This window comes from Streptomyces sp. NPDC002463, from assembly GCF_042889835.1.
Taxonomy (GTDB): domain Bacteria; phylum Actinomycetota; class Actinomycetes; order Streptomycetales; family Streptomycetaceae; genus Streptomyces; species Streptomyces nymphaeiformis.
Window position 1 is genome coordinate 1 of the sequence record NZ_JBIARL010000007.1, and the last position, 56,903, is coordinate 56,903.

A 56,903-nucleotide genomic window follows, 5' to 3' on the forward strand; every position below is an offset into this window, starting at 1 on the left:
CACCACCCACGCCAAGATCCGCTGCGTCGGCGAGCAGGCCATGGCCACGCTGAAGGGCTGGCGCCTGCTCCGGAAACTCCGCTGCAGCACCAACCGCATCACCGACATCGTGAAGGCTGTTCTCGTTCTTCACCACGCATCAGCGTGAAGTTGGAAACGGCTCACCGATGGGGCCCGGAACCGCATCCACGGTTCCGGGCCCCATCGGTGTCGAAAGCTGATTAGCGGCCCGCCTCCGGGTGGACCGATTCCGTCACCGGGCGGTCTTCCGTGACCTTCTTCTCGACCGGCTTGCGGAGCTGGATGTTGAGCTCGCGCAGGCGGGACTCGTCGAGTTCCGTCGGGGCGCCCATCAGGAGGTCCTGGGCGTTGCCGTTCAGCGGGAAGGCGATCGTCTCGCGGATGTTGGGCTCGTCGGCGAGGAGCATGACGATGCGGTCGACGCCCGGGGCGATGCCGCCGTGCGGCGGGGCGCCGTACTCGAAGGCGCGGAGCATGCCGGCGAACTCCGACTCGACGGTCTCGCGGCTGTAGCCGGCGATCTCGAAGGCCTTGAACATGATCTCGGGCTCGTGGTTCCGGATGGCGCCGGAGGAGAGCTCGATGCCGTTGCAGACGATGTCGTACTGCCAGCCGAGGACGTCCAGCGGGTCCTGGGTCTCCAGGGCCTCGAGGCCACCCTGCGGCATGGAGAACGGGTTGTGCGAGAAGTCGATCTTGCCGGTCTCCTCGTCCCGCTCGTACATCGGGAAGTCGACGATCCACGCGAAGCGGAAGACGTTCTCCTCGAACTGGCCGGCGCGCTTGGCGGCCTCGACCCGGACCGGGCCCATGATCTTGGAGACCTCGTCGAACTCGCCCGCACCGAAGAAGATCGCGTGGCCGGGAGCCAGGCCGAGGCGCTCGGTGAGGACCTTGACGTTCTCTTCGGTGAGGAACTTGGCGATGGGGCCGGTGAGGGCGTTCTCCTCGCCCACGCGGACCCAGGCCAGGCCCTTCGCGCCCAGGGAGACCGCGAAGTCGCCGAGGGAGTCGAAGAACTTGCGCGGCTGGTCGCCGGTGTTCGGGACGGCGAGCGCGCGGACGTGCTTGCCGGCGAAGGCCTTGAACTCGGAGTTCTCGAAGACGTCCGAGATGTCGACGAGTTCGAGGTCGGTGCGCAGGTCCGGCTTGTCGTTGCCGTACTTCAGCATCGACTCGCGGAACGGGATGCGCGGGAACGGCGAGGTGACGTGGCGGCCGCCGCCGAACTCCTCGAAGAGCTCCGTCATGAGCTTCTCGATCGGCTGGAAGACGTCCTCCTGCTCGACGAAGCTCATCTCGACGTCGAGCTGGTAGAACTCGCCCGGCGAGCGGTCGGCGCGGGCGTCCTCGTCGCGGAAGCAGGGCGCGATCTGGAAGTACCGGTCGAAGCCGGAGATCATCAGCAGCTGCTTGAACTGCTGCGGCGCCTGCGGCAGCGCGTAGAACTTGCCCGGGTTCAGGCGGGACGGGACGACGAAGTCGCGGGCGCCCTCGGGGGAGGTCGCGGCGAGGATCGGGGTCGCCATCTCGTTGAAGCCGAGGGCCACCATCTTGGAGCGGATGGAGGCGATGACGGCGGAGCGCAGCATGATGTTGCGGTGCATGCGCTCGCGGCGCAGGTCGAGGAAGCGGTACTCCAGGCGCCGCTCCTCGTTGACACCGTCGTCGGTGTTGATGGTGAAGGGGATCTGCTTGGCGGCGCCGAGGACCTCGACCTCGGCGGCCTCGATCTCGATCTCGCCGGTCGGCAGCTCGGGGTTGACGTTCTCCGTGCCGCGGGAGACGACCTTGCCGTCCACGCGGACGACGGTCTCCTTCGTCAGCTTGTCGAGGACCTCGGCGGCGGGGGTGCCGGGCCGGGCGACGAGCTGCGTGATGCCGTAGTGGTCGCGCAGATCGATGAAGAGGATGCCGCCCAGGTCGCGCCGATTGTGCAGCCAGCCGCTCAGCCGGACGTCGGTGCCGACGTCAGAGGCGCGGAGCTCGCCGCAGGTGTGGGACCTGTACCGATGCATCGTCGTTCATCCAGTCTTCGGGATCTTTGGGGTCGGCGGCTGCCTTGTGGCCCCTGTCACAGATGTCACAGGACACGAGGGCAGACCCACCCAGAGTACCGGCCGGTCCAAGATCGCATTTCGAATAGTGTCGGTGGCGACCTGCTGTCCGATATTCATAAAGTGGGGCAATGCGCACCGAGGACGTCCTGGCCGCGATCGCGACCGGCCTGTGGCGCTGGGACAACGCGTCCGGGATCGTCTCGCTCGACGCCGAGGCCGCCCGGCTGCTCGGGCTGCCCGCCGAGCCCGTGCGGCTCACCGAGGCGGCGGTGCGGTCGCGTTTTCACCCGGTCGACTGGAACGAGATCGACGGGGTGGTCAACCTCGCCGTCGCCGAGGGCACCCTCGCGGAGGCCCGGCTGCGGATCATGGACGAGCACGGACGGGTGATCCGTACCGTACGGAGCAGGTCGAAGCCGCTGATCGAGGGCAACGACTACCAGCTGGTGGGCACGCTCCAGGAGGTCGCCGAGCAGCAGCCGGGCACCGCCGCCCGTACCCCCATCACCGGCGACTGGCGCCGCTCCCGCGAGGCCTTCCTCCTCGACGCGGGGCGGGCGCTCGCCGAGGCGCGGTCGACGGCCGAGGTGCTGCGGGTGGCGGCCTCGCTGTCCATGCCCGGTTTCTCGCCGGACGGGCTCGCGGTCTTCGGCGTGGCGGGCGAGCGGCTGACCGTGATCGGTCACCACGGGCACAGCGAGGGCGACGAGGGGCCGTTCTCGTCGATGTCGCTGGACACCGACTATCCGGCGGCGGAGGTCGCGCGGACCGGGCGGGCCATCTATCTGCCGACGCCGGAGGAGTATCTGCGGCGGTTTCCCATGACCTGGCCGCTCGCGCAGCGGTTCGGGCGGCGCTCCTGGGCCTTCGTGCCGCTCGTCGTCGCCGGGCGGACGATGGGCGCCTGGATGGCGGCCTTCAAGCACCCGGTGGCGTTCACGCCCGACGAGCGCTCCGTGCTGACGACGGTCGCGCGGATGCTCGCGCAGGCGCTCGCACGCGCGGGCGTGGCCGAGTCCGAGCGCGAGCTGTCGCTCGGACTCCAGCGGACGATGATGCCGGTCCTCGGGCCCGGCATCCCCGGCATCCAGGTCGCCGCGCGGTACGTGCCGACCGGCGGCGGGCTCCAGGTCGGCGGCGACTGGTACGACATGATCCGGCTGCCCGGCGGCTCCTCCCGCACCGGCCAGCCCGGCACGGGCCGGATCGCGCTCGTCATCGGGGACGTGCAGGGGCACGACGTGCGGGCGGCCGGCCTCATGGGGCAGCTGCGGATCGCCCTGCGCGCGTACGCCTCCGAGGGCCACCGTCCCGACGCGGTCCTCGCGCGCGCGTCCCGCTTCCTGTACGGGATCACGGACGGGGACGACGGGGACGGGAACGGCGGCGGTCCGCGTTTCGCGACCTGTCTCTACCTGGAGGTCGACCTGGAGACGGGGATCGTCGACATCGCGCGCGCGGGGCATCCGGATCCGGCGGTACGGATGAACGACGGAACGGTTCTGCTCCGGCCCACCGCCGGGGGGCTGCCGCTCGGCATCGTCCCCGACACCGACTACCCCACCACCCGGCTCACCCTGGAGCCCGGCGAGACCCTCATGATCTGCACCGACGGGCTCCTGGAGACCGGCGGGCACGACCTGGACAGCGGCTGGGAGCGCGTACGGGAGCTCCTGGAGTCCCATGACGGCGACGACCTGGAGCGGCTCGCCGACGCGCTCGTGGAGGCCGTCCACGGGCCGGGCTCGCACCACACGACGGGGCCGCTCGCCGACCGCCGGGAGGACGACATCGCGGTGCTCCTGCTGTCCCGCCGGCCCGCCGGCACCGCCCGGGAGGCCCCGCGCCGCACCCTGATGACCATCGCCCAGGCCGAACCGGAACGGATCGCCGAGGCCCGCGAGCAGGTCCGGCAGCTGCTGCACGACTGGTCGGACGAGGACCAGCTCGACGCGGCGGTCCTGATGGTCTCCGAGATGGTCACGAACGTCCTCGTCCACACGGACGGCGACGCGCTCCTGGTCGCGGAGGTCGCGTGCGGCGAGAAGACGCGGCGGCTGCGGGTCGAGGTCTCCGACGGCAGCGACGAACTGCCGCACAAGCGGCACCCGGGGGAGATGGCGTCCAGCGGGCGGGGCCTGGTCCTGATGGGGATGCTGGCGGACGCGTGGGGGGTGGATCCGCGGGGCGAGGGCAAGGCGATCTGGTTCGAGCTGAACGAGCCGGGGTCGGAGGAGGGCCTCGGGTAGCCTCCGGCGGCCGGCGCGGTCATGGGCTCGGTCCCCACCGTTGTGGCACCGTCCTGGCGGGCGCGTCCCCCTCCCCCGGCGCAGACTGGTTCCAGGCGGTCGCGTGCGGGGGAGCACGGAGTGCGTCATGGACACCCACAAGGTCGGCAGTGACACCACGGTGATCGCCGACAGCCTCGACGTGCCGGGGATCGGGCATCTCCCCGTCAACGCCTACGTCCTCACCGCCGCCGAGCCCGTGGTCGTCGATACCGGGCTCTCGGTCGAGGACCGTGACTTCGTCGCCGCGCTCGGCGGGGTCGTGGAGCCGGCCGACGTGCGCTGGATCTGGCTGACGCACCCCGACCGGGACCACACGGGCGGGATCTTCGACCTGCTCGACGCGGCGCCACGCGCGCGCGTGGTCACGACGTTCATCGGTTTCGGCATCATGTCGACCGAGCGGGCGCTGCCCATGGACCGGGTGTACTTCCTCAACCCGGGCCAGTCCCTCGACGTCGGCGACCGGACGCTGCACGGCTTCCGGCCGCCGCTCTACGACAACCCGGCCACCGTCGGCTTCTACGACGACCGGACCCGGATCTGCTTCAGCTCGGACTGCTTCGGCGGTCCGATGCCGAGCGCCGAACTCGCCGAGAGCGGGCACGCGAGCGATCTGAAGCCGGAGGAGCTGCGGCGGGCGCAGCTGCTGTGGGCGACGATCGACAGCCCGTGGGTGCAGCTGGTGGACCCGGGGAGGTACCGGGCTTCGATCGAGCCGCTGCGGGCGATGAATCCGGAGATCGTGCTGTGCACGCATCTGCCGCCGGCCGTGCGGATGACGGACCGGATGCTGGACACGATCGCCGCCGCGCCGGACGCGGACCCGTTCGTGGGCCCCGACCAGGCGGCGCTCGAACAGCTTCTGGCCTCGTTCGAGCGCGGTGGTCTGGCGCCGGCCTAGCCGTCCGCGGCAGGGCTTCCGTACCGCGTCCTCAGCTCCCCCAGGACCCCCGTGGCCGCGGCCGTCAGCGGGACGGCGAGGAGCATGCCCAGGATGCCCGCGACGGACGCGCCGGCGGTGATCGCGAGCATGACGACGGCCGGGTGCATCTGGACGGTCCGGCTCTGGACGAGGGGCTGGAGGACGTTCCCCTCGATGACCTGGACGGCGAGGACGACGCCGAGCGTCCACAGCGCGATGACGAAGCCGCGGTCGGCGAGGGCGACGAGGACGGCGATCGCTCCGGAGAGGAAGGCGCCGAGGTACGGGATGTAGGCGGTGACGAAGACGAGCGCGGCGAGGCCCACCGCGCCGGGCACGTCGAGGATGACGAGGCCGATGCCGATGAGGACGGCGTCGACGAGGGCGACGACGGTGGTGCCGCGCATGAAGCCCTCGACGGCCTCGAAGGCGCGGCGGGCCATGGCCTCGACGAGGTCGCCGGTGGCGCGGGGGGCGAGGGCGCGCAGGGTGCCGGCGACCCGGTCGGAGTCCTTGAGGAAGAAGAAGATCAGGAGGAGCGCGAGGACGGCGGTGGCGAGCATCTGGCCGACGACGCTGAGCCCGCTGATGACGCCGGACGCGGCGGTGCCGCCGAACTCCTTGAGGAGTTTCTCGGCGTTCCTGGCGAGGTCGTCGAGGGAGGTGCCTGCCGCGCCGAGGTGGTCGGCGATGTCGGAGGCGGCCTGCCGGAGCGAGGCGAGGATCTGGCCGCCGGTGTCGATGAGGGCGACGACGACGATGTACGTGGCGCCGCCGACGACCACGAGGACGGCGGCGACGGTGAGCGCGGCGGCGAGGCCCTTGCGGACCTTCATCAGCACCAGGCGCCGGTAGAGCGGCCCGAGGAGGGCGGTGCCGAGGATCGCGAGGAGGACGGGGGTGACGGCCGTCTTGAATTCGACGCAGAGCCAGATGAAGACGGCGGCGACCCCGGCGGCGAGCAGCAGGACGACGCACCAGGCGGCGAACCGGCGGACGGGTTCGGGGAGGAGCGGTGTCTGCGTCTGCACCCGTCCACCGGATCATGCCCGTCGGCGTGTCGTCGCACGCTGACGGGCCGTCCGGGTGACGGCCCGTCAATCGGCGGTACGGACTACTCGCCCATCCCGTGGACCGCCGGGATCGTGCCGAGGCGGCCCGCCTGGAAGTCCTCGAAGGCCTGGCGGAGTTCGGCCTGGGTGTTCATGACGAACGGGCCGTAGTGGGCCATGGGCTCGCGGATCGGCTGTCCGCCGAGGAGCACGACCTCCAGGTCGGGGGTGTTCCCGTCCTGCTTCTCGTCCGCGCGGACGGTGAGCGCGCCGCCCTTGCCGAAGACGGCGGTCTGCCCGGTGTGGATGGGCCGGCGGTCGGTGCCGACGGTGCCGCGGCCGGCGAGCACGTACGCGAGGCCGTTGAAGTCCTCGCGCCAGGGCAGGTCGATCTCGGCGCCGGGGCGCAGGGTGGCGTGGATCATCGTGATCGGGGTGTGGGTGATGCCGGGGCCCTCGTGGCCGTCGAGCTCGCCGGCGATGACGCGGAGCAGCGCGCCGCCGTCGGGGGAGGTGAGGAGCTGGACCTGGCGACCGCGGATGTCCTGGTAGCGGGGGGCCATCATCTTGTCGGCGGCGGGCAGGTTCACCCACAGCTGGAGGCCGTGGAAGAGGCCGCCGCTGACGACGAGGGACTCCGGCGGGGCCTCGATGTGGAGGAGGCCGGAGCCGGCCGTCATCCACTGGGTGTCGCCGTTGGTGATGGTGCCGCCGCCGCCCTGGGAGTCCTGGTGGTCGAAGATCCCGTCGATGATGTAGGTGACGGTCTCGAAGCCCCGGTGGGGGTGCCAGGGGGTGCCCTTGGGCTCGCCGGGGGCGTACTCCACCTCGCCCATCTGGTCCATCATGATGAACGGGTCGAGGTACTGGTAGTTGATCCCCGCGAAGGCCCGGCGGACCGGGAAGCCCTCGCCCTCGAACCCCTGCGGGGCCGTGGTGACGGCGAGCACGGGGCGGGTGACGGCATCGGCCGGGGCGGCGACGCGCGGCAGGGTGAGCGGGTTCTCGACAGTCACAGCGGGCATGACCGGACCTCCTAGGTGCGACCTTGTACGTCCACTTTAGTTGAACGCTGAACTTTCTGCCACCAGGAACGCGAAACGCCCGGGAGGAATTCCTCCCGGGCGTCCCCACGTACCTCCAGCGTCCGTCAGCCGTACATCCGCCGCATCGCGAAGTCGACCATCTGCTCCACGGCCTTCGCGTCGAAGACCATGCGGTGGTCGCCCTCCATGTCGAGCACGAAGCCGTAGCCCGTCGGCAGCAGGTCGATCACCTCGGCGCCGGTGATCACGAAGTACTTCGACTCCTTGCCCGCGTACCGCCGCAGCTCCTTCAGCGAGGTGAACATCGGGATCACCGGATGCTGGGTGTTGTGCAGGGCCAGGAAGCCCGGGTTGTCGCCGCGCGGGCAGTAGACCTTCGAGGTCGCGAAGATCTGCTGGAAGTCCTCGGGGGCCAGCGTGCCGGTCGTGAAGGCGCGCACGGCGTCCGCGAGGGAGGGCGGCGAGGGCTCCGGGTACAGCGGGGGCTGCTGCTGGGCGTAACCACCCTGCATACCGCCCGGCATACCGGCCTGCATCCCGGCCTGCGGCGGCGCGTACTGCCCCTGCTGGGGCGGGGGCGCGTACTGCTGCTGGGCACCCGGATTCTGGTCGTAGCCGTACATGCGGCCCAGACTATCGACCGGCGGGCCGCCGGGGCAGGCGCATCGGTGCCTCTCGCACGTTTCTTCGCACCGCACCCCCTCTCTTGCTAGGTTCGCGGAAGCAATCCGGCCACCACGGGGGTGACAGATGGCGCTCAACGCCAAATGGCAGGAAATCATCGGAGAACAACCCGCGGCGATGAGCCTCGCGGGGCTCTCCGCCCCGGACGGGGGAGGCGGCGACCTCAAGGCCGACGTCGGCCCCTGGCACAGCGCCGGAAACACCGCGGGCGAGCTGCGGACCTCCACCTCGAACTCGGTCACCGACCTGGACACGGCCAACGAGGGCGTCACCGGCTCCACCGCCGGCTTCGACTCCTCCGCCGCGCTCACCGAGATCCTCGGCACCTGGAAGACCCGCGTCTCCGCCGTCCGCGACGAGTGCGGCCGGCTCGAAGGCGCCCTCAAGGCCGCCGGACGGGACTTCGGCGAGCGCGAGGAGGACACCCGGCAGAAGGTGGCCGCCGAGGGCGCCCGGCAGTCGGGCTCCTCCGATCGGCCCGGCCAGAAGAAGGAGGGCTGATCCCGCATGCCCACCTGGCAGCAACTGCGCGACGTGAAGCTGAGCGAGTACACCGACGCCGCCGACGGCTGGGGCAAGGTCAGCTCCCGCGCCAACGCGGACAAGGACCGCGTGGACAACGGCATGTTCGCCAAGATCCACGACACCCAGAAGGGCGAGGCGGCGAGCAAGGCGGGCGGCGACGTCCAGCAGCTCTCCCGCAACTACCAGTACCTGCACACCGAGTGCGGCCTGATCCGTACGGCGCTCAACGGGCTCGCGGCCGAACTCGCCGCCCCGCAGAAGAAGCTGAAGCAGGCCCTCGAGGACGCGGAGAACCTGAAGTTCACCGTGAACGCCGACGGGACGGTGACCTACCCGACCCAGTCGTCCGTCCTCGCCCCGGGCTCGAACACCGCGCACGACGGCGCCCCCATCCCCTACCTCCCCGGCAAGGCCGAGGGCATCGGCAGCGCCGACGCCAACAAGGGCAAGGCCGAGGACATCGCCCAGCGCATCGGCGACGCCGTCCGGGAGGCCGCCGAGATCGACGGCCGCTACGCCGGCGTCCTGCGCAAGCTCAAGGCCGAACCCGGCCTCACCGTCAGCGACGAGACCCTCGTGGACGCCGCCAAGGACACCAAGGCGATGCAGGACGCCGCCGGCAAGTACGCCGACGACGACAAGATCCCCCACGGCAAGTCCCCCAAGGAGAACGCCGACTGGTGGAACGGCCTCACCCAGGAGCAGCGCGACGAGTACGCGACGCTCTACCCGGCCTCCGTCGGCGCCCTGGACGGCCTGCCGTCCTCGGTCCGCGACGACGCCAACCGCATGGTGTTCGCGGAGACCCGGGCGCAGATCCAGACGGAGCTGAACAAGCCCGCACCGAACCAGTACATCCCGAACCCCAGCGGCTCCTACCCGGCGGTCGTCACCAGTCCCGAGTACCGGGAGTGGCAGAAGAACCAGGAGACGCTGAAGAACCAGCTCAAGGGCATCGACTCGATCCAGGCCCGCTTCGACGCCACGGGCAAGGAGGGCCTCCCCGAGGCCTACCTCCTCGGCTACGACAAGAACGGCATCGGCCGGGCGATCATCGCCAACGGCAACCCCGACACCGCCGACCACACCGCCGTCTACGTGCCGGGCACGACGACGAACCTGAACGACTTCGACGACAACATCTCGCGGATGACGAACACCTGGCTGGAGACCCAGAAGTGGGCGCCCGGCCAGAACGTCTCCACCATCACCTGGTTCGGCTACGAGGCCCCGCACTCCATCGCCCCCGACGCCATGCAGAAGGGCTGGGCGCACGACGGCTCCCCCAAGCTGCTCCAGTTCATGGACGGCCTGGAGACCGTGCAGGGCGGCCCCGACAAGAGCCACACCACCATCATCGGACACAGCTACGGCTCCACGGTCGTCGGCGATGCCTCCAACCGCGGCCATCTCGCTGCCGACGACATCGTCGCCGTCGGCAGCCCCGGCATGCTGACCGGCAAGGCCGAGAACCTGGACGTCGACAAGGGCCACGTCTGGTCCGAGGCGGCGTGGAACGACGTCGTCCCCGCGGGCGGCAAGGTGGCCGGGCTCGGCGGCTACACATGGGGCGTCGAGACCTGGAACGGCATCCCGTTCAACGCCGGGTACGTGCAGACCGTGCCCTCCGACGAGCTGTTCGGCGCCCATCGGATGGACGTGGACACCAGCGGACACAGCGACTACTGGACCCGGGACTCGGAGAGTCTCAAGAACCAGGCGAAGGTCGTGGCAGGCGCGTACGACAAGGTGAACGAGGACTGATGAACCCCAGCGACCACCCCACAAGCACCCCTGCGGCGACGGCCTCGCGCCGGCGCCGCCCCCGGCGCCCGGCCGCGCTCGGCGCCCTCCTCTGCCTCACCACCCTCGCGACGGGATGCAGCACCATGAGCGACGCGGACGACCTCGGCTACACCCCCACGACGCTCGGCGTCGAGGACGCCAGGACCCGGACGAAGGAGATCTCCAGCGAGATCTTCGACATGATCGGCCTGCCCCGGGCCAAGTCGACACCGGGCGGCGCGGGCGCCTCCCGGTGCCAGGAGGACCCCGAGCACCTCTTCTCGATCCGCCACCCGTGGTCCCTCTACGACGTCTCCGAGGACGAGCTGAAGCAGGGCTTCGAACGGCTCCACCAGGCGCTGCCCGCCAAGGGGTGGAAGGTCGTCTCGTACGGCCCCAACAGCAGCAAGGCCAGGTCCCTGGAGATCACGGCGGACAAGGAGAACGAGCACTTCGCCCTCAACGCCGAGCTGTGGGTCGGCAGCAAGGACCCGAAGCAGAAGAACCTGATCGGCGTCACCGTCGTCTCCGGCTGCTTCCGCGCTCCGGAGGGCACCGACCTGACACATCTGTACTGACCGGATACGTCCCGTGTCCGGCCGGACCGGGCCCCGGACCGGCCGGACACGGCCGAAAGGCGACTGAGGGGCGCGTCACAGACTTCTGTCCCGGATTGGGGTTGCCGTTATTACCGGTGGGTAGCATCATCGTAGAGAGCGTGAGCTACTCACCGGTAGTACGTCTACGAGGACATCCGCCTCCCCGAGCCTTTACGGAGCCGTCGCCATGGGGCACTACAAGTCGAATCTCCGCGACATCGAGTTCAACCTCTTCGAGGTCCTCGGCCGCGACAAGGTGTACGGCACCGGGCCGTTCGAGGAGATGGACGTCGAGACCGCCAAGAGCATCCTCGACGAGATCCGCCGCCTCGCCGAGAACGAGCTCGCGGAGTCCTTCGCCGACGCCGACCGCAACCCGCCGGTCTTCGACCCGGAGACCAACACGGCCCCGGTCCCGGCCACCTTCAAGAAGTCGTACAACGCCTTCATGGAGTCCGAGTACTGGCGCCTGGGCATCCCGGAGGAGATCGGCGGCACCGTCTCCCCCCGCTCCCTGATCTGGGCCTACGCGGAGCTGCTGCTCGGCTCGAACCCGGCCATCTGGATGTACTCCTCCGGCCCGGCCTTCGCCGGCATCCTCTACAACGAGGGCAACGAGGCGCAGAAGAAGGTCGCGCAGATCGCCGTCGAGAAGCGCTGGGGCTCCACCATGGTCCTCACCGAGCCCGACGCGGGCTCGGACGTCGGCGCCGGCCGCACCAAGGCCATCCAGCAGGAGGACGGCTCCTGGCACATCGAGGGCGTCAAGCGCTTCATCACCTCCGGTGAGCACGACATGGAGGAGAACATCCTCCACTACGTCCTCGCCCGCCCCGAGGGCGCCGGCCCCGGCACCAAGGGCCTGAGCCTCTTCCTCGTCCCGAAGTACGAGTTCGACTGGGAGACCGGCGAGCTGGGCGCCCGCAACGGCGTCTACGCCACGAACGTCGAGCACAAGATGGGCCTCAAGGCCTCCAACACGTGCGAGATGACCTTCGGCGACCAGCACCCCGCCAAGGGCTGGCTGATCGGCGACAAGCACGACGGCATCCGCCAGATGTTCCTCATCATCGAGTTCGCCCGCATGATGGTCGGCACGAAGGCGATCTCCACCCTCTCCACGGGCTACCTCAACGCCCTGGAGTACGCCAAGGAGCGCGTCCAGGGCACCGACCTGGCCAACTTCATGGACAAGGCCGCGCCCAAGGTCACCATCACGCACCACCCCGACGTCCGCCGCTCGCTCATGACGCAGAAGGCGTACGCCGAGGGCATGCGCTCCCTCGTCCTCTACACGGCCTCCGTGCAGGACTCGATCGCGGTCAAGGAAGCGGCCGGCGAGGACGCGAAGGCCCTGCACGGCCTGAACGACCTGCTGCTCCCGATCGTGAAGGGCTACGGCTCCGAGAAGGGCTACGAGCAGCTCGCGCAGTCGCTCCAGACCTTCGGCGGCTCCGGCTTCCTGCAGGAGTACCCGATCGAGCAGTACATCCGGGACGCCAAGATCGACACCCTCTACGAGGGCACCACGGCCATCCAGGGCCAGGACTTCTTCTTCCGCAAGATCGTCCGCGACCAGGGCGCCTCCCTGAACGCACTGTCCGAGGAGATCAAGAAGTTCCTCGCGGTCGGCACCGGCGGCGAGGAGCTGGCCGGCGCCCGCGACGCGCTCGCCAAGGCGGCCGTCGACCTGGAGGGCATCGTCGGCAAGATGATCACCGACCTCACCGCCACCGGCGAGGACGTCAAGAACATCTACAAGGTCGGCCTCAACACCACCCGCCTGCTGCTCGCCTCCGGCGACGTCGTCGTCGGCTACCTGCTCCTCAAGGGTGCGGCCGTCGCCGCCGAGAAGCTGGCCGAGGGCGCCACGGGCAAGGACGTCGCCTTCTACCAGGGCAAGATCGCGGCCGCGAAGTTCTTCGCCGCCAACGTCCTGCCCGGCGTCTCCGCCGAGCGCGCGCTGGCCGAGGCCGTCGACGGCTCGCTCATGGACCTGGACGAGGCCGCGTTCTAAGACGCGCCACGTCCTGAGGGAACGGCCCGTCCCCGGGGAGGGGGGCGGGCCGTTCCTGCTGTCAGGGCGGGGCGGGGTTGTCCGTACGGCCCGTCCGGGGGGCGGGCCGTACGCACGGCCCGGAACGGAGCGGGTGGTGTCCGGACGAGGGACGGACGGTGTCCCGGACGGGATCGGACGGTGTCCCGGGGGCGTCCCGGACGCGGGCTGCTGGTGTCCCTGCGGTGTCCCCATTTCCGGGGTCTCGTATTCGAATTCCGGTCTCTGCGTAAGGTGACCCCATGAGCAGCGCAGCTTCCCGTCCCACCGCCGGCCCCTTCGACCGCGGCCACACCGACGACCTGATGGCCTTCCTGACGGCCTCCCCCTCGCCGTACCACGCGGTGGCGAGCACGGCCGAGCGGCTCGATAAGGTCGGTTTCCGCCGCGTCGAGGAGACCGCGGCCTGGGACGGCACAAGCGGCGGGAAGTACGTGATCCGCGGCGGCGCGATCATCGCCTGGTACGTGCCGGAGGGCGCCGCCGCCCACACCCCGTACCGGATCGTCGGCGCCCACACCGACTCCCCCAACCTGCGCGTCAAGCCGCAGCCCGACATGGGCGCGCAGGGCTGGCGCCAGGTCGCCGTCGAGATCTACGGCGGGACCCTGCTCAACACCTGGCTCGACCGCGACCTCGGCCTCGCCGGCCGCCTCACCCTCCGCGACGGCAGCCACCACCTCGTCAACGTCGACCGGCCGCTGCTGCGCGTCCCGCAGCTCGCGATCCACCTCGACCGCCAGGTCAACGACGGCCTCAAGCTCGACCGCCAGCGCCACATGCAGCCCATCTGGGGCATCGGCCAGGTCCACGAGGGCGACCTGATCGAGTTCGTCGCCGCCGAGGCCGGCGTCGACGCCGAGGACGTCACCGGCTGGGACCTCATGGTCCACGCCGTCGACGCGCCCGCCTACCTCGGCCGCGACCAGGAACTCCTCGCCGGCCCGCGCATGGACAACCTGCTCTCCGTGCACGCCGCCACCGCCGCGCTCGCCTCCCTCGCGGGCCGCGACGACCTCCCGTACATCCCGGTCCTCGCCGCCTTCGACCACGAGGAGAACGGCTCCGAGGCCGACACCGGCGCCCAGGGCCCCCTCCTCGGCAACGTCCTGGAGCGCTCGGTCTACGCCCGCGGCGGCTCCTACGAGGACCGGGCCCGTGCCTTCGCCGGCACCGTCTGCCTCTCCTCCGACACCGGCCACGCCGTCCACCCCAACTACGCCGAGCGCCACGACCCGACGCACCACCCGCGCGTCAACGGCGGCCCGATCCTCAAGGTGAACGTCAACCAGCGGTACGCCACCGACGGCAGCGGCCGCGCGGTCTTCGCCGCCGCCTGCGAGAAGGCGGGGGTGCCCTGGCAGTCCTTCGTCTCCAGCAACGACATGCCCTGCGGCACCACGATCGGCCCGATCACGGCGGCCCGGCACGGCATCTCGACGGTCGACATCGGCGTCGCGATCCTCTCGATGCACAGCGCCCGCGAACTCTGCGGCGCGGACGACCCGTACCTCCTCGCGAACGCACTGGTGGCGTTCCTGGAGGGCTGAGCCTCCGCCGCCGCGAAACATCCGCGAAAGGCCGCACCGGGCAGGGTCGTCCTCATGCATCGTCATGAGGGGCCGCCCCGGGGCAAGTTCATCACCGTCCTGACCGCCGCCGTGGTGCTCGCCACGGCGGCGGGCGGAGCCGTGATCGCGCGCTACGACGAACAGCCCCCGTGGGGCAGGGACATCGCCTACGAGGGCGGATACCTCCAGGCCGTCCGGATCGTGAAGTGGCGCCCCCTGCGCGAGGGCGAGTGCGCCGACATGGAGCGGCAGGGGATGGGCGGCGAACGGGCCGTGCACGATCCGGCGGCCTGGGTGGAGGGGTGCCTGGACGGGGCCGCGGGGCGCCCGTCCAGGAACCAGGGGATCGTCCGCTGACTAGCCGTCCATACCGGCGAGGATCAGCGGAAGGCGGGCGACGCCGTCGGCCGTGACCTTCACCGGAACGCCCCAGTCCTGCTGGTGGACGTGGCAGGCCGGGTACTCGTTGGCGGGGTCGTCGTCGCAGGACGCGGCCATCGCGGAGACGTGCAGCACGCCCTCGGTGATCTCCGGGTCGAGGTCCAGCTCCCGGAAGAGATCGGTCCCGGTCCCCTCGCCGCCGCGCAGCAGCTCCGGCGGGGTGGAGGAGACCAGGAGGCGGGTCGAGGGGCCGTAGCGCTCGTCCAGCTTCTGCCCGGTCGGGGCCTGGAAGACGACGTCGAGCCGGAGCCGGCCGGGGGCGATCTCGGTGGCCTCGCGCTGCGTCCGGTAGGCGGCGGACTCGACCTGGACGGCCTCCTCGGGCAGCCGCAGCCGGGTCAGCCGGTGCCGGGCGGACTCGACGACCACGATGTCGCCGCCGACGAGGACCGCGTCGCTGGGCTCGCGCAGATCGGTGGCGAGGGTGGTGACCTCGCCGGTGGCGGGGTCGAAGCGGCGCAGGGCGTGGTTGTACGTGTCGGAGACGGCGACCGAACCGTCGGGCAGGGCGGTCACGCCGAGCGGGTGCTGGAAGAGCGCCTGGTCGGCGGCGCCGTCCCGGTGCCCGAAGTCGAAGAGCCCGGTCCCGACGGCCGTATGAACGACGCCTTCGGTGTCGACGTACCGCAGGGCGCTGGTCTCGGAGTCGGCGATCCAGAGCCGGTCCTCGGTGGCCGCGAGCCCGGACGGCTGAGCGAACCAGGCCTCGGCGGCGGGCCCGTCGACGAGCCCCTCGTTGGTGGTCCCGGCCGCGACCTGGACGGTCCCGGTCTCCGGGTCGTACGTCCACAGCTGGTGCACACCGGCCATGGCGATCCACACCTTGCCCTGCCACCAGGCGACGTCCCACGGCGAGGACAGGTCGACGTCGAGCGCGGGGCCGGAGGTCGGGGAACCCTGCCACCACTGCTTCCCGGTGCCGGCGACGAGCTCGATGGCCCCGGTCCCGGGGTCGTACGTGCGCAGGGCGTGGTTCACGGTGTCGGCGACGACGACCTTGCCGTCCGGGAGCAGGGCGAGCCCCTGCGGCTCCCGGAACACCCCCTCGCCGATGCGCCGCACGACGGTCTCGCCGTCCTCGGCGAGCTCGACGAGCTGGTGCCGGGTGGTGTCGGAGACGAGGAAGTTCCCGTCGGCCAGGACGACGGCCTTCCCGGGGAACCTCAGGTCGGTCGCGACGGGCTCGGGCGCCACGTACGGTCCGTCGCCGCGCCGCAGCGTCCCCTTGGCCTCGTGCTCGGCCTCCAGCTCCTCGACGAGCGTCCGGATCGCGTTGGCGTGCCCCTCACCGGCGTGCTGGGCGACGACGTACCCCTCGGGGTCGATCACGACGAGCGTCGGCCAGGCCCGCACGGCGTACTGCTTCCAGGTCGCCAGCTCCGGGTCGTCGAGCACGGGGTGATGCACCTCGTACCGCTCGACGGCATCGACGACGGCCTGGTGCTCGGCCTCGTGCACGAACTTCGGCGAATGCACCCCGACGATCACGAGCGTGTCGCGGTGCTTCTCCTCCAGGTCCCGCAGCTCGTCGAGGACGTGCAGGCAGTTCACACAGCAAAATGTCCAAAAATCAACTACAACGACTTTCCCCCGGAGGTCGGCGAGGGTGAGTTCCTTGCCTCCGGTGTTGAGCCAGCCGCCCCTGCCGATCAGCTCGGGGGCACGGACACGGGCACGGCGGCGGGGCGCGGGCGCAGGGGTGGGCGCGGAGTCGTTCATGGTTCAAGGGTGCCGTACGGGTGGAAAGTGGGGGCCGGGTGGGGGGCCGGGGCGTGTCCTGGGTGGGGGTGGGGTGGGGGCGGGCGGTGGCATGGGGCGCATGACGCGTGCGGGCAGATCATCGGACTATCGCCTCCGCCAGGTGAGTGGTGGACTGCTGATGGCGTTGCTGCTCGTCCTGCCCGGAGCCGCCGCCTGGGCCGGGGGCGTCGGAGACGGTGCGCTGCGGATGACCGTGACCGTGGACGGGCGCGCCGGCAGTGCGGAGCGGCCGTCGGCGGTACGGGTCGGGGCCCAGGTCGTGAAGCGGTACCGGCTGGTCAACCGGGGTGAGGCCCATCTGTACGGGGTACGGGTCGTCGACCCCGGTGTGCCCGCCGGGGCCGTGTCCTGCCCTCGGCGGCCGCTCGCCGCGCTCGGGGAGGTCGAGTGCGTGGCCCGTTTCCGCGCGCTGCCCGGCGTGCACCTCGCCGCCGCGCGGGCCCAGGGGGACATCCCGTCCCTCGGGCGGACGATCGGTGCCGTCGCCCGCTCCGGGTACTCCGGGGTCGCCGGGGGGCTCGCGCTCACCGAGCGGATCTCCGTCACGGGCGGGCGGGCCGTCATCACGTACGTCGTGAGCAATACGGGCAACCTCGCCCTCCATGGCGTACGCGTCGCCGACACCGCCCTGCGGCTCGGGGCCGTGTACTGCGGCCGGGCCGGCGTCGCCGGGCTCGTCCCCGGCGCCTCCGCCCGCTGCACTGCCACCGTCCGGCTTCCTCCGGGCACCCACCGCAGTACCGGGCTCGCCACCGGCAGCGACCGGATTCCGACCTATGACGCCTTCGGCGACCTCGTACCCGCGCCCACGCTCACCGCGCGTTCCTCCGCCGCCTTCGCCGTCGCCGCGCCCCGGGTGACGGGGGCCGGTGGGGGGAGGGGCGGGAGTGCGGGGAGTGGTGCGGGTGGGGCTTCCGCTGGGGCTGGGGCTTCCTCGGGTGCTGGGGCTTCTGCGGGGGCTCGTGGGGCGGCGGGGAGTAGTGGTGTCAGGGGTGCGGTGGGGGGCGCTGGGGGTTCTAGGGTGCCCGGGGCTCCCGGGGCCACCGGGGCCACCAGGGCCGCTGGTGCTCCCGGAACCACCGGAACCACTGGCACCACCGGCACCACCGCTGGGGTCGGGGCCGGGGCTTCCTCGCTCTCTGGGGTCGCCCCGCAGGCCGCCCCGTCCTCCGTGCCCCGGTCCGCACCCCCCTCCCCACCGGGTGCCGCCCCTCCCGCCGGTCGCGAGACCGTCCCCGCGCCCCCCACCCCGCCCCGGACCGACCTCAGTGCCGGGCAGCGGCCCCGCGTCCGGGCCGTGCCGGACAACGAGGGGCTCTTCGGTCGGTTGCGGCGGCGGGCCCGGGAGGCTCATGAGTTCGGGGTCGTGGCGATGTTGCTGCTGCTTCTGATCCCGGCGGCGGTCGCGGCCGCTCTCCTCGGCAGCCGGGGGAACTGACCGTGGCCCTGTCCGAGACGCTCTTCGTCGTCCTCGGCGTCGCGTTCGTCGCCGCCCTCGCCGTCTTCGCCAAGACCAGGCTCTTCCCGGCCGACGAGGACGAGGAGCCGCGCGAGGACGTCGCCGAGTACATCGCCATGATGGTGTCGGTCCTCTACGCGGTGGTGCTCGGGCTCTGCCTGGTGTCCGTCTGGGACACCCGCTCCGACGCCGCCGACAACGTCCAGGCCGAGGCGAGCGCCCTGCATCAGATGTACCTCCTCGCGGACGCGCTCCCCGCCGCCCGGAGGCAGCCGCTGCGGGACGCAGCCCGTACGTACGCCGATCACGTCGTCGGCGTCGAATGGCCGGCGATGGAGGAGCGCGAGCCGCTCGGCCCGTCCGGCTGGCAGCTGCTCGAACGGCTCCGGAAGGCGGGCGAGGTGGGGGACTCGGCCAAGGTGCCGGAACAGATCGCGGCCCAGGAGGTGCTGGCCCAGCTCGGCTACGTCGACGACGCGCGGCGCGGTCGGGAAGCGGCGGCGCAGGAGCGGCTCTCCCCGGTGCTGTGGACGGGTCTGATCATCGGCGGTGCGCTGACGCTGGCGTTCATGTTCCTCTTCGGGATCAAGAGGAGTACGACGCACGTGGTGATGGTGATGGGCCTGTCCGGGTTCATCGCCTTCACCGTGCTGCTGATCCATCAGCTCGACGCGCCGTTCGGATCGATGCTCGGCGCCTCACCGGACGCGTTCACCCGCTACTTCGGGTGAGAAACCCACGGGGCCGGGAAGGCATACGGCGTGAAATATCTCGTACGGGACAAGATGTTCGCGATCGGCGACGACTACTGGATCGAGGACGAGCAGGGCCGCCACGCCTTCCTCGTCGACGGCAAGGCCCTGCGGCTGCGCGACACCCTGGAGCTGAAGGACCCCGACGGGCAGGTCCTCGTGACCCTGCGGCAGAAGATGTTCAGCCTCCGGGACGCGATGACGATCGAGCGGGACGAGCGGCCGCTCGCGACGGTGCGCCGCAAGCGGCTCTCGCTGCTGCGCAACCACTACCGGGTGACGCTCGTCGACGGCACCGAACTGGACGTCAGCGGCCGGATCCTGGACCGGGAGTTCACCGTCGAGTACGAGGGCGAACTCCTGGCCCACATCTCCCGGCAGTGGTTCCACGTCCGCGAGACGTACGCGGTGAACGTGGTCCGGGAGGACGCGGACGCGGCGCTGCAGATCGCGGTCGCCGTGTGCGTCATCCGGATGGCGGAGCGGGAGCGGGAGGACTAGGCGGCCTTCGTCAGTGCCTGCTCCAGGTCCGCCCACAGGTCCTCCACGTGCTCGATGCCGACCGAAAGACGGACCGTGCCGGGGCCGATGCCGGCCGCCGCGAGGGCCGTCGCGTCGAGCTGGTGGTGGGAGGTGGACGCCGGGTGCATCACCAGCGTCTTCACGTCGCCGAGGGAGACGCTCAGGGAGGCGAGCCGGACCGCCTCGACGAAGGTGCGGCCCGCCTCGCGGCCGCCCGCGAGGTCGACCGAGACGACCCCGCCGCCGCCGGCGGGCAGCAGGCGCGCGGCGATCTCCCGGTCCGGGTGGCTCGCGAGGGCCGGGTGGCGGACGGCCATGACCGCCGGGTGCGCTTCGAGCCGGGCCGCGAGCTCGGCGGCGCTCGCGCTCTGGCGCTCGATGCGCAGGGACAGGGTCTGCATGCCGCGCAGGGTGAGCCAGGCGGCGAACGGGTCGGTGGACGCGCCCTGTTCGACGGACTGGCGGCGGACCCTGCCGTACAGCTCGGGGTCCTTGAAGACGGCGACGCCGCCGAGGACGTCGGCGTGGCCGGCCAGGTACTTGGTGGCCGAGTGCACGACGATGTCGGCGCCGTGGTCGAGGGGGCGGCAGAGCAGCGGGGAGGCGAAGGTGTTGTCGACGACGACGGGCACCCCGGCCCCGGCGGCGACGGCGGCGAGCGCGGGCAGGTCGGCGACGCGGGTGGTGGGGTTGGCGATGGTCTCCAGGTAGAGGAGCCGGGTCTCGGGGCGCAGGGCGGCCCGTACCTCCTCGGGGTCGGCGCCGGAGACGTACGTGACGTCGACGCCCCAGCGTGCGGCAAGGTCGGTGAGGACCGCGTAGGTGCCGCCGTACAGGCAGGTCTGGGCGATGACGTGGGCGCCGCCGGCGAGCAGGCCGAGGAGGACGGCGTTGATGGCTCCCATGCCGGAGGCGAAGGACCGGGCGGCGGTCCCGCCCTCCAGGCGGGCGACGGCGTCCTCCAGGGTGCGGACGGTGGGGTTGCCGAGGCGGGAGTAGAGGAAGGCGTCCGGTGAGGTGAAGCCCTCGGCGAGGGCGTCGGCCGAGTCGAAGGCGAAGACATGCCCTTGGTGGAGGGGCACACCGAGGGGCCTGCTGCCCGTGACCTCGACGTGCGGCGGGTGGACGGCGAGGGTCTCGGGGCGCGGGGTGGCTGAGTCTGCGGTGGTCATGAACTCAGTCTGGAAGAAGGCGCGTTCGCCGCCCCAGATCCAATCCAAGAGGATTGGACCCACCCTTGCGTCCCACGCGTCACCACGAAAACATACGATGCACCTGCAAAGGCACAAGCATTCGTTTCATGGGGGCGTGGGGCTATGGGCTTTGACGAGGAATGGGCCGGTATACGGACCTCCACACCTGAACAGGGCGCCGTCGGCATGCGGTTGAACCAGCTCGACGGCGGAGGCGGCGGAGGCTCCGCCGGCGGTTCGCCCGATCTCGCCACCGCACCAGCAAAGAAGAAGGCCGCGGCGAACACGATCGAGAACGAGCTGGAGCCGAACACCGACAAGGCCGCCAAGTGGGCGGATTCCGCCACCACGGCGGCCGTCGCCGGTTTCGCCGGCTGGGCGACCGCGGCCGGTCTGAAGACCGTCGAGACCACCTGGGACAAGCAGGTCAGGACGCTCCTCGCCCGGCTCGCCTCCGAGAAGACCGCCCTGCGCGGCACGGCGCTCTCCTTCAGCGGCCAGGAGCTCGACACCCGCGCGCGGATCGCGGGCGTCCGGCCGACCTCGAGCATCACACAGTACTGAGGGGGGCGGACCGACCGTGCTGACGTACGCCGAGATCATGACGACCGACCTGGACAAGCTCGCCACCACCGCGGACAAGTGGGACGAGATGGCGGGCGAGCTGAAGAAGGTGGAGGAACGTTACGGGGAGAGCGTGCAGTCCCTGCCCACCTCGCAGGCCTGGCTGGGCGAGAGCGCGACCGCCGCCCACACCAACTTCACCGCCACCCGCTACGAGTACCAGGCGGCCCAGACGCAGGCGAAGGCGACCGCGACGCTGCTTCGCAACGCCCACGAGCAGTTCGCCGAGCTGAAGAAACAGCTGGAGAACGCCCGTGCCGACGCGATCAAGGCCGGCATGAAGGTCTCCGAGGAAGGACGGGTCGCCTACGACTACGAGCGGCTGACGCCCGAGGAGCGCAGCGCGCTGCACCACGACCCCGACGGGGCCAGGAGCGTGCGGGAGGCCGAGGTGTCCTGGGCCGAGCACCTGGACGGCTGCGTCAAGGCCTTCGACGTCGCCGACCAGGACCTGAAGAAGGACCTGGAGGCCGTCGTCGTGGACGGCTACGGCAACAAGAACGACGAGACCCTCGGCACCGGCTTCAACGGTGACGCGGGCAAGGTCTCCGCGGCCGACGACAAGGCCAAGGACGACCGGATGAACCTCGCCTGGCTGAAGATGAAGGACGACGAGACGCTCGACGACTACGTCCAGCGGCTCCAGCGCGACGGCCTCGCGAAGCTCACCGGAAACGAGAAACTCGCCGACCTGGTCTCGAAGTTCACCAACGGCACCATCACGGCGACCGCGTTCGCGGGCGCCCTGACGACCGCCGGCCTCTACTCGTACAAGCTGTCCAAGGCGCTCCGGCCGCCGTTCGTCCATCCGACGGCGCCCGGCACCTTCCTGTCCAAGCAGTTCAACATGCGGCTCGCCGGGGCCGCTCCGGGCAGCCTGCTCAGCAAGGTGCCGCCGGGGGTCGCGACCGCGATCACCGGCTCGGACGAGGCCGCCATGTACGGCGGGTTCATGCGCAACGGCGCGTTCTTCATGCCGACCGCCGCCGAGGCCAACCTGCTGAAGGTCGCGCAGAACGGCGGCCTCGCCAACGCCGCCAAGGCGGCGGGCTGGCTGCGCGGGGCGGGTGTCGTCGGCGGTGTGGCGGCCACCGCGTACGGCGTGGCCAACCTCGCCACGTACAACACGGACATGATCAAGGCGGATCCGGCGAAGTTCGCCACGGACCTCACCGGGACGGCCTTCAACGCCTCGCTGACGGCGCTGACGGTGGCTCCGAACCCGGTCACGCTCGGCCTCGCCGTCGGCACCGGCGTCGCGTACGCCGGCGCGATGATCTGGGACAACCACGAGGCCATCGGGAAGGGGCTGGAGGCGGCCGGGGACTGGGTCGGCGACAAGGCGTCCGACATCGGGAACGGCCTCAAGGACGGCGCGAAGAAGCTCGGCAGCGCGCTGAACCCCTTCGACTGAGGCCCTTCGACTGATCCCCTTCGGCCGAACCCCTTCGACCGAGCCCCTTCGACCGAGCCCTCGATCGAGCAGGAGTCAGAAAGAGATGCACATCCAGGTGACCCCCTTCGACCTCCAGGCGTGGAAGGAGGGGAACCGGCACGACTACCGGGCCGGCTGGAAGGGGGTCTCGCCGGAGTTCGGCGAGATCACGCTGACCTGCCCCCTCCCCCGTACCTCTCCGGAGTCGCTCGTCTCGGAGGTACGCGGCGGGCGGCTGCCGACGGCTTCCTTCGAGGCGCGCGGGATGCACGTCGAGGGGATGAAGCTGCCCGGCCTGAACCGGTCCACCCTCCGGGTCGGCGACCGCGTCGTGTACGTGGAGCGGAACCGTTTCGGCGCCACTCTGGAGCAGCGCGCCCTGGCCATGCGGTACGCGGGCGACCACTACCGGCTCGCGGCCCTCGACAAGCACGGCTACGTCCTGACCCGCGCCGCCGACGACGAGGACCCCGGCGTCACGATCACCGTCCGCGAGACCGGGCGCGGCAAGAACCGCCGGCTCTCCGTGCAGGTCGAAGGGCGTGCCGAGGGCGGGGACCTGTCCCTCGCGCTGATCTTCGCGGGCGTGGACCGCTCGACCCTGACGCAGCTCGGCGCGGTGAAGGCGGGCCTCTCCCGCGTCACCCATTTCTGGACCGAGTCCCAGTACTGACCACCTGATGAATGAGCGTGAGATGCCTTCCTTCGACGTGACCCGATCCCGCTTCCGACTGAGCGACGACGACGTCTTCGTCCTTGCCCAGCTGGCGACCGGACAGCCGGTCCCGGCGGCCATGGAGCCGGCGGCGGCGCGGCTGCGGGACGCCGGACTCGCCAACGAGGCCGGGGAGCTGTCCGCGCTCCTGCTGCCGCTGATGCGGACGGTCGTGCAGCCGTCCGTGATCGTCTCCCTGGAGGCAGGCGGCCGGCAGGGCGTCCTCCACCACGGGCTGCTCATCGGCGACGACCACGTCGTCTGCCACGAGACCTGGCCGGGCCAGGAGGAGGCCGAGTACCGCCTCGTGGAGCCTCGGACCGTGGTGTGGACGCTCGCCGACCTGGTGGCCCTGCGCCAGTCGGACGGGGACGCGGCCGAGGAGGTCGTCGAGACCACGGTGGGCGTCCTGGAGGCGGGGCTGGCCGCCCTGGAGAAGGCCTCCTCGACGCCGGGCGCGGACGAGCGGGCGCTGGTCGCGGAGGCGCTGCGCGCGGCGGGCGGCGACGGGGTCGCCTCCCGGCTCGCGGAGCTGGTGGTGGAGCTGCGCTCCCAGTGGCGCATGACGGCGGCCTGGCAGGGCCGGCAGGACGGCGCGCAGGGCGTGGTCGCGCGCGCCGTCGCCGTCTGGGACTGCGGCCCGCTCGGCTACTGGCTGCGGGAGCTCCCCGCCGAGCCCCTCGCGGAGGGCGGCGCCCAGGCGGGCAGCCCGTTCCGGCTGCGCCGGGTCGCCGCGAAGCGCGTCTGGCAGGAGCTGACCGCGCTGCTGCCGGACGCGACGGAGCTGACAACGGCCTGAACTAGTCGTCCTTCGGGCCGTAGGGCGTGAAGTCGATGACGTTCAGCGGGTCCTCGTGGGGGCGTACGAGGCGGGGGAGGCCTTCCGTGCGGAGTTCGCCACGCAGCCAGGCGAGGAGGGTCTCGGTGAGGGTGCCGGTGAGCGGCGGGCCCTGGTCGGCATGGCGGGGGATGACGATCAGGGGCCAGTCGTCGGGGGTGTCGCCCTCGGTGAGCCAGCAGAGCTCGTCGCCGTCGATGGAGTCGGCGAAGGGCAGGAAGCCGCCGGGTTCGGGCCAGACGGCCAGAGGGTGGTACTCGGGGTAGTCGGCGCGCAGGCCGCGGTAGGCGGCGCCGTACCACTCCTCCGTGCCCGCGAGGTCGTACCGCTCGGTGCCCAGCGGGGTGCGGAAGCGGAGCCACTGGCACCACTCGCCGCCGCCGTACGTCTCCATCAGGCGGACGTACTCGGTGGGGAGGCGGGTGCCGAGGCGCTCGTACAGCCACTCCCAGCTCCGCTCGCCGAGGTGCGGGGCGGCGGGCGGCGGGATCAGGGCGGTGAGGGTGGCGAGGCCGGTGCCTCCGGCGAGTGCGGCGCGCTGCTCGGGGGTCGGTTCGGGGCGCCGGGCCGGCGGGGTCCAGGGGGACAGTTCGCCGCCGGCGAGGCCGCTGCGGGCGAGGCTCGGGCGCAGGCCGTCGCCGACGAAGCCGGCGAGGGTCGGCAGGAGGGTGGTGCCGGGGCGGACCCAGGGGTCCTTCCCGGCGTTCGCGAGGTCCCGCACGTGGACGACGACCGGCCACTCGTCCGGGTCGTCGGAGGCGCTGGTGTCCCAGTAGAGGGTGTCGGACATGCGGGTCTCGCCGAAGGGGAGGACGCCGGGGGCGTCCCGGCGGCCGTCCTCGACGAAGCGGCCGTAGTCGAAGAGGCGCGCGTCGCTCGTGAAGGGGGTGTGCAGCCAGAGCCGTTCGCCGATGTCGAGCGGGCCGTAGGCGGTGGCCACGGCCTTGTAGTCGGCGGGCAGGCACAGGCCGAGCCACTCCTCGACCGCGTCCCAGTCGACGGGTGCCGCGGGTCCCTCCGGTGGCGGCCCGAAGAGCTCGGCGAAGGCGGCGGTGGCCTCCTGGCCCGGGTGCGGGTGCGGGCGCGGTATCAGACCGTCCTCGCCCGGCGAAGCCACCGGGCATTCCTCGTCCGGCGAAGCCACCGGGCCCTCTTCGCCCGGCGAAGCCATCGGGCCGTCTTCGTCCTGGTGGGCCATCAGGCCCGCCTCGGCGTCGCGATCCCCAGGACCCGGTCCTTGAGCGCCGGGAACTCCTCCCGGGTCGTGCGGACCTTCTCCGGGTCGAGGACGACCCGCAGGATCTCCTCGTCCGGGCCGGCCTCCGCGAGGGTCTCTCCCCAGGGGTCGACGACGATGGAGTGCCCGGCCTGCTCCACGCCCGCGTGGGTGCCGGCGGTGCCGCAGGCGAGCACGTACGCCTGGTTCTCGACGGCCCGGGCACGCGCGAGGAGGGTCCAGTGGGCGCGGCGGCGGGCGGGCCAGCCGGCCGGGACGACGAAGGCCTGGGCGCCCGCGTCGACGAGGCCGCGGAAGAGTTCGGGGAAGCGCAGGTCGTAGCAGGTGCCGACGCCGACGGTGAGGTGCGGCAGGTCGACGGTGACGAGGTCCTCGCCGGCAGCCATGAGGACGGCCTCGCCCTTGTCGAAGCCGAAGCGGTGGATCTTCCGGTACGAGGCGACGAGTTCGCCGTCGGGGGAGAGGACGAGCGAGGTGTTGTAGAGGGCGCCGCCCTCCGCCTCGACGAAGGAGCCGGCGTGCAGCCAGACCCCGGCGTCGCGGGCGGCCGCGGCCATGGCGCGGTGGGTGGGGCCGTTCAGCGGTTCGGACTCGGAGGCGAAGAGGTCGGACGCGAAGGCGCCGACGGTCCACAGTTCCGGGAGGACGACGAGGTCGGCGTGGCCGGATTCCTCCCGTACGAGCTGCGCCGCTCGGGCGCGACGGGCGTCGACCGGTTCGTCCGGGTCTACCGCGATCTGGATCAGCGAGGCGCGCACACTACCACCGTCCTGGCATTCGAGCCGTCAACACCGGCCTACGATCGTCACACGAAAGCACTGCCGGGGTGCCTTCGGGCAGCGTAACTTAGCGTCCGAGCCTCCCATCCAGTCGTGTTTTCAGCCCGCGCACCGAAGAACCGCCGAGGGGTCCCGTGACCGTCCATCCCAGCCTCCAGAACTACGCCGACGCCTGGACCCACTCCATCGAGGCGATAGCCGAGCTGGTACAGCCCCTCGTGGAAGGCGAATGGAACCGGCCGACGCCGTGCGTCGGGTGGTCGGTGCGGGACATCGTCTCCCATGTGATCGGCATGGAGACGGAGATGCTCGGCGACCCGCGGCCGATCCACTCCCTGCCCCGCGACCTGTACCACGTGCGCAGTGACTTCGCCCGCTACATGGAGGTACAGGTCGATGTGCGGCGGCACCACACCTCCCCGGAGATGACCTCGGAGCTGGAGTACATCCTGATCCGGCGGGCCCGTCAGCTCCGCAACGAGAACCGCTCCCCCGAGCATCTGATCCGCGCTCCCCTCAGCGCCGAGCAGACCCTCGAAATGGGCTACCGGGATCGCGCCTTCGATGTGTGGGTGCACGAGCAGGACCTGCGGGCGGCGCTGGGAGTGCCCGGGAACCTGGACTCGGCGGGTGCTCTCGTGGCCCGGGACGTGCTCCTGGAGGCGCTGCCGGACGTGGTCGCGAAGGACGCCGGGGCGCCCGCGTCCTCGGCGGTGGTGCTCGACGTGACCGGTCCGGTGGAGTTCCTGCGGACGATACGGGTGGACGCGGAGGGCCGCGGTTCGATCGACGGCGCGCCGTCCCTCGGCCCCGCGGTGACGCTGACGACGGACTGGGAGACGTTCGTGCGCCTGGCCTGCGGCCGGGTCCGGCCGGCCGAGGTGGCCGACCGGGTCAAGACCGAGGGCGACGCGGAGCTGGCGGCGGCGATCCTGGACAACTTCGCGGTGACGCCCCGGTAGATCGCGGCGCTTCCCATACGGGGCACGGTGACGTCCCGACGGATCCCGGCGCTCTCTACACCGGGCACGGTGACGTCCCGACGGATCCCGGCGCTCTCTACACCGGTACGTGCACGGCCTCGACGCGGCTGGCGACGAGCCGTTCCCGTTCCCTGCGGTGGGTGCGGGCCTTGAGGCGCAGTATCTGGACGACGCCGAGGGCCTCCAGGACGAAGACCGACGAGAACGCGATCCGGTAGTCGTCGCCGGTCGCGTCGAGCAGCACGCCGACGGCGAGCAACGTCGTCATCGAGGCGACGAAACCGCCCATGTTGACGATGCCGGAGGCGGTGCCCTGACGCTCGGGCGGGTTGGCCGGGCGGGCGAAGTCGAAGCCGATCATCGAGGCCGGTCCGCAGGCGCCGAGGACCAGGCAGAGGGTGACGAGCAGCCACATCGGCGCGTGGTCGCCGGGGTACGCGAGGGTCGTCCCCCACAGCAGGGCGGTGGCCGCGACCGTGCCGAGGGCGAGCGGGGCGCGGGCCTCGTGGTGGCGGGCGATGATCTGCCCGTACGCGAGGCCGATGACCATGTTCGACAGGACGACCAGGGTGAGCAGCGTCCCGGCGGTGGACCGGGAGAGGCCCTGCGCCTCGACGAGGAACGGCAGGCCCCAGAGCAGCAGGAACACCATGGCGGGGAACTGGGTGGTGAAGTGCACCCACATGCCGAGCCTGGTACCGGGCTCGCGCCAGGACTCGGCGATCTGGCGGCGGACGAAGGCGGCGCCCGCGTGGCGGGCGGGCTCCGGCTCGTACCCCTCGGGGTGGTCCTTGAGGAAGAGCAGGAGCAGGACGAGGACGACGACGCCGGCGAGGGAGCTGCCGACGAAGGTGGTCGTCCAGCCGAGGCCGTGCAGGGCGCGGGCGATGAAGACGGTGGAGACGAGGTTGCCGGCCATGCCGAAGAGGGCGGCGACCTGGCCGATGAGCGGGCCCCGGCGGGCGGGGAACCAGCGGCTGCCGAGCCGGAGGACACTGATGAAGGTCATGGCGTCGCCGCAGCCGAGGAGGGCGCGGGAGGCGAGCGCGGTGCCGTACGAGGGGGAGAGCGCGAAGCCCAGCTGGCCGGTGGTGAAGAGGACGACGCCGAGGGCGAGGACCTTCTTGGTGCCGAGGCGGTCGACCATGAGGCCGACGGGTATCTGCATGCCCGCGTAGACGAGCAGCTGGAGGATGGAGAAGGTGGAGAGCGCCGAGGCGTTGACGTCGAAGCGGTCGGCGGCGTCGAGTCCGGCGACGCCCAGGGACGTACGGAAGATGACGGCGACGAAGTAGACGGCGACGCCGACGCCCCAGACGAGGGCGGCGCGGCGGCCGCCGGGCGGATCGTCGGGCAGGCTGACGGGGCTCATCGGGCCTCACCCCGGACGAGGACCTTGACCCAGCTGAGGTGCTGGCGGACGCAGTGCGCGGCGCCTTCGACGTCGCCGGCCTTGATGCGGTCGAGGATCTCGGCGTGCTCGGCGATGTTCTTGGCGACGCGGTCGGGCTGGGACTGCATCACGGCGACGCCCATGCGCAGCTGGCGGTCGCGGAGCTGGTCGTAGAGGCGGGAGAGGATCTGGTTGCCGGCGTGCCGGACGATCTCGGCGTGGAAGCAGCGGTCGGTGACGGCGACCTCGGCGAGGTCCCCGGCCTCGGCGCGCCGCTTCTGCTCCTCCAGGAGCTCTTCGAGGCGGGCGACGAGCGCGGGGGGCGCGGGCACGGCACGGCGGACGGCGAACTCCTCGACGAGCAGCCGGGTCTCGACGACGTCGGCGATCTCCTGCGCGGAGACGGCGAGGACGAGGGCGCCCTTCTTCGGGTAGAGCTTGAGGAGCCCTTCCATCTCCAGCTTGAGCAGCGCCTCGCGGACAGGCGTCCTGGACACCCCGACGGCCTGGGCTAGTTCGCCTTCCGTGAGGAGGGTGCCTCCCTCGTAACGCCGGTCGAGTACGGCCTGCTTGACGTGCATGTAGACACGGTCGGCGGCGGGGGGCTGCTTGGTGGGCAGCGGGGCGGGACCGGCTGGGGCTGATGGCATGCGCACAGAATAGATACAAGAGAGGTGCAAGGGCAGCCCCGTCCAGGATGTGGAAGGGGCTGCCGCCTCAGACCCGTGCGGCTTCGACGATCTCGCGTATCGCGCGCACCGACGACAGCCGGTACGGCAGGGGCGCGACCTGCGCGACGACCGCGCCGAGCCATGCCGGATCGCCCAGCCGGTGCAGCAGCTTGGCCTCGGAGACCGCGGATATGAGATGGTCCACCAGATAGATGTGCGCCCCGGTGTAGGCGCGCTCGTGGTGGCTGTAGCGCGCGAACCAGTCGTCGTACGGATGGCGCACGAGGGCGTGTACGGAGCAGCCGTCGCGGCCTGTCTCGACCGGGCTCAACGCAGAGCCCCAGCCGAGCGGGCCGGCGGCCCGCGTGGCCATCCATGCCCGGTAGGTCGCGCGGATGCGCAGCTCCATGACCCTGGCCCAGGACACGACCTCGAGCGGCTCGGCCGTTCCGTTCGCGTGATGCTCCAGGCCTTCGGCCGTCAGGACCAGGCAGGTGCCTCCCTGACGCTTCGGATCACCGATCACCCATCGGTCTCCGACGAGCTCCAGCGGCCCCAATAACTCTGTCACGATCCCCCCAAGATTCCTGAGACAGAGAAAGGAGAGCACCCGGCCGGGGTGATGTCACCCCGGCCGGGTGTTCCGCGTATTTCACGTGAAACAGGCGAACTCGGGCGTCACGCCCAGGTGATGAGGCGCTTCGGGTTCTCCAGGATCGCGGCGACGTCCGCGAGGAACTTGGAGCCGAGCTCGCCGTCGACCAGGCGGTGGTCGAAGGAGAGGGCCAGCGTGGTGACCTGGCGCGGCTTCACCTTGCCCTTGTGGACCCACGGCTGGAGCTTGATCGCGCCGACCGCGAGGATCGCGGACTCGCCGGGGTTGAGGATCGGCGTACCGGTGTCGACGCCGAAGACGCCGACGTTGGTGATGGTGAAGGTGCCGCCCTGCATCGCCGCCGGGGTCGTCTTGCCCTCGCGGGCGGTGGCGACGAGCTCGCTCAGGGACTTCGAGAGCTCGGGCAGCGTCTGGGCGTGCGCGTCCTTGATGTTCGGCACGATCAGACCGCGCGGGGTGGCCGCGGCGATGCCCAGGTTCACGTAGTGCTTGAGGACGATCTCCTGCGCCGCCTCGTCCCAGGCCGCGTTGATCTCCGGGTTGCGCTTGACCGCGACCAGGACGGCCTTGGCGATGAGGAGGAGCGGGTTGACCCGCAGGCCCGCCATGTCCTTGTCGGACTTGAGCTCCTCGACCAGCTTCATCGTGCGCGTGATGTCGAAGGTCACGAACTCGGTGACGTGCGGGGCGGTGAAGGCCGAACCGACCATCGCCGCCGCCGTGGCCTTCCGCACGCCCTTGATGGGCACGCGGGTCTCGCGGGCGTCCGACGCCACGGCCGGGGCCTGGGCCGCCGCCGGAGCGGGCGCCGCCACCGGGGCCGTGGCAGCCACGGGCGCCGGGGCCTGGACCGCCGGAGCCGCGGCCGGAGCGGCCGCCGCGTGGACGTCCTCGCGGGTGATGATCCCGTCCGGGCCGGTCGGGGTGACCGTCGCCAGGTCGACGCCGAGGTCCTTGGCCAGCTTGCGCACCGGCGGCTTGGCCAGCGGGCGGTCGGTCGCGGGACCGTGGCCGTTCAGCTGCTCCGGGACCACCGGGGCGGCCGGTACGGAGACGGGCTCGACCGCCGCCGTCTTGCGGGCGCGCCGCTTGGTGGAGGACGCGGCCACGCCGTAGCCGACGAGAACCGGCTGGCGGCCCTCCGGCTCGGCCTCGGCGGCCGGCTCGGCGACCGGCGCCGGGGCGGCGGCCACGGCCGGCGTCTCGGGCGCGGCGCCGCCGCCGACGTTCACCGAGATGATGACCTGGCCGACGTCGACCGTGGTGCCCTCGGGGAAGAGAAGCTCGTGGACCGTCCCGTCGAAGGGGATCGGGAGCTCGACGGCGGCCTTGGCCGTCTCGACCTCGATCACGACCTGCCCGTCGGTGACGGTGTCACCGGGCTGGACGTACCACTTGAGGATCTCGGCCTCGGTGAGGCCCTCGCCCACGTCGGGCATCTTGAATTCGCGGATCGTCATGGTCGTGCTCTCCTCAGTACGCCAGCGAGCGGTCGACGGCGTCGAGCACGCGGTCCAGGCCCGGCAGGTACTCCTCCTCCAGGCGCGCCGGCGGGTACGGCGCGTGGTAGCCGCCGACCCGCAGGACGGGGGCCTCCAGGTGGTAGAAGCAGCGCTCGGTGATCCGGGCGGCGATCTCCGCGCCGGAGCCGAAGAACACCGGCGCCTCGTGGACGACGACCAGGCGGCGGGTCTTCTCGACCGAGGCCTGGATGGTGTCGAAGTCGAGCGGGGAGATCGAGCGCAGGTCCACGACCTCGATCGACTTGCCCTCCTCGGCGGCGGCCGCGGCCGCCTCCAGGCAGGTCTTCACCATCGGGCCGTAGGCGACGAGGGTGAGGTCCGTGCCCTCGCGGGCGACCCGGGCCTTGTGCAGCTCGCCGGGGATGGCCTCGGTGTCGACCTCGCCCTTGTCCCAGTAGCGGCGCTTGGGCTCGAAGAAGATGACCGGGTCGTCGCTCTGGATCGCCTGCTGGAGCATCCAGTAGGCGTCGTTGGAGTTCGCCGGGGTGACCACCTTGAGGCCCGCGACGTGCGCGAAGAGCGACTCGGGGGACTCGGAGTGGTGCTCGACGGCGCCGATGCCACCGCCGTACGGGATGCGGATGACGATCGGCATCTTCACCGTGCCGAGCGACCGGGCCCGCATCTTCGCCAGCTGGGACACGATCTGGTCGTACGCCGGGAAGACGAAGCCGTCGAACTGGATCTCCACGACCGGGCGGTAGCCGCGCAGGGCGAGACCGATCGCGGTGCCGACGATGCCGGACTCGGCGAGCGGGGTGTCGATGACCCGCTCCTCGCCGAAGTCCTTCTGCAGGCCGTCGGTGATCCGGAAGACGCCGCCGAGCTTGCCGACGTCCAGGCCCATGATCAGGACCTTGGGGTCGGTCTCCAGGGCCTTGCGCAGCGACTCGTTGAGCGCCTTCGCGAGGGGAAGCTTCTGAACAGCCATGGTTACTCGGCCTCTCCGCCCTCGAAGGACGCCTGGTAGGCGGCGAACTGCGCGCGCTCCTCGTCGACGAGCGCGTGCCCGTCCGCGTACACGTTGTCGAACATCGCCATGTGGTCCGGGACGGGCATGGCGCGGACAACCTCGCGGACGTGCTTGCCGAGCGCCTCGCTCTCCGTCTCCAGCTCCTCGAAGAAGGCGGCGTCGGCGTAGCCCTCGTTCTCCAGGTACGTCTTGAGACGCTGGATCGGGTCCTTGGCCTCCCACTCCTCGCGCTCCGCGTCCCGGCGGTAGCGGGTCGGGTCGTCGGAGGTGGTGTGGGCGGCCATGCGGTAGGTGTACGCCTCGATGAGCGTCGGGCCCTCGCCGCGCCGGGCGCGCTCCAGCGCCGACCGGGTCACGGCCAGGCACGCGAGGACGTCGTTGCCGTCGACGCGGACGCCGGGGAATCCGAAGCCGCGGGCGCGCTGGTAGAGCGGGACGCGCGTCTGCTTCTCGATGGGCTCGGAAATGGCCCACTGGTTGTTCTGGCAGAAGAACACGACGGGCGCGTTGTAGACCGCGGAGAAGACGAACGACTCGTTCACATCGCCCTGGCTGGAGGCGCCGTCACCGAAGTACGCGATCACGGCGGAGTCGGCGCCGTCCTTGGCGATGCCCATGGCGTAGCCGGTGGCGTGCAGGGTCTGCGAGCCGAGGACGATCGTGTACAGGTGGAAATTGTTGGTGTTGGGGTCCCAGCCGCCGTTGTTCACACCGCGGAACATTCCCAGCAGATTCGTCGGGTCGACCCCGCGGCACCAGGCGACGGCGTGCTCACGGTAGGTCGGGAAGACGTAGTCGTCGTCGCGCAGGGCCCGGCCGGAGCCGATCTGGGCGGCCTCCTGGCCGAGCAGCGAGGCCCACAGGCCCAGCTCGCCCTGGCGCTGGAGGGCGGTGGCCTCGGCGTCGAAGCGGCGGCTGAGGACCATGTCGCGGTAGAGACCGCGCAGCTCCTCGGCGCTCAGGTCGATGTCGTACTCGGGGTGCTGAACGCGCTCCCCTTCGGGCGTCAGCAGCTGAACGAGCTCGGGCTCCGTGGCCGTGGTGGCCGTCGCCTTCTTGGTGGTGCTCGTGCTCGCGCTTGCGGTGCGCTTGGTGCCGCTGCTGCGTCGCGTCGTCTTGCGCGCGGCAGTGCTCTCCACGGTCACGTGCGTGCTCCTCCGTCGGTCCGGCCCCCGGGTTCGCCGGTGAGGCCAGTGCGGCTCCGCCTTGTCCGTACCTTCGCACGGGGTGGGTGCGACGCGGCCGGAGTCGGGCGTGAAAGGTGCCCCGGCGTGCGCCGTCATAGGCACGTTACCCATTACGCGGCATTCCCGCGAAACCCCACTTGACCTGCGATTTTGCTTGGATTTCCAAGTAAATCGAGAAAAGGGGGGACTCATCCCTGGTCAGAGCATGGACAGCGGCCCGACGACGCCGTCGGAACACCCGGCACGTTATCCCGCGCACCCCGGGCGCCGGAAGACCCAATATGTGAGACTGACCGCGTGCGCGAAGAAGGAAAAATCCGGGTATTTCTGCTGGACGACCATGAAGTCGTCCGGCGCGGCGTCCACGAGCTGCTCTCCGTGGAGGACGACATCGAGGTGGTCGGCGAGGCCGGGACGGCGGCGGACGCGCTGGTCAGGATCCCCGCGACCCGCCCCGACGTCGCGGTGCTCGACGTCCGGCTGCCCGACGGCAGCGGGGTCGAGGTGTGCCGCGAGGTGCGCTCCCAGGACGAGTCGATCAAATGCCTGATGCTGACCTCGTTCGCGGACGACGAGGCGCTCTTCGACGCGATCATGGCCGGGGCCTCGGGCTATGTCCTCAAGGCCATCCGGGGCAACGAGCTGCTCAACGCCGTACGGGACGTGGCGGCCGGCCGGTCGCTGCTCGACCCGGTGGCCACCGCCCGGGTCCTGGAGCGGCTGCGTGACGGCAACACACCGAAGGGCGACGAAAGGCTCGCCAGCCTGACCGAGCAGGAGCGCAGGATCCTGGACCTGATCGGCGAGGGCCTGACCAACCGGGTCATCGGCGAGCGGCTCCACCTCGCGGAGAAGACGATCAAGAACTACGTCTCCAGCCTGCTGTCGAAGCTGGGCATGGAGCGCCGCTCACAGGCGGCGGCGTACGTGGCACGACTGCAGGCCGAGCGGCACTGAGGCCCTGGACGCTCCCCGGTTCCCGTACCTCACCCGTACGGGCCCGGGCGGGGCCCTCCGGCCGGTTTTCGGGACCTACGTCCCCGTCGAACCGGGGCAGGGGCCCCTTTCCGGCACGGCGCCGGTGGCGGAGAGTGGAGACCATGTCCTCCGACGAGATCCGCGACGAGATCCGCGCCATCGAGTTGCTCAACCGCGTGTCGTACGGCCGGGTGGCGACGAGCATGCGGGCCATGCCGTTCGTCGCCCCCGCCCGCCACATCGTGGCCGACGGCCGCGTCCTGCTCCGGATGCACCGGGGCCTCGGCTACCACCGCGCCTGCAACGGCAGCGTCGTCGCGTACGGCGCGGACAACTCCGAATCCGGCGCCGAGCGGATCTGGTCCGTGCAGTTCACGGGCACGGCGGAGATCGTCGAGCCGACGGCGGAGCAGCTGGCGGCCTTCGGCCCCGAGCCCGTACGGGTGGACGGGGAGCCCTTCACGCCGGTGTTCATGCGGATCGAGCCGCAGTTCGTGACGGTCCACGAGCTCGACTACAGCGGGAACTCCGAAGAGCGACCCCTGCACCACGCAGCGTGATCTAACATCTGCGGAGTGCCGCGCTCATCTGTACTCCACGCTCCGCCGATCCGCCCCCTCCTGCGCCGCTACACGGACGTCGGCGAACCCCTCTCCTGCGTCCCCGTGACCGAGGGCTTACTCAACCGCGGGTACCGGCTCTCCACCACCCGCGGCGCGTACTTCCTCAAGCAGCACCTGGACGCCCCCACCTCCGACCGGGCCACCATCACCCGCCAGCACCGGGCCACCCAGCGCCTGCACGCGCTCGGCCTGCCGGTCGCACCGCCGCTCCCCGACAGCCGGGGCCGCACGGTCGCACTCGTCGGCGGACACTGCTACGCCCTGCACCCCTGGGTCGACGGCCGCCACCGCGACGGCGCCCAGCTCTCCACCGGCTGTTCCCGCCGCCTCGGCACCCTCCTCGGCCGCGTCCACACCTGCCTGGAGCAGGTCATGGAGTCCCCGCCGCCCGGCGGCGACCACGAGAGCGCCCGCCCCGAGGACACCTTCCGGGCCATCGACGAGCTGCTGCGCCTCGCCCGCGCGCACCGTCCCCGCGACGACTTCGACGCGCTCGCCGAGCACCGCCTCAGGGAGCGCCGCAGGCTCCTCGCCCAGCACGCCCACCACCGCCCGCCGCCCGCCTCGGCCGCCGGCTGGGTGCACGGCGACTTCCACCCGCTGAACCTGCTCTACCGGGGCGCGGAGCCGGCCGCGATCGTCGACTGGGACCGGCTCGGGGTCCGCCCCAGGGCCGAGGAGGCGGTCAGGGCCGCCGCGATCTTCTTCGTACGGCCGGAGGGGGAGCTGGCCCTGGAGAAGGTACGGGCGTACGCGCGCGCGTACCGGCGGGCGACGGGCGCGGACGGCGCCGAGCTGGCGGCGGCGGCGCACCGGGTGTGGTGGGAGCGGCTGAACGACTTCTGGACCCTGCGCTGGCGCTACCAGCTGCACGACCGGAGGGCCGACCCGCAGTTCCCCGCGGTGTCGGCCCTGGCGGTGTGGTGGACGCGCGAGTACGCGGCGGTCCGCGACGCCTTCGCCGGCTGAGGCTCCCCGAAGGGCCTCGTCAGCCGGTCGTGGCGCCCGCGCCGCCCGTCGGCGGGGTGTCCGGGTTGCCGTTGCCGCCGGAGGAGTCGTCGGTCGGCTGGTCGGTCGGCTCCGTCGGGGGCTCGGTCGTCGGCTCGCTCGTCGGCTCCGTCGGCGTGCCCGTGGACTGGGTCGGCGGCGCGGTCGTCGGCTGCGTCGACGGCGCGGTCGTCGGCTCGCCCGTGGACTCGGTCGGCTCCTGCGTCGTCGGCGGGTTCCACGGCTGCTGCGTCTCGCCGCCGGTCGTCGTACCCGTGTCCTCGGTGGGCTCCTCGGTGGGCTCCTCGGTGGCGGTGGGCTCCTCGGAGGCCGTCGACGGCGAGTTACTGATGCTCGTCGGCGTCTTCACGTTGCCATCCGAGTCACCCGCCTTGTCGATCGCGTACACGACACCCGCGATGACCGCGATCACCGCGAGCGCGGCGAACAGCCAGATCTTGCCCCGGCCGCCGTTGCCGCCGTTCCCGGAGCCGTACCCGTCCTGGCCGTAGCCGCCGGTGCCGCCCGTGCCGCCGTCGTATCCGTTGTACCCGCCGTCGTTCGGGTTCATCGGGGGAAGGATCGGGCCCTGCGCGGTCTCGCCGTGCATCGGGTGGCCCATCGCGGTCGTCGCGGCCATGCCGCCGACCGGGGTGTGCCCGCCCTCGTACATCTCGACCGGCCCGGTGTTCCACGTGCCGGTGTAGGCGCCCTGCTGCTGGAGCATCGACAGGGCGTACTGGATGAGTCCGCGCATCTCCTCGGCGCTCTGGAACCGGTCGTCCGGGTCCTTCGCGAGGGAGCGCATCACCAGGCCGTCGAGCTCCGGCGGCACGGATCCCGTCACGTCGGACGGCGGGACCGGCGCGTCCTGGACGTGCTGGTACACGACGGACAGCGGGGTCTCGCCGGTGAACGGGGGACGCAGCGCGAGGAGCTCGTAGAGCAGGCAGCCCGTCGCGTACAGGTCGGAGCGGTGGTCGACCGCCTTGCCGAGGGCCTGCTCGGGGGAGAGGTACTGCGGGGTGCCCATGACCATGCCGGTCTGGGTCATCGTCGACTGCGCGCCGTGCAGGGCGCGCGCGATGCCGAAGTCCATGACCTTCACCGCACCGGTGTTCGTGATGATCACGTTCGCCGGCTTGATGTCACGGTGCACGATGCCGTGCTGGTGCGAGTAGGCCAGCGCCTCCAGGACCCCGGAGACGATGATGAGTGCCTGCTCGGGACCGGGCGCCTCGGCGCTGAGCAGCAGGTCGCGGATGGTGCGGCCCTCGACCAGCTCCATCACGATGTACGGCACGGGCCGGCCGCCCACGAGGTCCTCGCCGGAGTCGTACACGGCGACGATGGCGTGGTGGTTGAGCCCGGCGACGGACTGCGCCTCGCGCGTGAAGCGGGCCTTGGAGACCGGGTCCTCGGCGAGATCGGCGCGCAGCAGCTTGACGGCCACCGTGCGGCCGAGCCGTACGTCCTCGGCGGCGAAGACCTCCGCCATGCCACCGCGGCCCAGGCGGTGCGTCAGGCGGTACCGGCCGTCGCCGACGACGCCGCCCTCGCCCCACGATTCCGCCGACGCGTCCGGCACACCGTTACCTGCTCCGGATTCGGGTGCCATCAGTCCTCGCCGTCGTCTGTCGTGCCGTGTCCAGTCGTCACGCTACAGGCTCCGTACGACACCACGGTCCGAGATGGACCGGCCATCCAACCCCCTCGACGTACACCTGTGCAAATTCGACGGGTTTCCCCCGCCCGTGCGGAAACGCTTCCTGTGCGGAGGGTCACGGAACGGGTACCGAACCGGGGCGCGGCTTGACGTGTCACTGCCCTGCGGCAGACTTGCGCCAGGAAATTCCGGATCAACGCCGCCACGCGCGCGTAGGGGGAAGCACAGATGAGCCAGGACGGCGCACAGGGCCGCTATGCGGGCGGTTCGGTCGCGGGCGGCCGGTACCAGCTGCGTGACCTTCTCGGCGAAGGCGGCATGGCGTCGGTGTACCTGGCGTACGACAGCGCCCTCGACCGGCAGGTCGCCATCAAGACGCTGCACACGGAGCTCGGCCGGGAGCAGTCCTTCCGCGAGCGGTTCCGGCGCGAGGCGCAGGCCGTCGCGAAGCTGTCGCACACCAACATCGTCTCGGTCTTCGACACCGGCGAGGACACCCTCGACGGCGCCGTCATGCCGTACATCGTCATGGAGTACGTGGAGGGGCAGCCGCTCGGCTCGGTCCTCGCCTCGGACGTCCAGCAGTACGGCGCGATGCCGGCGGACAAGGCGCTGAAGGTCACGGCCGACGTGCTCGCCGCCCTCGAGGTCAGCCACGAGATGGGCCTGGTCCACCGCGACATCAAGCCGGGCAACGTGATGACGACCAAGCGCGGCGTCGTCAAGGTCATGGACTTCGGCATCGCGCGGGCCATGCAGTCCGGCGTCACCTCGATGACGCAGACCGGCATGGTCGTCGGCACCCCCCAGTACCTCTCCCCCGAGCAGGCCCTCGGCCGCGCGGTGGACGCCCGCTCCGACCTTTATTCGGTCGGCATCATGCTCTTCCAGCTGCTGACGGGCCGTCTCCCCTTCGACGCCGACTCGCCGCTCGCCATCGCCTACGCGCACGTGCAGGAGGAGCCGGTCGCACCGTCCTCCGTCAACCGCTCGGTGACGCCGGCGATGGACGCGCTCGTGGCGCGCGCGCTGCGGAAGAACCCGAACGAGCGGTTCCCGAGCGCGGCGGCGATGCGCGACGAGTGCCTGCGGGTCCTCGCGGCCGGCCAGACCGGTGCGCCCGTGATCGTCCAGGGCGGTCCGGTCAGCAGCGGCGCGGGCGTCGGCTCGGCCGTCTTCCCGCCCGTCGGCCAGACCCCGCCGCCGGCCACGCACGGCGTGCAGCAGCCGTACCTGCCGCCGACGCCGCAGCCCGGCCCGTACGGCCCCGCGACCCCCGCGCCCGCCCCGGCGTACGGCTACCCGCAGCAGGCCCCGACGCCCGCGCCGGTCTACCAGACCCCTGCCCCCTCGCCGTACGCCCCGACGCCGGCGCCCATGCCCATGCCGACGCCCGCGCCGGTCACGACCGGCGGCTCCGGCTCCGGCTCCCGCCGGAACGCCCCGGTCCTCGTCGGCGCGATCCTCGTCGCGCTGCTCGCGATCGGCGGCCTGGTCACCGTGCTCAATCTGCCGGACGAAACGGATCCGCAGGCGGGCGGCACGGGCGGCACCGAGCAGAGCCAGACGGCGGCGCCCGGCCACAAGGGCCCCGACCTGACCAAGACCATCGACATGAAGAAGTGCACGCAGCCCTCGGAGTCGCAGGACGACCCCGCAAAGTTCGAGGTCCCCGACTTCAAGTACAAGAACATCCAGTCGGTGAAGGCGTGCGTCCAGGCGGCGGGGTGGAAGATCATGACCCAGACCCCGGTGGACGAGTCCACGTACGGCGAGGGCACGGTCCTGGAGCAGTTCCCGCCGGCCGGCGAGGACATCACGGACGACGACGCCGAGTTCACGCTCAAGATCTCGACGGGCAACCCGCCGCAGTAGTCACGATTCCTTCTTCGTTCCCTTTCCGTACACCCCCTGCACCCGTCCCGGATGCCGGAAATGTCCCGGCGTGTTTACGCTGAGTCGACCATCTCGGCGGCTCGGGTACGGGAGGGGGTCACCCGGTGACTCCAGCACTCCGCACGGCACGCGCGCGGGCTCTCCGCACCGCGCTCACCTGCGTGTTCACCGGCGCCTGCGCCCTGTACTCCACGCCCTTCACGTACGCGGCGGAAGCCCCCGGCACCTCGTTCCACCAGCGCGGGACAGGGGAGGCCCCCGGCGCCTCGTCCTTCCGGCGCGGGACGGCGGAGGCCCCCGGCGCCTCGTCCTTCCGGCGCGGGCCGGCGCCGGCCGTCCCGACGCCGGCGGCGACCCCGTCCTCAACCCCGCCCTCGCCGACCGAGCCGCCGGACTCCCCCTCCCCGTCGGGCTCTTCACCGGTCTCGCCGTCGGCGCCTCCGAGCGGCACCGGCGGCACCGCGCCCGTCTCCCCGGCGCCCGCGCCCACCGGCACCGGGGCGCCGTCCTCCACCGCCGCGCCGAGCGTCGAGCCCTCCGACGCCCCCACCCCCAGCGCCTCCGCCTCCCTCGCGGGGCGGCCCGCCGGTGAGGGACGGCCCCACCCCGGACGCCCCGAGTCCGCCACCCCGTCGACCACCGCACCGGCCACCACCAGGACGCCGTCGCCCGGCCCCTCTCGTACCGAAACCGCTACAACCCCGCGCGAGCACCAGGCCTCCGAAGAGGCTGACGAATCGGTACGCGAGGGGGACCCGCTGCCTCCCGAGGCCGCGCCCGCCAGCCTGCCCGCCGCCGCGCCCGGCCTCTCGGCCGAGGCCTCGTCCGCCCTCGGCGACCAGCGGATTCCCGTCCTCACCCTGGGCGTGGGGCTGGCCCTGATGGGGCTCGGCATCGGCTTCCTCGGGCTCCGGATGCGCCGCCGCTGACCCACCGGGTCCCCCTTGAGTCGGACCTCCCCGGTCCCCCTCAGGACGGTTGTCCGCCACGGCATACCCGGTATACATACTGAGTATGTCGATCCGCCACGGGCTCCTCGCCCTTCTCGAACGCGGCCCTCGCTACGGCTCCCAGCTCCGTACGGAGTTCGAGTCCCGCACCGGCTCCACCTGGCCGCTCAACGTCGGCCAGGTCTACACGACCCTCAACCGTCTTGAGCGCGACGGCATGGTCGCCCAGGGCGGCGAGGACGCGGCCGGGCACACGCTCTACACGATCACCGACAGCGGCCGCGTCGAGCTCAGGACCTGGTTCGAGAAGCCGGTGGACCGCACCAGCCCCGCCCGCGACGAACTGGCCATCAAGCTCGCCATGGCCGTGGGCGCGCCCGGCGTCGACATCCGGAACGTCATCCAGTCCCAGCGCCGTCACACCGTGAAGGCGATGCAGGACTACACCCGGCTCAAGGCCCAGGCCCTGCTCGCCGTCGAGGGCGGCGGGGCCCGGGAGCGGGACGACGTGGCCTGGCTGCTCGTCCTGGAGCAGCTGATCTTCCAGACCGAGGCGGAGGCCCGCTGGCTGGACCACTGCGAATCCCGGCTGATCCGGCTGTCGGCGACGGCCGGGACGGGGGCTTCGGCCGGTCCGAGCTCCCCCAGCGCCCCGGCCGCCTCCAGCACCCCTACCGCCTCCACTGCCCCGAACGTCCCGACCGCCCCGCGCACTTCGGCCTCGTAGCGCTCACGCACCACCCTTCCACCGCACGCTCCCGTACGCGGCCCGACCGCCGCGTACGGCCAACGGGGGGACCCCTCCATGCCCACACAGCAGCCCGTGCTGCAACTGCAGAACCTGACCCGCGTCCACGGCGCGGGCGCCACCGAGGTGCACGCCCTGCGCGGCATCGACCTCGCGGTGTACCCCGGCGAACTCGTCGCCGTCATGGGCCCGTCGGGCTCCGGCAAGTCCACGCTGCTCACCATCGCCGGCGGCCTGGACACCCCCAGCTCGGGCCGGGTCATCGTCGAGGACACCGACATCACCGCGGCGAGCGTCAAGGAGCTCGCGGCCCTGCGCCGCCGCAGCATCGGGTACGTCTTCCAGGACTACAACCTCATCCCGGCCCTGACCGCCGCCGAGAACGTCGCCCTGCCCCGCGAGCTGGACGGGACCTCCGCCCGCAAGGCGCGCGTCGAGGCCACCGCCGCCCTGGAGGAGATGGGGCTCGGCCACCTCGCCGACCGCTTCCCCGACGAGATGTCCGGCGGCCAGCAGCAGCGCGTGGCCATCGCCCGCGCCCTCGTCGGCGACCGCCGTCTCGTCCTCGCCGACGAGCCGACCGGCGCCCTCGACTCCGAGACCGGCGAGTCCGTCCTCGCCCTGCTCCGCTCCCGCTGCGACGCGGGGGCCGCCGGCGTCCTCGTCACCCACGAACCGCGGTTCGCCGCCTGGGCCGACCGGGTCGTGTTCCTGCGGGACGGCGCGATCGTCGACCAGACCGTGCGCAGCGACGCCGACTCTCTCCTCTCGGGCCAGGTGGCTGAGGCGTGAAGACCTGGTTCCACTCCTGGCGGGCCGCGATCCGCATCGCCCGCCGCGACGCCTGGCGTTCCAAGGGCCGCAGCGCTCTCGTCCTCGCGATGATCGCGCTGCCCATCCTGGGCGTCAGCGCCCTCGATCTGACCTACCGCAGCTCCGAACTCTCCCCCGCCGAGAAGCTGGAGCGGACGATCGGCGCGGCCGACGCGCGCTTCAAGGACGCCCAGGTCAACGGCGTCCCGATCTTCCAGGACCCGACCGGCGAGATGCACACGACGGCCAAGGACTACAAGGACGAGCCCTGGCCGAGCGGCTCCACGGACGTCACGAAGGCCATCCCGGCGGGCTCCACCGTCCTGACGGACGGCTCCGGTTCGGCCAAGCTGACGACGGCCCACGGTCTGCTCGGGGCCGAGGTGCGTGAGCTCAAGGCGTCCGATCCGGTCGCCCGCGGCATCATGACGCTCCTGGAGGGGCGCTTCCCGGAGAAGAACGACGAGGTCATGGCGACCTCGCACTTCCTGGAGAGCAGCGGCCTGTCGATCGGAGCAACCCTTTCCGCCCGCAATTTCGATCGCCCGTACCGGATCGTCGGCTCCTACGAACTTCCCGGCTCCCTGGCCACGGACCAGGTCAACGCGCTGCCCAGCGCCTTCCTCGCCCCGTACGCGAAGGCGGTCGAGAAGGCCGGGCTGCCCGCGCCCGACCTCTCCGTCTCGTACCTGGTGCGCAAGTCCGGTGGTTTCACGTGGAACAGCGTGAAGGAGATCAACACCAAGGGCATCGCCGTCGTCTCGCGCGCCGTGGTGCTCGATCCGCCCGCCGAGTCCGAGGTCCCGCTCAACCAGAAGGAGGGCTTCGGCGGTTACCAGGCCAGTGCGGAGGCCTCCGCCGCCGAACTGGCCTCCCTCGCCACCGTCGTCGGCCTGGCGATGCTGGAGATCTGCCTGCTCGCCGGTCCCGCCTTCGCGGTCGGCGCCCGCCGCTCGCGCCGTCAGCTCGGCCTGGTCGGGGCCAACGGCGGTGCCCGCAGCCACATCCGCGCGATCGTGCTCAGCGGCGGCCTCGTCATCGGCGTCGCGGCCGCCGTCACCGGCATCGTCCTCGCGCTGATCCTGACGCTCGTCCTTGAGCCGGTCCTCGAGGACGCCATGGGCCAGCGGTTCGGGGCCTTCGACATCCGACCGGTCGAACTGCTCGGCATCGCCCTGCTCGCGGTCCTGACCGGTCTGCTCGCCGCGGTCGTCCCCGCCTTCACCGCCTCCCGGCAGACCGTCCTCGCCTCGCTCACCGGCCGACGCGGAATCCGCCGCAGCAGCCGCGTGCTGCCCGTGATCGGCCTGGTGGCCCTCCTGTTCGGCGGCGCGGTCGCCCTCTTCGGCTCGATGGTCTCCCAGCAGGTCGTCCTCGTGGCCGCGGGTTCCGCCCTCGCCGAGCTCGGCGTCGTCGCCATGACGCCCGCCCTGGTGGGCCTGTTCGGGCGGACCGGCCGCTGGCTGCCGCTCTCCCCGCGCCTCGCGCTTCGGGACGCCGTCCGCAACCGGGGCCGTACGGCACCCGCCGTCGCCGCCGTCCTCGCCGCCGTCGCGGGCACGGTCGCCGTCTCCACGTACATGGCCAGCCGCGAGGCCCAGAACAGGGCGGGCTACGAGGCCACACTGCCGTACGGCGTCGCCTCCGCCTTCGTCCAGGAGGAGGGCGGCCGGGACGCCCCCGCCGTCCGCGAGGCCGTCCAGCGCAACTTCCCCGTCGACGTCCGCGCCGACGTCGCGCGCATCTCGGTCGGCAAGCCCGGCTGCAGCCCCTGGGACAGCGGCGCCGGCTGCGGCCGCTACGAGGTCATCGTCCCGCCGGCGAACGAGTGCCCGATGTACGCGACCGGCCCGGGCGGCGGCGACCCCTCCGAGAAGTACACGCCCGAGCAGCGACGGAAGATGCTCACGGAGGACTGGCGGTGCAAGGATTCCGCGAGCAGCGGGATGTACGTCTCCGACGGCGGCCTGCTCATCGGTGACGCCAGTCTGCTGAAGGTTCTCGGCGTCGACGACCCCGCGACCGAGAAGGCCCTCGCCGACGGCAGGATCGTCGCCTTCAACCGCGCCCTGGTCGACAAGAAGGGCACCATCGGGATCAAGCAGATCACCGACATCCCCGCCGCCGACAAGGCATCCGAGGAGGGCCGTCCCGCCCCCGGCAAGGTCAGCACCCTGTCCGCGTACCTGGTGCCCGGCGAGAAGAAGTCCTACGGCCTCCAGGCCCTCATGACCCCGGCCACCGCCAAGGCCGCCGGCCTCTCCACGGCACCCCTCGGCCTGTACGTCAGCACCGAGCGGCTCCCGGACTCCGAGCAGCGCCAGAAGCTCGACAGCGACCTCGCCAAGCTCGGCAGCAACATCGAGCTCCACCTGGAGGAAGGGTTCGTCAACGAGTACGGCATCGTCCTGCTCGCGCTGGCCGTCTTCGCGGGCCTGGTCACCATCGGCGCCGCCGGCATCGCCACCGGGCTCGCCCAGGCCGACGCCGAGGCCGACCTGAAGACGCTCGCCGCCGTCGGTGCCCCGCCCCGGGTCCGCCGCACGCTCAGCGGATTCCAGTGCGGAGTCGTCGCCGCGATGGGCGTGCTCCTCGGCTCGGCCGCCGGACTGCTGCCCGCCGTCGGACTCCGGCTGACCGAGGAGCGCGACGAGCTCCGCTACTACGAGCAGAACCTCGCCGAGGGCTGGAGCGGCGACCTGACCCCGCCCGACGTGCCGATCGTCATCCCCTGGGAGACGCTGGCCGGGCTGCTCGTCGCCGTCCCGCTCGGCGCCGCCCTCCTCGCCGCCCTGGTGACCCGCTCACGCGGCGCACTGGCCCGGCGCGCGGCGACCTGACGGTCTTCGTTCCCGTCCTGTGCCCCTGTACGAGGGTGGATCACCCCCGTACAGGGGCACACCCTGTGGGGAGGCATGCGTACGAGAGAATGGCGGCATGGAGATGCCGAGGAATGACAGGTCGCAGGAGAGCCCCCAGGTCCTCATCGTGGGACAGGACGGGACGGCGCTCGGCGGCACTCAGGGCGACGACGAACCCCGCGAGGTCCCGGTGACGGAAATGGTCGAGCAGCCTGCGAAGGTCATGCGGATCGGCAGCATGATCAAGCAGCTCCTGGAGGAAGTACGGGCGGCCCCTCTGGACGAGGCGAGCCGGGTCAGGCTGAAGGACATCCACGCCAGCTCCGTGAAGGAGCTGGAGGACGGGCTCGCGCCCGAACTGGTCGAGGAACTGGAGCGGCTCTCCCTGCCGTTCACGGACGAGGCGATCCCCTCCGAGGCGGAGCTGCGCATCGCGCAGGCGCAGCTGGTGGGCTGGCTCGAGGGCCTGTTCCACGGCATCCAGACGGCGCTGTTCGCCCAGCAGATGGCGGCCCGCGCCCAGCTGGAGCAGATGCGCCGCGCACTGCCTCCGGGCGCGTCGCACGACGATGACGACGACCACGGCCACGGCCACGCGGTCCGCTCGGGCCCGTACCTGTAGGTAGCGCAGGTCGTACGGAGAAGGGCCCCGCACACCAGGTGTGCGGGGCCCTTCTCCGCGCTACGGGCGCTGGCACCGGTGGTGCCGGTTGTGCCGACCGCGGCGGGGGCACGCGCCGGTGCGGACGGTGCCGGCGGCCACGCGCCGGCACCGGAGATGGCGGGCGCTGGGGCCGGCCGCCGCCCCGGGGTCACGCACCGCTGCCGGCGGCCGTTCGTCGGCCGTCAGGCGCCCGGGGTGAGCAGCAGCACCTTGCCGACGTGGCGGCCGTCCTCAAGGGCCCGGTGGCCCTCGGCGGCCTCCGGCATCGGGACGGTGCGGTCGACGACCGGCCGGACCGTGCCCGCGCCGATCAGCGGCCAGACGTGCTCCCGTACGGCCGCGACGATCGCCGCCTTCTCCCCGGCCGGCCGGGACCGCAGCGTCGTCGCCATGACGGCGGCGCGCTTCGCGAGCAGTGCCCCGAGGTTCAGCTCGCCCTTCACCCCGCCCTGGAGGCCGATGACGACCAGCCGGCCGTTCACGGCCAGCGCCTTCACGTTCCGCTCCAGGTACTTCGCGCCCACGATGTCCAGGATGACGTCCGCGCCCGCGCCGTCCGTCGCCTTCGCCAGCTCCTCGACGAAGTCCTGCTCGCGGTAGTCGATGAGGATGTCCGCGCCGAGCTCGGCGCAGCGCGCCAGCTTCTCGGGGCCTCCCGCGGTGACCGCGACCCGCGCGCCGACCGCCTTCGCCAGCTGGATCGCCATCGTGCCGATGCCGCTCGCGCCGCCGTGCACGAGCAGCGTCTCGCCGGGTCGCAGGTGGGCGATCATGAAGATGTTGGACCAGACGGTGCACGCGACCTCGGGGAGCGCGGCGGCCGTGGCCAGGTCGACGCCCTCGGGCACCGGCAGGAGCTGACCGGCCGGGACCGCGACCTTCTCCGCGTAGCCGCCACCGGCGAGCAGCGCGCACACCTCGTCGCCGACGGCCCAGCCCGAGACCCCCGGGCCGAGCGCGGCGATCCGGCCCGCGCACTCCAGACCGGGGTACGGGGAGCTGCCCGGCGGCGGGTCGTAGAAGCCCTGGCGCTGGAGCAGATCGGCGCGGTTGACCGCGCTGGCCACCACCTCGACGAGGACCTCGCCCTCGCCGGGTACGGGATCGGGCACCTCGGCCCAGACGAGCGCCTCGGGGCCGCCGGGTTCCGGAATCGTGATCGCATACATGGCGGCGAGGCTACTCGCCCGGCGGGCCGGTCCTCCGGCTCAGTCCTCCGGCGGCGTGGACAGTGGGGTCACCGGCGCGGCGCGCACGATGGTGATCACCCGGTCCATGAGCTGGAGCGGGCTGGCCGCGGGGTCGTCGTAACCGAGCAGCCGGTGCCCGCGGAGCACGCTGACCACCAGGTCACCGGTCTCCCGCACGCTCTTGCCGACCTCGCTCTTGGTCACCGGCCGCTCCACGAGGTCGAGGCCCGAGCCCTGCTGGATGAGGTCCTCCATCACGGTGCCGGCGCTGGGGCTCAGCACGGAGAGGCCGAGCAGGCGCCCGGCGGCGCTGGCGCTGGTGATGACCGCGTCCGCGCCGGACTGGCGGAGCAGCGGCGCGTTCTCCTCCTCGCGGACCGCGGCGACGATCTTCGCGCCCTTGTTGAGCTGGCGTGCCGTGAGGGTGACCAGGACCGCCGTGTCGTCGCGCTGGGTGGCGATGACGATCTGCCGGGCCCGCTGCACCTCGGCGCGGAGCAGAACGTCGCTACGGGTCGCGTCGCCGATGACACCGACGAACCCGTCCGCGTTCGCCGTCTCGATGACCTTGGTGGAGGGGTCGACGATGACGATCTGGTCCTTGCGGAGCCCGGTCGCGCAGAGCGTCTGGATCGCGGACCGTCCCTTCGTCCCGAACCCGACGATGACGGTGTGGTCGCGCAAGGTGGACCTCCAGCGGTTCAGCCGGAACTCCTCCCGGGTCCGCTCGGTGAGGACCTCGAGAGTGGTGCCGACCAGGATGATCAGGAACAGCACGCGCAGCGGCGTGACCAGCAGGATGTTGACGAGCCGCGCCGAGTCGCTGTACGGGACGATGTCGCCGTATCCGGTGGTGGAGAGCGTCACGGTCGCGTAGTAGGCGGCGTCGAGGAAGTCGAGCGTCTCGTCGGCGTTGTCGTGGTAGCCGTCGCGGTCGGCGTAGACGATGAGCACCGTCACGATCAGCACGCCGAGCGCCATGAGCAGCCGCTTGCCGACCTGCCGCAGCGGCCGCTCGACGACCCTGCGGGGCAGCCGGACCTGAGGGCCCAGGGCCCGCTCGTCCGCATCTCGTGCCATCACGTCACGGCTGGGAAGTTTCACGTGAAACACGCTCCTTGGGCCGGTACGGCGCCCGACGTCGGCGGCCAGGGAAGGTCGAGGACGTCCAGCTCCTGGCCGGACCGGGCGCCGCCGGGCGGGACGACGGCCATGCCGTCCGCGACGGCGATGCCCCGGAGCATGGCCGGCCCGTTGTAGTGCAGCGGAACGAGGTGGTCGTCCCGGCGGGCGACGGGGACGAGCCGGGTGTCGTGGGGGTGCCCGTGTACCTCGTCGAGGACGGGGGCAGGGCCCCGGCCTCCGGTGGGTGAGGTGCCGGCCAGGGCGGCGAGGAGCGGCTCGGCGAGCGTGAGGAGGCCGGAGACGGCGGCGAGCGGGTTGCCGGGCAGGCCGACGAGGTGACGGCCCCCGCCCAGGGCCGCGAGGAGCATCGGGTGACCGGGGCGGACCTTCACCCCGTCGACCAGGAGCGTGGCGCCGGCCTTGTCGAGCACTCGGTGCAGGTGGTCGACGGGCCCGGCGGCGGTGCCTCCGGTCGTGACGACCACGTCGGCGGCGGAGCCCGTGACGGCCGCGTACAGCTCCTCGGCGTCGTCGCCGATCCGCCGGGTGCCGAGCACCTCGGCGCCGAGCGCCTCCAGCCAGGGACCGAGCATCGGGCCGAGGGCGTCACGGATGAGCCCCGCGTGGGGGAGACCGGCCGTGAGCAGCTCGTCGCCGAGGACGAGGACCTCCACCCGGGGGCGCGGCGGCACCGGGAGCTCGTCGTACCCGGCGGCCGCGGCGAGGCCCAGGACGACCGGGGTCACGGCGGTGCCCGCGGGGAGCAGTTCGTCGCCGGACCGGCACTCCTGGCCCCGGGGCCGGATGTCCTGCCGGGAGACGACGTCCCGCAGGGCGTGCAGCAGCGGCCCCTCGGTGCGGGAGTGTTCGGTGCGGATGACGGCGGTGGTGCCGGGCGGTACGGGGGCGCCGGTGGCGATCCGTATGGCCTCGCCGTCGGTCAGCGCGGCGGTGGGCGCGTGACCGGCGAGGACGGAGGTGTCCGCGCGGACGGTCCAGGGGCCCTGGCCCGCGACGGCCCAGCCGTCCATGGCGGAGGTGTCGAAGGAGGGCAGGTCGGTGAGGGCACGGAGCGGCTCGGCGAGGACCTGGCCGAGCGCCTGCCCGAGCGGGAGGCGCCGCGGCTCACGCCCGGCCCGCGCGGCGGTCCCGGCGCGGGCGGCGGCGGCCCGGGCCTCGGGCCAGGCGGTGGCCCGGTGCGGCTGCTCGGCCCGGGGGCCGGTGGCGGCGGGGGCCACGGGGGCGGGCTCCTTCGACTTCATCCGGCCTCGTCCTACTCGGTGGCTCGTTCGGAGGGCTGCTCGGAGGGCTGCTCGCCGTCCTCTTCGGCGGCCCAGCGCTGAGCGAGCGCCGCGGCCTTGCGGGCGGCCTCGGCGACGGCCTCGGGTCCGCCCTCGCCCGCGCGGGCCGCCGCGTAACCGACCAGGAAGGTGGTCAGGGGCGCGGCGGGGCGGGCCACGCCGTGGGCGGCGTCACGGGCGAGGTCGAGCAGCACGCCGGTGTCGACGTCCAGTTCGATGCCCAGTTCGTCTTTGACTGCGGTGATCCATTCATCAAGCACGGTCCCATGCTCCCTGATGCGCGCCCGGGCCGTGGCGATGTCCTCCCAGGTGTCGCAGTCGAAGGAGGCGAGGGGGGCCGCGGCGACCCTGGTGAGGTTCAGTCCCCCGGTGAGGAGACGCAGCGGACCGCCGGCGAGGGTGCCCCGGCGGTCGGCGATGAGAGCCAGTTCACGCAGGAGCGGGGTGCGGCGGTAGGCGGCGACGAGCGGCTGGTCCCGGCTCTCGGCGTCGGTGAGGAGCGCGGCCTCGGCCCCGGGGGCCGCGGCGAGCGCGTCGAGGAGGCGTCGGACGGTGGCCCCGTCCAGGAAGGGCAGGTCGGCGGAGAGGACGAGGAGGACGTCGGCGCCGGTCTCCCGTACGCCCGCGCCGAGCGCGGCCAGCGGCCCGCCGCCGGGCGGGTCCTCCCTGGTCCAGCGGACGGGGCGGGCGGTCGGACGGGGGGCGGCGACGACCACGGTCCGGGCGGCGTCGGGACAGGCCGCGAGCACCCGGTCGAGGAGGGTCCGGCCCCCGATCCGTACCCCGGGCTTGTCGGAGCCGCCGAGGCGCCGGGCGGCACCCCCGGCGAGCACGACGGCGTCGTATGCGGTGGTCACCCCAGCAGTATGGGCCGCAGGGGGCCACGGCCGACGGGCCCGTCTCCCTTGCTGAGACGGGCCCGTCGGCGGTACCGGCGGACGGCCGTACCGGGTGGGGGTCCGGTGCGGGCGTCCGGTGCGGCCGTTGTGCGTCAGACCGTGCGGAGCAGGACGGCAGGCTGCTCGACGCAGTCCGCCACGTACCGCAGGAAGCCGCCCGCCGTGCCGCCGTCGCAGACGCGGTGGTCGAAGGTGAGCGACAGCTGCACCACCTGACGGACGGCCAGTTCGCCCTGGTGGACCCAGGGCTTGGGGATGATCCGGCCGACACCGAGCATGGCGGCCTCGGGGTGGTTGATGATCGGCGTGGAGCCGTCGACCCCGAACACCCCGTAGTTGTTCAGGGTGAACGTGCCGCCGGTCAGATCGGCCGGGGTGATCGCACCCTGCCGGGCCGCCTCCGTCAGCCGGGCGAACTCCTCCGTCAGCGACTCGGCGGTCCTGGTCCCCGCGTCCTTGACCACGGGGACGACGAGCCCGCGCGGGGTCTGGGCGGCGAAGCCGAGGTGCACGGACGGCAGCCGGACGATCTCCCGGGCGGCGGTGTCCACCGTGGAGTTGAGCTCGGGGAACCGGGCCAGGGCGTGGACGCAGATGCGCGCGAGGAGCGCGAGCAGCGAGATCTTCGGCCCACCGGCCGCGTTCATCGCGGCGCGTGCCGCCATCAGCTCGGTCGCGTCGGCGTCGACCCAGCAGGTCGCGTCGGGGATCTCCGTACGGCTGCGGGACAGCTTGTCCGCGACCGCGCCACGGACCCCGCGCAGCGGGACACGCTCACCGGCGGCGGCGACGGAGACCGCGGCAGGGGCGGGAGTGGGCGCCGGGGTGGCGACCGGCTGCTCCAGGGCCGCGAGGGCCAGCTCCACGTCGGCCCGCAGGATCAGCCCCTCGGGCCCGGATCCGCGCACCTCCCGCAGGTCGAGGCCCCGGTCACGGGCCAGCTTCCGCACGAGCGGCGAGATGACGGGCACGGGACCGGTGGCCGCCGAAGCGCCGACCGGAGCAGGAGCGGCCACGGGAGCAGGAGCGGCGACCGGAGCGGCAGCCGGAGCCGGGGCGGCAGCCGCCGGGTTCGCGTGCCGCACCCGGCGGCGCCGGGCGGCGGGCCCGGCCGTGCCGTAGCCGACGAGCACATTGCCCGAGTACTCCGAGGAGACAGCCGCATCGGCGTCCGCGCGGCCCGCTCCCGGGGCGGCCTCCGCGAGCTCCTCCGGCGCGCCCGTGCCACCGACGGCGACCGTCAGGAGCGGTGCGCCGACGGGCAGTTCGGTGCCCTCCTCGCCGTACCGGGCGGTGACGACGCCGCCGTACGGGCAGGGCACCTCGACCATGGCCTTGGCCGTCTCGACCTCGACGACCGGCTGGTCGATGGCGACGACGTCGCCGACGGCGACCAGCCAGCGCACGATCTCGGCCTCGGTGAGCCCCTCACCGAGGTCGGGCAGCTTGAACTCCAGGACCTGTGCCATCAGTTCCCCGCCTCCCACTGCAGTCGCGCCACCGCGTCCAGGACGCGGTCCACGCCCGGCAGGTGGTGCCGCTCCAGCATCGGCGGCGGGTACGGGATGTCGAAGCCCGCGACCCGCAGCACCGGCGCCTCCAGGTGGTGGAAGCAGCGCTCGGTCACGCGCGCGGCGATCTCCGCGCCAGGGCCGCCGAAACCGGTCGACTCGTGGACGACGACCGCGCGGCCGGTGCGCCGCACGGAGGCGCAGACGGTCTCGTCGTCGAACGGCACGAGCGAGCGCACGTCGACGACCTCCAGGTCCCAGCCCTCGGCCTGCGCGGCCTCGGCCGCCTCCAGGCAGACCGGCACCGAGGGGCCGTAGGTGATCAGGGTGGCCCCGGTGCCCCTGCGGCGCACGACGGCCTTGCCGATCGGCTCGACGGGCGCGGGCGCCTCGGGGGACCAGTCGGACTTGGACCAGTAGAGCCGCTTGGGCTCCAGGAAGACCACCGGGTCGTCGGAGGCGATGGCCGCGCGCAGCAGCCCGTAGGCGTCCTCGACGGTGGCCGGGGTGACGACGTGCAGGCCCGGCGTGGCCGTGTAGTAGGCCTCGGAGGAGTCGCTGTGGTGCTCGACACCGCCGATCCCGCCGCCGTACGGGACGCGGATGACGATCGGCATCGGCATCGCGCCGCGGGTGCGGTTGCGCATCTTCGCCACGTGGGAGAGCAGCTGCTCGAACGCCGGGTAGGCGAACGCGTCGAACTGCATCTCCACGACCGGCCGCAGGCCGTACATGGCCATGCCGACGGCCGCGCCGAGGATGCCCGCCTCGGCCAGCGGGGTGTCCGTGCACCGGTCCTCGCCGAACTCCTTGGCGAGCCCGTCGGTGACCCGGAAGACGCCGCCGAGGGTGCCGACGTCCTCGCCCATCACGTGGACGGTCGGGTCCTCGGCCATCGCGTCGCGCATGGCGCGCTGGAGCGCCTGCGCCATCGTGGCGGGCTTCGGCTTCGCGGCGTTCCCGCCGGCCTTGGCGGCCGCGGGGCCGGTCGTCGCGGTCGTCATCACGCCTCACCCTCGGCTTCGAGCTCGGCGCGCAGCTGCGCCGCCTGTTCGCGCAGCTGCGTCGTCTGCTCCGCGTAGACGTGGGAGAAGAGCTCCATCGGGTCGAGCACCGGGTCGGCGTTCATCCGTTCGCGCAGCTCCGCCGCCATCGTCTCGGCGGCCTCGGCCGCCGCGCTCCTGCCGTCCTCGTCGAGCAGGCCACGCTCCGTCAGTTCCCGTTCCATGAGGAGGATCGGGTCGTGCGCCCGCCAGGCCTCGACCTCGCCGGCCGTGCGGTAGCGGGTCGCGTCGTCGGCGTTGGTGTGGGCGTCGATCCGGTAGGTGATCGCCTCGACGAGGGTGGGGCCGCCGCCGCGCCGCGCGCGGGCCACGGCCTCGGTGAGCACCTGGTGGACGGCGACCGCGTCGTTGCCGTCGACGAGCCGGCCCGGCATCCCGTACCCGACGGCCTTGTGGGCGAGGGAGGGGGCGGCGGTCTGCTTGGCGAGCGGCACGGAGATCGCAAAGCCGTTGTTCTGGACGAGGAAGACCACGGGGGCCTGCCAGACGGCGGCGAAGTTCAGCGCCTCGTGGAAGTCGCCCTCGCTGGTGCCGCCGTCGCCGACCATGGCGAGGGCGACGACGTCATCGCCCTTGAGGCGGGCGGCGTGGGCGAGGCCCACGGCGTGCGGGAGCTGGGTGGCGAGGGGCGTGCAGAGCGGCGCGATGCGGTGCTCGTGCGGGTCGTACCCGGTGTGCCAGTCGCCGCGCAGCAGGGTCAGTGCCTGGACGGGGTCGAGGCCCCGCGCCACGGCCGCGAGGGTGTCGCGGTACGAGGGGAAGAGCCAGTCCCGCTCCTCCAGGGCGAGGGCGGCGGCGATCTCGCACGCCTCCTGGCCGGTGGTGGACGGGTACACGGCGAGGCGGCCCTGCTTGGTGAGGGCGGTGGCCTGCGTGTTGTACCGGCGGCCGCGGACCAGCTCCGCGTAGAGCCGGAGCAGCAGCGCGGGGTCGGCGTCGGCCACGGCGTCCGTGCCGAGCACGCGCAGCGGCTCGGCCTCCGGCAGCAGCGGGGCGGGATCGGTGCGCGGCTGCCACGCCGGCGGCGGGGTCGGCCGGTAGGCGGGAACGGCACCGGGCGGCTCTTGGACTGTCGAACTGCGCTGTTGCAACGAGTCCACCTCCTCGTGGGAGCGGGCATAAGACCCGAAGGCGGGTGGCGCGAGTGTGGCGCGCCTCACCTACCGATTGTTCGGTCGTGGAGGCATTTTGGCTACAGGCACCTTCAGCCTGTGGACAAACGGTTCTCCACAGCCTGGGATAAGGGCAGGTCGTCCACCGGAGAGAGGCGGGGGCACATGGCGGATGAACAAATGGCCGAGGACTGGGAGCAGGTCGTCGCCCCGGGACCGGCGGCGGGGCTCCCCGGCATTCCCGCGCGCCCGCTGGACGCCGTCGACCGCGACATCCTGCGGATCCTGCAGACGGACGGCCGCGCCTCGATCCGCTCCGTGGCCGAGCGGGTGCACGTCTCCCGGGCCAACGCGTACGCGCGCATCAACCGGCTCATCGACGACGGGGTGATCCGCGGCTTCAGCGCGCGCGTGAACCACGAACGGGCGGGGCACGGCGCCTCCGCCTACATCACGCTCAAGATCGTCCAGAACTCCTGGCGGACCGTGCGCGAACAGCTCCAGGCCCTGCCGGGAGCCGCGCACATCGCCCTGGTCAGCGGCGATTTCGACGTCCTGCTGCTCGTCCACACCCCCGACAACCGGACCCTGCGCGAGCTGGTGCTCACCAAGCTCCAGTCGATCCCCGAGGTGCTCTCCACCCGGACGCTGCTGGTCTTCGAGGAGACGGACCTGGACCCGGACCACCGCGACCCGGGCCGCTGATCCGGGTACGAGGGGACGCCAGGGCGGCCCCGTGGGCCGTCCGGAAAAAAACGGGCCCGCAGGACGACTCACAGGCCCGTACGACGCCTCAGCGGGCCGTGCGCAGCCCGTCGAAGGCCAGGTGGACGACGGTCTCGGCGAGCTGCTCGCGCTCCGCCGCCGCGTCCGGGTGCGGCCGGTACCACTCCACCAGCGAGTTGATCATGCCGAAGAGCAGCCGGGTCGCGAGCCGGATGTCCACGTCGGCCCGCAGGTCGCCCTCGGCGGCGGCGGCCTTCAGCAGATCGGCCACCTTGTGGTCGAACTCGCGGCGCCGCTCCATCGCCCACCGCTCGGTGGCGGTGTTCCCGCGCACCCGCAGCAGCAGCGTCACGTACGGCAGCTCCGCGATCAGCACCTCGACGGTGCGGCGCGTGACGTACTCGACCTGCTCGACGGCCTTGCCGCGCCCGGCGCCCGGCTCGTCGAGGATCGCGAAGAGCCCGTCGAGCGCCCGGCTGACCGCGCGCCGCAGCAGCTCCTCCTTGCCGGAGACGTGGTGGTAGATCGAGGACTTCGAGATCCCGGCCGCCTTGGAGAGGTGCTCCATGGACGTGCCGTCGTAGCCGCGCTCGTTGAAGACCCGCACCGCCACCGAGAGCAGCGTCTCGGGGGTGTACGTGTCGCGCTTCGCCGTGGTCATCAGGAGTCCCGTCCTTCCTCGGCGTATCCCCGGCGGGCGGTGGCCAGGCTGGGCGCGTAGCGCCCCGTCGGGTAGCGCTCGTCCAGGGCGGAGAGCAGATCGCGTACGCGCGCGTGGCCCACGTTCCCGGCCCACTCCAGCGGGCCGGCGGGGTAGTTGACCCCGAGCCGCATGGCCGTGTCGACGTCCTCGGCGGTGGCGACGCCCCGGTCGACCGCGTCGGCCGCGAGGTCGGCGAGCATCGCGACCGTACGGGCGACGATCATGCCGGGCACGTCGCCGATGACGGACACCTGCTTGCCGAGCGCCTGGAAGAGGCCCACGGCCTCGGCGAGGGAGTCGGCCGAGGTGTGCTCGCCGGTGGACAGCACGATGCGGGTCGCGCGCGCGTAGTCCAGCGCGAGGTCGAAGTAGATGATCTCGTCGGTGTGGTGCTCGAAGGCGGTCTCGCCGTCGGCGAGGCCGAGGCGGGCGCCGCCGGGCAGCTGGACGTACCCGTTGCCGCCCTTGCGCCGGACCTTGATTCCGGCCTCCTCGAAGAGTCCGACCAGCGGCTCGGCGGGCCCCAGGTCGCCGCGTACGGCGATCCGCTCGGGCGCCTCCGCCGGCGGCGCGGTGTGCGGCTCCGGCCGCTCCGCGCCCTCCGCGTACGAGAACCAGCCGTGTCCCGACTTGCGGCCGAGCCGCCCCGACTCGACGAGCCGGCGCTGCGCGAGCGAGGGGGTGAACTTCGGGTCCTGGAAGAAGGAGTCCCAGACGGACCGGGTGACGGCCTCGTTCACGTCCTGGCCGATGAGGTCGGTCAGCTCGAACGGGCCCATGCGGAAGCCGCCGCACTCGCGCAGGGCGGCGTCGATGGTGGCGGGGTCGGCCGCGCCCTCTTCGTACACCCGGAGCGCCTCGGCGTAGAAGGGGCGGGCGACCCGGTTCACGATGAAGCCGGGGGTGTCCGCGCAGCGCACCGGCGTCTTGCCCCAGCCCTTGACCGTGGCGTACGCGCGCGTGGCGACGTCCTGGTCGGTGGCGAAGCCGCTGACGACCTCGACGAGGGGGAGCAGCGGAGCCGGGTTGAAGAAGTGCAGTCCGACGAAGCGGCCGGGCAGCCGCAGTCCTCCGGCGATGGCGGTGACGGAGAGGGAGGAGGTGTTCGTGGCGAGGACGGTGTCGTCGCCGACGATCTTCTCCAGGTCGGCGAAGAGCCGCTGCTTGACCGAGAGGTCCTCGACGATCGCCTCGATCACGAGGGAGGCGTCCGCGAGCTCGGCGGGGTCCTCGGCCGCGTGCAGCCGGCCGACGGCGGCCTCGCGGGCGTCGGCGTCGAGGCGGCCCTTCTCCACGAGCCGGTCCAGGCGGGCGGTGAGGGCGGCGACGGCCTCGGCGGCCCGGCCGGGGGCGCTGTCGTAGAGGCGCACGG

General features: G+C 72.2%; 50 protein-coding genes and 1 pseudogene (1 of these 51 running past the window's edge). 27 read left to right on the plus strand and 24 right to left on the minus strand.

The genetic code is table 11. The features are described from left to right. Nucleotides 1-148 (plus strand): annotated as a pseudogene (locus ACFYX3_RS15730) (IS5/IS1182 family transposase); the annotation flags it as partial. A gap of 73 nt (nucleotides 149-221) precedes the next feature. Here the strand turns inward: ACFYX3_RS15730 and aspS are convergent. Beyond that, nucleotides 222-2,039, minus strand: a complete 1,818-nt coding sequence (gene aspS / locus ACFYX3_RS15735) for an aspartate--tRNA ligase (protein ID WP_389013253.1) — start codon at nucleotides 2,037-2,039, stop codon at nucleotides 222-224. Nucleotides 2,040-2,209: 170 nt separating this feature from the next. Between aspS and ACFYX3_RS15740 the strand changes: the two genes are divergently transcribed. Beyond that, entirely contained in the window at nucleotides 2,210-4,330 is a 2,121-nt protein-coding gene (locus tag ACFYX3_RS15740; RefSeq protein WP_389013256.1) for a SpoIIE family protein phosphatase, read from the plus strand. A 127-nt stretch (nucleotides 4,331-4,457) separates the two neighbouring features. Continuing rightward, on the plus strand, nucleotides 4,458-5,273 hold the full coding sequence (locus ACFYX3_RS15745) for an MBL fold metallo-hydrolase (RefSeq protein WP_389013259.1): 816 nt from the start codon (nucleotides 4,458-4,460) through the stop codon (nucleotides 5,271-5,273). Here ACFYX3_RS15745 and ACFYX3_RS15750 read toward each other — a convergent pair. The 3 genes from ACFYX3_RS15750 to ACFYX3_RS15760 form a co-directional block, all read right to left on the minus strand. Beyond that, a complete protein-coding gene (locus ACFYX3_RS15750) occupies nucleotides 5,270-6,325 on the minus strand; it encodes an AI-2E family transporter (RefSeq protein ID WP_389013262.1) in 1,056 nt (351 codons plus the stop codon). The two genes, ACFYX3_RS15745 and ACFYX3_RS15750, sit on opposite strands and share 4 nt — an antisense overlap. Nucleotides 6,326-6,408: 83 nt before the next feature. Beyond that, nucleotides 6,409-7,371, minus strand: coding sequence for a pirin family protein (locus ACFYX3_RS15755; protein WP_389013265.1), 963 nt, complete (start codon nucleotides 7,369-7,371; stop codon nucleotides 6,409-6,411). Between the two features lie 125 nt (nucleotides 7,372-7,496). Then, nucleotides 7,497-8,015: an SseB family protein gene (locus ACFYX3_RS15760; protein ID WP_382656285.1), complete on the minus strand. Its 519-nt coding sequence runs from the start codon at nucleotides 8,013-8,015 to the stop codon at nucleotides 7,497-7,499. A 127-nt stretch (nucleotides 8,016-8,142) separates the two neighbouring features. On the opposite strand from ACFYX3_RS15760, the gene ACFYX3_RS15765 reads away from it, so the two are divergent. From ACFYX3_RS15765 to ACFYX3_RS15790, 6 genes are all read left to right on the plus strand, one after another. Beyond that, nucleotides 8,143-8,577, plus strand: a complete 435-nt coding sequence (locus tag ACFYX3_RS15765; protein WP_389013269.1) for a hypothetical protein — start codon at nucleotides 8,143-8,145, stop codon at nucleotides 8,575-8,577. 6 nt (nucleotides 8,578-8,583) lie between these two features. Then, entirely contained in the window at nucleotides 8,584-10,365 is a 1,782-nt protein-coding gene (locus tag ACFYX3_RS15770; RefSeq protein ID WP_389013272.1) for an alpha/beta hydrolase, read from the plus strand. Beyond that, on the plus strand, nucleotides 10,365-10,964 hold the full coding sequence (locus tag ACFYX3_RS15775) for a hypothetical protein (RefSeq protein ID WP_382656278.1): 600 nt from the start codon (nucleotides 10,365-10,367) through the stop codon (nucleotides 10,962-10,964). The genes ACFYX3_RS15770 and ACFYX3_RS15775 overlap by 1 nt, the downstream gene beginning before the upstream one ends. 208 nt (nucleotides 10,965-11,172) lie before the next feature. Further along, nucleotides 11,173-13,002, plus strand: coding sequence for an acyl-CoA dehydrogenase (locus ACFYX3_RS15780; RefSeq protein ID WP_116160067.1), 1,830 nt, complete (start codon nucleotides 11,173-11,175; stop codon nucleotides 13,000-13,002). A 281-nt stretch (nucleotides 13,003-13,283) separates the two neighbouring features. Further along, entirely contained in the window at nucleotides 13,284-14,591 is a 1,308-nt protein-coding gene (locus ACFYX3_RS15785; RefSeq protein WP_389013277.1) for a M18 family aminopeptidase, read from the plus strand. Nucleotides 14,592-14,645: 54 nt separating this feature from the next. Continuing rightward, nucleotides 14,646-14,969 (plus strand): hypothetical protein, encoded by a 324-nt coding sequence (locus ACFYX3_RS15790; RefSeq protein WP_376583397.1) that lies wholly within the window; start codon nucleotides 14,646-14,648, stop codon nucleotides 14,967-14,969. On the opposite strand, the gene ACFYX3_RS15795 is transcribed toward ACFYX3_RS15790, so the two are convergent. After that, nucleotides 14,970-16,772, minus strand: coding sequence for an NHL domain-containing thioredoxin family protein (locus ACFYX3_RS15795; RefSeq protein WP_389013280.1), 1,803 nt, complete (start codon nucleotides 16,770-16,772; stop codon nucleotides 14,970-14,972). 142 nt (nucleotides 16,773-16,914) lie between these two features. Between ACFYX3_RS15795 and ACFYX3_RS15800 the strand changes: the two genes are divergently transcribed. From ACFYX3_RS15800 to ACFYX3_RS15810, 3 genes are read left to right on the plus strand one after another with little or no spacing between them, the layout of a single operon-like run. After that, on the plus strand, nucleotides 16,915-18,252 hold the full coding sequence (locus ACFYX3_RS15800; protein WP_389013283.1) for a hypothetical protein: 1,338 nt from the start codon (nucleotides 16,915-16,917) through the stop codon (nucleotides 18,250-18,252). 2 nt (nucleotides 18,253-18,254) lie between these two features. After that, nucleotides 18,255-19,004 carry a hypothetical protein gene (locus tag ACFYX3_RS15805; protein WP_389013286.1) on the plus strand — a complete coding sequence of 250 codons (750 nt, stop codon included), beginning with the start codon at nucleotides 18,255-18,257 and terminating at the stop codon, nucleotides 19,002-19,004. 30 nt (nucleotides 19,005-19,034) lie between these two features. Next, on the plus strand, nucleotides 19,035-19,526 hold the full coding sequence (locus ACFYX3_RS15810) for an LURP-one-related/scramblase family protein (protein ID WP_385658775.1): 492 nt from the start codon (nucleotides 19,035-19,037) through the stop codon (nucleotides 19,524-19,526). Here ACFYX3_RS15810 and ACFYX3_RS15815 read toward each other — a convergent pair. Further along, nucleotides 19,523-20,719 carry a trans-sulfuration enzyme family protein gene (locus tag ACFYX3_RS15815; protein ID WP_389013289.1) on the minus strand — a complete coding sequence of 399 codons (1,197 nt, stop codon included), beginning with the start codon at nucleotides 20,717-20,719 and terminating at the stop codon, nucleotides 19,523-19,525. The genes ACFYX3_RS15810 and ACFYX3_RS15815 overlap by 4 nt on opposite strands. 207 nt (nucleotides 20,720-20,926) lie before the next feature. Between ACFYX3_RS15815 and ACFYX3_RS15820 the strand changes: the two genes are divergently transcribed. The 4 genes from ACFYX3_RS15820 (at nucleotide 20,927) to ACFYX3_RS15835 (ending at nucleotide 24,313) form a co-directional block, all read left to right on the plus strand. After that, entirely contained in the window at nucleotides 20,927-21,304 is a 378-nt protein-coding gene (locus ACFYX3_RS15820) for a hypothetical protein (RefSeq protein WP_382656260.1), read from the plus strand. A gap of 37 nt (nucleotides 21,305-21,341) precedes the next feature. Continuing rightward, nucleotides 21,342-22,778, plus strand: a complete 1,437-nt coding sequence (locus ACFYX3_RS15825; RefSeq protein ID WP_389013293.1) for a hypothetical protein — start codon at nucleotides 21,342-21,344, stop codon at nucleotides 22,776-22,778. A gap of 85 nt (nucleotides 22,779-22,863) precedes the next feature. Then, a complete protein-coding gene (locus tag ACFYX3_RS15830) occupies nucleotides 22,864-23,472 on the plus strand; it encodes a hypothetical protein (RefSeq protein ID WP_389013296.1) in 609 nt (202 codons plus the stop codon). A 22-nt stretch (nucleotides 23,473-23,494) separates the two neighbouring features. Then, nucleotides 23,495-24,313: a histidine kinase gene (locus ACFYX3_RS15835; RefSeq protein ID WP_376583413.1), complete on the plus strand. Its 819-nt coding sequence runs from the start codon at nucleotides 23,495-23,497 to the stop codon at nucleotides 24,311-24,313. A 1-nt stretch (nucleotide 24,314) separates the two neighbouring features. Here the strand turns inward: ACFYX3_RS15835 and ACFYX3_RS15840 are convergent, their stop codons facing one another. Next, nucleotides 24,315-25,469: an SMI1/KNR4 family protein gene (locus tag ACFYX3_RS15840; protein ID WP_389013300.1), complete on the minus strand. Its 1,155-nt coding sequence runs from the start codon at nucleotides 25,467-25,469 to the stop codon at nucleotides 24,315-24,317. Nucleotides 25,470-25,549: 80 nt separating this feature from the next. Further along, the gene (locus ACFYX3_RS15845) at nucleotides 25,550-26,347 is read right to left on the minus strand and encodes a carbon-nitrogen family hydrolase (protein WP_382656248.1); all 798 of its coding nucleotides are present in this window, start codon (nucleotides 26,345-26,347) and stop codon (nucleotides 25,550-25,552) included. 155 nt (nucleotides 26,348-26,502) lie between these two features. Between ACFYX3_RS15845 and ACFYX3_RS15850 the strand changes: the two genes are divergently transcribed. Continuing rightward, a complete protein-coding gene (locus ACFYX3_RS15850) occupies nucleotides 26,503-27,330 on the plus strand; it encodes a maleylpyruvate isomerase family mycothiol-dependent enzyme (RefSeq protein WP_385658766.1) in 828 nt (275 codons plus the stop codon). A gap of 97 nt (nucleotides 27,331-27,427) precedes the next feature. Here ACFYX3_RS15850 and ACFYX3_RS15855 read toward each other — a convergent pair whose 3' ends face one another. The 6 genes from ACFYX3_RS15855 to pdhA (ACFYX3_RS15880) form a co-directional block, all read right to left on the minus strand. Beyond that, a complete protein-coding gene (locus ACFYX3_RS15855) occupies nucleotides 27,428-28,723 on the minus strand; it encodes a nitrate/nitrite transporter (protein WP_389013305.1) in 1,296 nt (431 codons plus the stop codon). Beyond that, entirely contained in the window at nucleotides 28,720-29,394 is a 675-nt protein-coding gene (locus ACFYX3_RS15860; protein ID WP_116160051.1) for a GntR family transcriptional regulator, read from the minus strand. The genes ACFYX3_RS15855 and ACFYX3_RS15860 overlap by 4 nt, the downstream gene beginning before the upstream one ends. 67 nt (nucleotides 29,395-29,461) lie before the next feature. Next, the gene (locus ACFYX3_RS15865) at nucleotides 29,462-29,986 is read right to left on the minus strand and encodes a hypothetical protein (protein ID WP_389013309.1); all 525 of its coding nucleotides are present in this window, start codon (nucleotides 29,984-29,986) and stop codon (nucleotides 29,462-29,464) included. A 107-nt stretch (nucleotides 29,987-30,093) separates the two neighbouring features. Next, nucleotides 30,094-31,491, minus strand: coding sequence for a dihydrolipoamide acetyltransferase family protein (locus ACFYX3_RS15870; protein WP_389013312.1), 1,398 nt, complete (start codon nucleotides 31,489-31,491; stop codon nucleotides 30,094-30,096). Nucleotides 31,492-31,504: 13 nt separating this feature from the next. Further along, nucleotides 31,505-32,485, minus strand: a complete 981-nt coding sequence (locus ACFYX3_RS15875) for an alpha-ketoacid dehydrogenase subunit beta (RefSeq protein WP_389013315.1) — start codon at nucleotides 32,483-32,485, stop codon at nucleotides 31,505-31,507. Nucleotides 32,486-32,487: 2 nt separating this feature from the next. Next, a complete protein-coding gene (pdhA, locus tag ACFYX3_RS15880; RefSeq protein ID WP_389013318.1) occupies nucleotides 32,488-33,672 on the minus strand; it encodes a pyruvate dehydrogenase (acetyl-transferring) E1 component subunit alpha in 1,185 nt (394 codons plus the stop codon). A 339-nt stretch (nucleotides 33,673-34,011) separates the two neighbouring features. Here pdhA (ACFYX3_RS15880) and ACFYX3_RS15885 point away from each other — a divergent pair, with 339 nt between their 5' ends. The 3 genes from ACFYX3_RS15885 to ACFYX3_RS15895 all read left to right on the plus strand — a co-directional run bounded on the left by ACFYX3_RS15885 (nucleotide 34,012) and on the right by ACFYX3_RS15895 (nucleotide 36,284). Beyond that, nucleotides 34,012-34,671 carry a response regulator gene (locus tag ACFYX3_RS15885; protein WP_376583430.1) on the plus strand — a complete coding sequence of 220 codons (660 nt, stop codon included), beginning with the start codon at nucleotides 34,012-34,014 and terminating at the stop codon, nucleotides 34,669-34,671. A gap of 143 nt (nucleotides 34,672-34,814) precedes the next feature. Continuing rightward, complete coding sequence (locus ACFYX3_RS15890; RefSeq protein ID WP_389013321.1) at nucleotides 34,815-35,252, plus strand: pyridoxamine 5'-phosphate oxidase family protein; 438 nt, start codon at nucleotides 34,815-34,817, stop codon at nucleotides 35,250-35,252. Nucleotides 35,253-35,267: 15 nt separating this feature from the next. Then, nucleotides 35,268-36,284 (plus strand): phosphotransferase, encoded by a 1,017-nt coding sequence (locus ACFYX3_RS15895; RefSeq protein ID WP_376583432.1) that lies wholly within the window; start codon nucleotides 35,268-35,270, stop codon nucleotides 36,282-36,284. 19 nt (nucleotides 36,285-36,303) lie between these two features. On the opposite strand, the gene ACFYX3_RS15900 is transcribed toward ACFYX3_RS15895, so the two are convergent. Further along, nucleotides 36,304-37,920, minus strand: coding sequence for a protein kinase (locus ACFYX3_RS15900; RefSeq protein ID WP_389013325.1), 1,617 nt, complete (start codon nucleotides 37,918-37,920; stop codon nucleotides 36,304-36,306). A 276-nt stretch (nucleotides 37,921-38,196) separates the two neighbouring features. On the opposite strand from ACFYX3_RS15900, the gene ACFYX3_RS15905 reads away from it, so the two are divergent. From ACFYX3_RS15905 to ACFYX3_RS15930, 6 genes are all read left to right on the plus strand, one after another. Next, complete coding sequence (locus ACFYX3_RS15905) at nucleotides 38,197-39,843, plus strand: protein kinase (RefSeq protein WP_389013330.1); 1,647 nt, start codon at nucleotides 38,197-38,199, stop codon at nucleotides 39,841-39,843. Between the two features lie 125 nt (nucleotides 39,844-39,968). Further along, nucleotides 39,969-40,793, plus strand: coding sequence for a hypothetical protein (locus ACFYX3_RS15910; RefSeq protein WP_389013333.1), 825 nt, complete (start codon nucleotides 39,969-39,971; stop codon nucleotides 40,791-40,793). Between the two features lie 85 nt (nucleotides 40,794-40,878). Further along, nucleotides 40,879-41,541, plus strand: a complete 663-nt coding sequence (locus tag ACFYX3_RS15915; protein ID WP_389013336.1) for a PadR family transcriptional regulator — start codon at nucleotides 40,879-40,881, stop codon at nucleotides 41,539-41,541. Between the two features lie 78 nt (nucleotides 41,542-41,619). Beyond that, the gene (locus ACFYX3_RS15920) at nucleotides 41,620-42,354 is read left to right on the plus strand and encodes an ABC transporter ATP-binding protein (protein ID WP_389013339.1); all 735 of its coding nucleotides are present in this window, start codon (nucleotides 41,620-41,622) and stop codon (nucleotides 42,352-42,354) included. Next, nucleotides 42,351-45,215 (plus strand): FtsX-like permease family protein, encoded by a 2,865-nt coding sequence (locus ACFYX3_RS15925; protein WP_389013342.1) that lies wholly within the window; start codon nucleotides 42,351-42,353, stop codon nucleotides 45,213-45,215. The genes ACFYX3_RS15920 and ACFYX3_RS15925 overlap by 4 nt, the downstream gene beginning before the upstream one ends. Before the next feature lie 97 nt (nucleotides 45,216-45,312). Continuing rightward, a complete protein-coding gene (locus ACFYX3_RS15930; RefSeq protein ID WP_116160038.1) occupies nucleotides 45,313-45,858 on the plus strand; it encodes a bacterial proteasome activator family protein in 546 nt (181 codons plus the stop codon). Nucleotides 45,859-46,082: 224 nt separating this feature from the next. On the opposite strand, the gene ACFYX3_RS15935 is transcribed toward ACFYX3_RS15930, so the two are convergent. From ACFYX3_RS15935 to pdhA (ACFYX3_RS15965), 7 genes are all read right to left on the minus strand, one after another. Further along, the gene (locus ACFYX3_RS15935) at nucleotides 46,083-47,069 is read right to left on the minus strand and encodes an NAD(P)H-quinone oxidoreductase (protein WP_376583448.1); all 987 of its coding nucleotides are present in this window, start codon (nucleotides 47,067-47,069) and stop codon (nucleotides 46,083-46,085) included. A 39-nt stretch (nucleotides 47,070-47,108) separates the two neighbouring features. Beyond that, a complete protein-coding gene (locus tag ACFYX3_RS15940) occupies nucleotides 47,109-48,194 on the minus strand; it encodes a potassium channel family protein (RefSeq protein ID WP_389013346.1) in 1,086 nt (361 codons plus the stop codon). Continuing rightward, entirely contained in the window at nucleotides 48,191-49,477 is a 1,287-nt protein-coding gene (locus ACFYX3_RS15945) for a molybdopterin molybdotransferase MoeA (protein WP_389013349.1), read from the minus strand. Before ACFYX3_RS15945 ends, ACFYX3_RS15940 begins: the two co-directional genes overlap by 4 nt. 11 nt (nucleotides 49,478-49,488) lie before the next feature. Beyond that, nucleotides 49,489-50,373 carry an NTP transferase domain-containing protein gene (locus tag ACFYX3_RS15950; protein WP_389013353.1) on the minus strand — a complete coding sequence of 295 codons (885 nt, stop codon included), beginning with the start codon at nucleotides 50,371-50,373 and terminating at the stop codon, nucleotides 49,489-49,491. A gap of 134 nt (nucleotides 50,374-50,507) precedes the next feature. Further along, nucleotides 50,508-51,884, minus strand: a complete 1,377-nt coding sequence (locus ACFYX3_RS15955; protein WP_389013356.1) for a dihydrolipoamide acetyltransferase family protein — start codon at nucleotides 51,882-51,884, stop codon at nucleotides 50,508-50,510. Then, complete coding sequence (locus ACFYX3_RS15960) at nucleotides 51,884-52,930, minus strand: alpha-ketoacid dehydrogenase subunit beta (protein WP_359511395.1); 1,047 nt, start codon at nucleotides 52,928-52,930, stop codon at nucleotides 51,884-51,886. Before ACFYX3_RS15960 ends, ACFYX3_RS15955 begins: the two co-directional genes overlap by 1 nt. Further along, nucleotides 52,930-54,090, minus strand: a complete 1,161-nt coding sequence (gene pdhA / locus ACFYX3_RS15965) for a pyruvate dehydrogenase (acetyl-transferring) E1 component subunit alpha (RefSeq protein WP_389013927.1) — start codon at nucleotides 54,088-54,090, stop codon at nucleotides 52,930-52,932. Before pdhA (ACFYX3_RS15965) ends, ACFYX3_RS15960 begins: the two co-directional genes overlap by 1 nt. Before the next feature lie 177 nt (nucleotides 54,091-54,267). Between pdhA (ACFYX3_RS15965) and ACFYX3_RS15970 the strand changes: the two genes are divergently transcribed. Next, on the plus strand, nucleotides 54,268-54,807 hold the full coding sequence (locus ACFYX3_RS15970) for an Lrp/AsnC family transcriptional regulator (RefSeq protein ID WP_382656197.1): 540 nt from the start codon (nucleotides 54,268-54,270) through the stop codon (nucleotides 54,805-54,807). 88 nt (nucleotides 54,808-54,895) lie between these two features. On the opposite strand, the gene ACFYX3_RS15975 is transcribed toward ACFYX3_RS15970, so the two are convergent. Continuing rightward, on the minus strand, nucleotides 54,896-55,489 hold the full coding sequence (locus tag ACFYX3_RS15975) for a TetR/AcrR family transcriptional regulator (protein WP_376583459.1): 594 nt from the start codon (nucleotides 55,487-55,489) through the stop codon (nucleotides 54,896-54,898). Further along, on the minus strand, nucleotides 55,489-56,903 hold the 3' portion of the coding sequence (locus ACFYX3_RS15980) for a 3-hydroxyacyl-CoA dehydrogenase (protein ID WP_389013361.1). The gene runs 169 nt beyond the window's last position; only the last 1,415 of its 1,584 coding nucleotides appear in the window; the start codon falls outside the window, past its right edge; the stop codon is at nucleotides 55,489-55,491. Before ACFYX3_RS15980 ends, ACFYX3_RS15975 begins: the two co-directional genes overlap by 1 nt.

Coding starts and splice junctions, on each gene's coding strand:
- ACFYX3_RS15795 (WP_389013280.1), bottom strand. CDS start 16,772: ATGAACGACTCCGCGCCCACCCCTGCGCCCGCGCCCCGCCGCCGTGCC.
- ACFYX3_RS15755 (WP_389013265.1), bottom strand. CDS start 7,371: ATGCCCGCTGTGACTGTCGAGAACCCGCTCACCCTGCCGCGCGTCGCC.
- ACFYX3_RS15975 (WP_376583459.1), bottom strand. CDS start 55,489: ATGACCACGGCGAAGCGCGACACGTACACCCCCGAGACGCTGCTCTCG.
- ACFYX3_RS15960 (WP_359511395.1), bottom strand. CDS start 52,930: ATGACGACCGCGACGACCGGCCCCGCGGCCGCCAAGGCCGGCGGGAAC.
- ACFYX3_RS15875 (WP_389013315.1), bottom strand. CDS start 32,485: ATGGCTGTTCAGAAGCTTCCCCTCGCGAAGGCGCTCAACGAGTCGCTG.
- ACFYX3_RS15780 (WP_116160067.1), top strand. CDS start 11,173: ATGGGGCACTACAAGTCGAATCTCCGCGACATCGAGTTCAACCTCTTC.
- ACFYX3_RS15785 (WP_389013277.1), top strand. CDS start 13,284: ATGAGCAGCGCAGCTTCCCGTCCCACCGCCGGCCCCTTCGACCGCGGC.
- ACFYX3_RS15775 (WP_382656278.1), top strand. CDS start 10,365: ATGAACCCCAGCGACCACCCCACAAGCACCCCTGCGGCGACGGCCTCG.
- ACFYX3_RS15835 (WP_376583413.1), top strand. CDS start 23,495: ATGCCTTCCTTCGACGTGACCCGATCCCGCTTCCGACTGAGCGACGAC.
- ACFYX3_RS15815 (WP_389013289.1), bottom strand. CDS start 20,719: ATGACCACCGCAGACTCAGCCACCCCGCGCCCCGAGACCCTCGCCGTC.
- ACFYX3_RS15770 (WP_389013272.1), top strand. CDS start 8,584: ATGCCCACCTGGCAGCAACTGCGCGACGTGAAGCTGAGCGAGTACACC.
- ACFYX3_RS15915 (WP_389013336.1), top strand. CDS start 40,879: ATGTCGATCCGCCACGGGCTCCTCGCCCTTCTCGAACGCGGCCCTCGC.
- ACFYX3_RS15745 (WP_389013259.1), top strand. CDS start 4,458: ATGGACACCCACAAGGTCGGCAGTGACACCACGGTGATCGCCGACAGC.
- ACFYX3_RS15820 (WP_382656260.1), top strand. CDS start 20,927: ATGCGGTTGAACCAGCTCGACGGCGGAGGCGGCGGAGGCTCCGCCGGC.
- ACFYX3_RS15870 (WP_389013312.1), bottom strand. CDS start 31,491: ATGACGATCCGCGAATTCAAGATGCCCGACGTGGGCGAGGGCCTCACC.
- ACFYX3_RS15830 (WP_389013296.1), top strand. CDS start 22,864: ATGCACATCCAGGTGACCCCCTTCGACCTCCAGGCGTGGAAGGAGGGG.
- ACFYX3_RS15945 (WP_389013349.1), bottom strand. CDS start 49,477: ATGAAGTCGAAGGAGCCCGCCCCCGTGGCCCCCGCCGCCACCGGCCCC.
- ACFYX3_RS15860 (WP_116160051.1), bottom strand. CDS start 29,394: ATGCCATCAGCCCCAGCCGGTCCCGCCCCGCTGCCCACCAAGCAGCCC.
- aspS (WP_389013253.1), bottom strand. CDS start 2,039: ATGCATCGGTACAGGTCCCACACCTGCGGCGAGCTCCGCGCCTCTGAC.
- ACFYX3_RS15855 (WP_389013305.1), bottom strand. CDS start 28,723: ATGAGCCCCGTCAGCCTGCCCGACGATCCGCCCGGCGGCCGCCGCGCC.
- ACFYX3_RS15825 (WP_389013293.1), top strand. CDS start 21,342: ATGACGACCGACCTGGACAAGCTCGCCACCACCGCGGACAAGTGGGAC.
- ACFYX3_RS15930 (WP_116160038.1), top strand. CDS start 45,313: ATGGAGATGCCGAGGAATGACAGGTCGCAGGAGAGCCCCCAGGTCCTC.
- ACFYX3_RS15970 (WP_382656197.1), top strand. CDS start 54,268: ATGGCGGATGAACAAATGGCCGAGGACTGGGAGCAGGTCGTCGCCCCG.
- ACFYX3_RS15790 (WP_376583397.1), top strand. CDS start 14,646: ATGCATCGTCATGAGGGGCCGCCCCGGGGCAAGTTCATCACCGTCCTG.
- ACFYX3_RS15935 (WP_376583448.1), bottom strand. CDS start 47,069: ATGTATGCGATCACGATTCCGGAACCCGGCGGCCCCGAGGCGCTCGTC.
- ACFYX3_RS15905 (WP_389013330.1), top strand. CDS start 38,197: ATGAGCCAGGACGGCGCACAGGGCCGCTATGCGGGCGGTTCGGTCGCG.
- ACFYX3_RS15760 (WP_382656285.1), bottom strand. CDS start 8,015: ATGTACGGCTACGACCAGAATCCGGGTGCCCAGCAGCAGTACGCGCCC.
- ACFYX3_RS15955 (WP_389013356.1), bottom strand. CDS start 51,884: ATGGCACAGGTCCTGGAGTTCAAGCTGCCCGACCTCGGTGAGGGGCTC.
- ACFYX3_RS15900 (WP_389013325.1), bottom strand. CDS start 37,920: ATGGCACCCGAATCCGGAGCAGGTAACGGTGTGCCGGACGCGTCGGCG.
- ACFYX3_RS15920 (WP_389013339.1), top strand. CDS start 41,620: ATGCCCACACAGCAGCCCGTGCTGCAACTGCAGAACCTGACCCGCGTC.
- ACFYX3_RS15765 (WP_389013269.1), top strand. CDS start 8,143: ATGGCGCTCAACGCCAAATGGCAGGAAATCATCGGAGAACAACCCGCG.
- ACFYX3_RS15890 (WP_389013321.1), top strand. CDS start 34,815: ATGTCCTCCGACGAGATCCGCGACGAGATCCGCGCCATCGAGTTGCTC.
- ACFYX3_RS15740 (WP_389013256.1), top strand. CDS start 2,210: ATGCGCACCGAGGACGTCCTGGCCGCGATCGCGACCGGCCTGTGGCGC.